The organism is Streptomyces sp. P17, assembly GCF_032436805.1.
Classification (GTDB): Bacteria; Actinomycetota; Actinomycetes; order Streptomycetales; family Streptomycetaceae; genus Streptomyces.
In genome coordinates this window covers 54,530-108,890 of record NZ_JAVRBF010000014.1, presented here as the reverse complement: position 1 = coordinate 108,890, position 54,361 = coordinate 54,530, and the positions used below count along the sequence as shown (strand labels likewise).

General features: G+C 70.7%; 55 protein-coding genes, 2 pseudogenes and 1 riboswitch. Of the genes and pseudogenes, 27 read left to right on the top strand and 30 right to left on the bottom strand.

The annotated features are described in order from the left end of the window. Positions 1-192 precede the first annotated feature (192 nt). Positions 193-342: a hypothetical protein gene (locus RMT89_RS11935; protein WP_315883711.1), complete on the top strand. Its 150-nt coding sequence runs from the start codon at positions 193-195 to the stop codon at positions 340-342. Positions 343-431: 89 nt separating this feature from the next. Here RMT89_RS11935 and merB read toward each other — a convergent pair whose 3' ends face one another. The 3 genes from merB to merA form a co-directional block, all read right to left on the bottom strand. After that, positions 432-1,073: an organomercurial lyase MerB gene (merB, locus tag RMT89_RS11930; protein WP_007491878.1), complete on the bottom strand. Its 642-nt coding sequence runs from the start codon at positions 1,071-1,073 to the stop codon at positions 432-434. A 79-nt stretch (positions 1,074-1,152) separates the two neighbouring features. Next, complete coding sequence (locus tag RMT89_RS11925) at positions 1,153-1,587, bottom strand: MerR family transcriptional regulator (RefSeq protein WP_208865760.1); 435 nt, start codon at positions 1,585-1,587, stop codon at positions 1,153-1,155. A gap of 28 nt (positions 1,588-1,615) precedes the next feature. Further along, on the bottom strand, positions 1,616-3,052 hold the full coding sequence (gene merA, locus RMT89_RS11920) for a mercury(II) reductase (RefSeq protein ID WP_007491874.1): 1,437 nt from the start codon (positions 3,050-3,052) through the stop codon (positions 1,616-1,618). 121 nt (positions 3,053-3,173) lie between these two features. Here merA and RMT89_RS11915 point away from each other — a divergent pair, with 121 nt between their 5' ends. The 3 genes from RMT89_RS11915 to RMT89_RS11905 all read left to right on the top strand — a co-directional run bounded on the left by RMT89_RS11915 (position 3,174) and on the right by RMT89_RS11905 (position 4,665). Beyond that, entirely contained in the window at positions 3,174-3,548 is a 375-nt protein-coding gene (locus RMT89_RS11915) for a helix-turn-helix transcriptional regulator (protein WP_050815002.1), read from the top strand. 489 nt (positions 3,549-4,037) lie between these two features. After that, positions 4,038-4,280: a hypothetical protein gene (locus RMT89_RS11910; protein WP_167546282.1), complete on the top strand. Its 243-nt coding sequence runs from the start codon at positions 4,038-4,040 to the stop codon at positions 4,278-4,280. A 193-nt stretch (positions 4,281-4,473) separates the two neighbouring features. Further along, on the top strand, positions 4,474-4,665 hold the full coding sequence (locus RMT89_RS11905; protein WP_244313292.1) for a metal-sensitive transcriptional regulator: 192 nt from the start codon (positions 4,474-4,476) through the stop codon (positions 4,663-4,665). Positions 4,666-4,831: 166 nt separating this feature from the next. Here RMT89_RS11905 and RMT89_RS11900 read toward each other — a convergent pair whose 3' ends face one another. From RMT89_RS11900 to RMT89_RS11875, 6 genes are all read right to left on the bottom strand, one after another. Next, positions 4,832-5,083 (bottom strand): hypothetical protein, encoded by a 252-nt coding sequence (locus RMT89_RS11900; protein WP_007491865.1) that lies wholly within the window; start codon positions 5,081-5,083, stop codon positions 4,832-4,834. Next, the gene (gene lgt / locus RMT89_RS11895) at positions 5,080-5,943 is read right to left on the bottom strand and encodes a prolipoprotein diacylglyceryl transferase (protein ID WP_007491863.1); all 864 of its coding nucleotides are present in this window, start codon (positions 5,941-5,943) and stop codon (positions 5,080-5,082) included. Before lgt ends, RMT89_RS11900 begins: the two co-directional genes overlap by 4 nt. An 18-nt stretch (positions 5,944-5,961) precedes the next feature. Then, positions 5,962-7,557, bottom strand: a complete 1,596-nt coding sequence (lnt, locus tag RMT89_RS11890) for an apolipoprotein N-acyltransferase (RefSeq protein WP_167546281.1) — start codon at positions 7,555-7,557, stop codon at positions 5,962-5,964. Continuing rightward, positions 7,554-8,009 (bottom strand): hypothetical protein, encoded by a 456-nt coding sequence (locus tag RMT89_RS11885; protein ID WP_007491859.1) that lies wholly within the window; start codon positions 8,007-8,009, stop codon positions 7,554-7,556. Before RMT89_RS11885 ends, lnt begins: the two co-directional genes overlap by 4 nt. Before the next feature lie 130 nt (positions 8,010-8,139). Continuing rightward, complete coding sequence (locus tag RMT89_RS11880; RefSeq protein WP_007491857.1) at positions 8,140-8,397, bottom strand: hypothetical protein; 258 nt, start codon at positions 8,395-8,397, stop codon at positions 8,140-8,142. Between the two features lie 11 nt (positions 8,398-8,408). Then, entirely contained in the window at positions 8,409-8,621 is a 213-nt protein-coding gene (locus tag RMT89_RS11875; protein WP_007491856.1) for a hypothetical protein, read from the bottom strand. Positions 8,622-8,993: 372 nt separating this feature from the next. Between RMT89_RS11875 and RMT89_RS11870 the strand changes: the two genes are divergently transcribed. Then, entirely contained in the window at positions 8,994-10,253 is a 1,260-nt protein-coding gene (locus tag RMT89_RS11870) for a DegT/DnrJ/EryC1/StrS family aminotransferase (protein WP_315883710.1), read from the top strand. 230 nt (positions 10,254-10,483) lie between these two features. On the opposite strand, the gene RMT89_RS11865 is transcribed toward RMT89_RS11870, so the two are convergent. After that, positions 10,484-11,257 carry a cytochrome c biogenesis CcdA family protein gene (locus tag RMT89_RS11865; RefSeq protein ID WP_007491854.1) on the bottom strand — a complete coding sequence of 258 codons (774 nt, stop codon included), beginning with the start codon at positions 11,255-11,257 and terminating at the stop codon, positions 10,484-10,486. Next, positions 11,254-11,934, bottom strand: a complete 681-nt coding sequence (locus RMT89_RS11860) for a TlpA disulfide reductase family protein (protein ID WP_007491853.1) — start codon at positions 11,932-11,934, stop codon at positions 11,254-11,256. Before RMT89_RS11860 ends, RMT89_RS11865 begins: the two co-directional genes overlap by 4 nt. A gap of 242 nt (positions 11,935-12,176) precedes the next feature. On the opposite strand from RMT89_RS11860, the gene RMT89_RS11855 reads away from it, so the two are divergent. From RMT89_RS11855 to RMT89_RS11830, 6 genes are all read left to right on the top strand, one after another. Continuing rightward, a complete protein-coding gene (locus tag RMT89_RS11855; protein WP_139063523.1) occupies positions 12,177-12,881 on the top strand; it encodes a formyltransferase family protein in 705 nt (234 codons plus the stop codon). 707 nt (positions 12,882-13,588) lie between these two features. Then, positions 13,589-13,906 (top strand): metal-sensitive transcriptional regulator, encoded by a 318-nt coding sequence (locus RMT89_RS11850; protein ID WP_007491849.1) that lies wholly within the window; start codon positions 13,589-13,591, stop codon positions 13,904-13,906. A gap of 298 nt (positions 13,907-14,204) precedes the next feature. Further along, positions 14,205-15,173 carry an ABC transporter ATP-binding protein gene (locus RMT89_RS11845; protein ID WP_007491847.1) on the top strand — a complete coding sequence of 323 codons (969 nt, stop codon included), beginning with the start codon at positions 14,205-14,207 and terminating at the stop codon, positions 15,171-15,173. After that, positions 15,170-16,018, top strand: coding sequence for an ABC transporter permease subunit (locus RMT89_RS11840; protein WP_007491845.1), 849 nt, complete (start codon positions 15,170-15,172; stop codon positions 16,016-16,018). Before RMT89_RS11845 ends, RMT89_RS11840 begins: the two co-directional genes overlap by 4 nt. Positions 16,019-16,111: 93 nt before the next feature. Then, complete coding sequence (locus RMT89_RS11835; RefSeq protein ID WP_007491843.1) at positions 16,112-17,443, top strand: sensor histidine kinase; 1,332 nt, start codon at positions 16,112-16,114, stop codon at positions 17,441-17,443. Continuing rightward, a complete protein-coding gene (locus RMT89_RS11830) occupies positions 17,440-18,117 on the top strand; it encodes a response regulator transcription factor (protein ID WP_007491842.1) in 678 nt (225 codons plus the stop codon). Before RMT89_RS11835 ends, RMT89_RS11830 begins: the two co-directional genes overlap by 4 nt. Positions 18,118-18,316: 199 nt before the next feature. On the opposite strand, the gene RMT89_RS11825 is transcribed toward RMT89_RS11830, so the two are convergent. The 4 genes from RMT89_RS11825 to RMT89_RS11810 form a co-directional block, all read right to left on the bottom strand. Then, a complete protein-coding gene (locus RMT89_RS11825) occupies positions 18,317-20,638 on the bottom strand; it encodes a cation-translocating P-type ATPase (RefSeq protein ID WP_007491841.1) in 2,322 nt (773 codons plus the stop codon). Positions 20,639-20,751: 113 nt separating this feature from the next. Continuing rightward, complete coding sequence (locus tag RMT89_RS11820; RefSeq protein ID WP_007491840.1) at positions 20,752-21,045, bottom strand: heavy-metal-associated domain-containing protein; 294 nt, start codon at positions 21,043-21,045, stop codon at positions 20,752-20,754. Positions 21,046-21,194: 149 nt separating this feature from the next. Beyond that, positions 21,195-21,330, top strand: a riboswitch (cobalamin riboswitch). 47 nt (positions 21,331-21,377) lie between these two features. Continuing rightward, a complete protein-coding gene (locus RMT89_RS11815) occupies positions 21,378-21,791 on the bottom strand; it encodes a cupredoxin domain-containing protein (protein ID WP_078508438.1) in 414 nt (137 codons plus the stop codon). Positions 21,792-22,005: 214 nt separating this feature from the next. Next, positions 22,006-22,788 carry a DUF5134 domain-containing protein gene (locus tag RMT89_RS11810; RefSeq protein WP_106432590.1) on the bottom strand — a complete coding sequence of 261 codons (783 nt, stop codon included), beginning with the start codon at positions 22,786-22,788 and terminating at the stop codon, positions 22,006-22,008. A gap of 275 nt (positions 22,789-23,063) precedes the next feature. Here RMT89_RS11810 and RMT89_RS11805 point away from each other — a divergent pair, with 275 nt between their 5' ends. Next, positions 23,064-23,768 (top strand): vancomycin high temperature exclusion protein, encoded by a 705-nt coding sequence (locus tag RMT89_RS11805; protein ID WP_007491837.1) that lies wholly within the window; start codon positions 23,064-23,066, stop codon positions 23,766-23,768. On the opposite strand, the gene RMT89_RS11800 is transcribed toward RMT89_RS11805, so the two are convergent. From RMT89_RS11800 to RMT89_RS11790, 3 genes are all read right to left on the bottom strand, one after another. After that, positions 23,769-23,918 carry a hypothetical protein gene (locus RMT89_RS11800; RefSeq protein ID WP_007491835.1) on the bottom strand — a complete coding sequence of 50 codons (150 nt, stop codon included), beginning with the start codon at positions 23,916-23,918 and terminating at the stop codon, positions 23,769-23,771. It lies immediately after the preceding gene. Between the two features lie 366 nt (positions 23,919-24,284). Next, complete coding sequence (locus RMT89_RS11795; RefSeq protein ID WP_007491831.1) at positions 24,285-24,716, bottom strand: L,D-transpeptidase; 432 nt, start codon at positions 24,714-24,716, stop codon at positions 24,285-24,287. Further along, complete coding sequence (locus tag RMT89_RS11790; protein ID WP_315883709.1) at positions 24,713-25,495, bottom strand: Ig-like domain-containing protein; 783 nt, start codon at positions 25,493-25,495, stop codon at positions 24,713-24,715. Before RMT89_RS11790 ends, RMT89_RS11795 begins: the two co-directional genes overlap by 4 nt. Positions 25,496-25,624: 129 nt before the next feature. Between RMT89_RS11790 and RMT89_RS11785 the strand changes: the two genes are divergently transcribed. From RMT89_RS11785 to RMT89_RS11770, 4 genes are all read left to right on the top strand, one after another. Continuing rightward, a complete protein-coding gene (locus RMT89_RS11785; RefSeq protein ID WP_244313289.1) occupies positions 25,625-27,310 on the top strand; it encodes a cytochrome c biogenesis protein ResB in 1,686 nt (561 codons plus the stop codon). Further along, a complete protein-coding gene (gene ccsB, locus RMT89_RS11780) occupies positions 27,307-28,413 on the top strand; it encodes a c-type cytochrome biogenesis protein CcsB (protein ID WP_007491825.1) in 1,107 nt (368 codons plus the stop codon). The genes RMT89_RS11785 and ccsB overlap by 4 nt, the downstream gene beginning before the upstream one ends. A 94-nt stretch (positions 28,414-28,507) precedes the next feature. Beyond that, on the top strand, positions 28,508-28,957 hold the full coding sequence (locus tag RMT89_RS11775; protein WP_043728153.1) for a hypothetical protein: 450 nt from the start codon (positions 28,508-28,510) through the stop codon (positions 28,955-28,957). 76 nt (positions 28,958-29,033) lie between these two features. Beyond that, on the top strand, positions 29,034-30,644 hold the full coding sequence (locus RMT89_RS11770; RefSeq protein ID WP_043728242.1) for a multicopper oxidase family protein: 1,611 nt from the start codon (positions 29,034-29,036) through the stop codon (positions 30,642-30,644). A 76-nt stretch (positions 30,645-30,720) separates the two neighbouring features. Here RMT89_RS11770 and RMT89_RS11765 read toward each other — a convergent pair whose 3' ends face one another. The 3 genes from RMT89_RS11765 to RMT89_RS11755 form a co-directional block, all read right to left on the bottom strand. Continuing rightward, complete coding sequence (locus tag RMT89_RS11765; protein ID WP_007491820.1) at positions 30,721-31,380, bottom strand: class I SAM-dependent methyltransferase; 660 nt, start codon at positions 31,378-31,380, stop codon at positions 30,721-30,723. An 81-nt stretch (positions 31,381-31,461) separates the two neighbouring features. Then, positions 31,462-32,364: a M56 family metallopeptidase gene (locus RMT89_RS11760; protein WP_007491818.1), complete on the bottom strand. Its 903-nt coding sequence runs from the start codon at positions 32,362-32,364 to the stop codon at positions 31,462-31,464. Further along, positions 32,361-32,711: a BlaI/MecI/CopY family transcriptional regulator gene (locus RMT89_RS11755; RefSeq protein ID WP_244313288.1), complete on the bottom strand. Its 351-nt coding sequence runs from the start codon at positions 32,709-32,711 to the stop codon at positions 32,361-32,363. The genes RMT89_RS11760 and RMT89_RS11755 overlap by 4 nt, the downstream gene beginning before the upstream one ends. Before the next feature lie 519 nt (positions 32,712-33,230). Here RMT89_RS11755 and RMT89_RS11750 point away from each other — a divergent pair. The 7 genes and pseudogenes from RMT89_RS11750 (at position 33,231) to RMT89_RS11715 (ending at position 42,268) form a co-directional block, all read left to right on the top strand. Then, positions 33,231-33,593: a hypothetical protein gene (locus tag RMT89_RS11750; protein WP_007491816.1), complete on the top strand. Its 363-nt coding sequence runs from the start codon at positions 33,231-33,233 to the stop codon at positions 33,591-33,593. 1,361 nt (positions 33,594-34,954) lie between these two features. Next, entirely contained in the window at positions 34,955-36,619 is a 1,665-nt protein-coding gene (locus tag RMT89_RS11745; protein ID WP_007491815.1) for a VanW family protein, read from the top strand. A 309-nt stretch (positions 36,620-36,928) separates the two neighbouring features. Further along, positions 36,929-37,639, top strand: coding sequence for a GNAT family N-acetyltransferase (locus RMT89_RS11740; RefSeq protein WP_007491814.1), 711 nt, complete (start codon positions 36,929-36,931; stop codon positions 37,637-37,639). Between the two features lie 99 nt (positions 37,640-37,738). Further along, positions 37,739-38,656, top strand: coding sequence for a M15 family metallopeptidase (locus RMT89_RS11735; RefSeq protein ID WP_315883708.1), 918 nt, complete (start codon positions 37,739-37,741; stop codon positions 38,654-38,656). A gap of 345 nt (positions 38,657-39,001) precedes the next feature. Continuing rightward, on the top strand, positions 39,002-39,250 hold the full coding sequence (locus tag RMT89_RS11730) for a hypothetical protein (RefSeq protein WP_007491807.1): 249 nt from the start codon (positions 39,002-39,004) through the stop codon (positions 39,248-39,250). Then, positions 39,217-41,315: pseudogene (locus RMT89_RS11725) on the top strand (RHS repeat-associated core domain-containing protein); the annotation flags it as partial. The gene RMT89_RS11730 and the pseudogene RMT89_RS11725, both read left to right, overlap by 34 nt. A 506-nt stretch (positions 41,316-41,821) precedes the next feature. Further along, entirely contained in the window at positions 41,822-42,268 is a 447-nt protein-coding gene (locus RMT89_RS11715; RefSeq protein ID WP_244313287.1) for a hypothetical protein, read from the top strand. Positions 42,269-42,423: 155 nt separating this feature from the next. Here RMT89_RS11715 and RMT89_RS11710 read toward each other — a convergent pair whose 3' ends face one another. The 3 genes from RMT89_RS11710 to RMT89_RS11700 form a co-directional block, all read right to left on the bottom strand. Then, positions 42,424-43,671: a DUF4158 domain-containing protein gene (locus RMT89_RS11710; protein ID WP_007491803.1), complete on the bottom strand. Its 1,248-nt coding sequence runs from the start codon at positions 43,669-43,671 to the stop codon at positions 42,424-42,426. Between the two features lie 143 nt (positions 43,672-43,814). Then, positions 43,815-44,291 (bottom strand): hypothetical protein, encoded by a 477-nt coding sequence (locus tag RMT89_RS11705; protein WP_007491802.1) that lies wholly within the window; start codon positions 44,289-44,291, stop codon positions 43,815-43,817. Positions 44,292-44,394: 103 nt separating this feature from the next. Beyond that, positions 44,395-44,658: a hypothetical protein gene (locus RMT89_RS11700; RefSeq protein WP_315883707.1), complete on the bottom strand. Its 264-nt coding sequence runs from the start codon at positions 44,656-44,658 to the stop codon at positions 44,395-44,397. Between the two features lie 228 nt (positions 44,659-44,886). On the opposite strand from RMT89_RS11700, the gene RMT89_RS11695 reads away from it, so the two are divergent. Then, a complete protein-coding gene (locus RMT89_RS11695) occupies positions 44,887-45,519 on the top strand; it encodes a class I SAM-dependent methyltransferase (protein ID WP_007491800.1) in 633 nt (210 codons plus the stop codon). A gap of 27 nt (positions 45,520-45,546) precedes the next feature. Beyond that, a complete protein-coding gene (locus tag RMT89_RS11690) occupies positions 45,547-46,179 on the top strand; it encodes a DUF2218 domain-containing protein (RefSeq protein ID WP_007491799.1) in 633 nt (210 codons plus the stop codon). Positions 46,180-46,387: 208 nt separating this feature from the next. Here RMT89_RS11690 and RMT89_RS11685 read toward each other — a convergent pair whose 3' ends face one another. From RMT89_RS11685 to murJ, 3 genes are read right to left on the bottom strand one after another with little or no spacing between them, the layout of a single operon-like run. Beyond that, a complete protein-coding gene (locus RMT89_RS11685; protein WP_007491797.1) occupies positions 46,388-47,242 on the bottom strand; it encodes a hypothetical protein in 855 nt (284 codons plus the stop codon). Next, on the bottom strand, positions 47,235-47,810 hold the full coding sequence (locus RMT89_RS11680) for a SigE family RNA polymerase sigma factor (RefSeq protein ID WP_007491795.1): 576 nt from the start codon (positions 47,808-47,810) through the stop codon (positions 47,235-47,237). Before RMT89_RS11680 ends, RMT89_RS11685 begins: the two co-directional genes overlap by 8 nt. Further along, entirely contained in the window at positions 47,807-49,498 is a 1,692-nt protein-coding gene (gene murJ, locus RMT89_RS11675) for a murein biosynthesis integral membrane protein MurJ (protein WP_007491794.1), read from the bottom strand. Before murJ ends, RMT89_RS11680 begins: the two co-directional genes overlap by 4 nt. 143 nt (positions 49,499-49,641) lie before the next feature. Here murJ and RMT89_RS11670 point away from each other — a divergent pair, with 143 nt between their 5' ends. Next, positions 49,642-50,811, top strand: a complete 1,170-nt coding sequence (locus RMT89_RS11670) for a peptidoglycan bridge formation glycyltransferase FemA/FemB family protein (RefSeq protein ID WP_007491793.1) — start codon at positions 49,642-49,644, stop codon at positions 50,809-50,811. A gap of 185 nt (positions 50,812-50,996) precedes the next feature. Beyond that, a complete protein-coding gene (locus tag RMT89_RS11665) occupies positions 50,997-51,767 on the top strand; it encodes a methyltransferase domain-containing protein (protein ID WP_043728145.1) in 771 nt (256 codons plus the stop codon). A 47-nt stretch (positions 51,768-51,814) separates the two neighbouring features. Here RMT89_RS11665 and RMT89_RS45925 read toward each other — a convergent pair. The 3 genes and pseudogenes from RMT89_RS45925 to RMT89_RS11655 form a co-directional block, all read right to left on the bottom strand. Beyond that, positions 51,815-52,111, bottom strand: a pseudogene (locus tag RMT89_RS45925) (class F sortase); the annotation flags it as partial. 287 nt (positions 52,112-52,398) lie between these two features. After that, the gene (locus RMT89_RS11660) at positions 52,399-53,079 is read right to left on the bottom strand and encodes a DUF305 domain-containing protein (RefSeq protein WP_078508434.1); all 681 of its coding nucleotides are present in this window, start codon (positions 53,077-53,079) and stop codon (positions 52,399-52,401) included. Positions 53,080-53,201: 122 nt separating this feature from the next. Next, a complete protein-coding gene (locus tag RMT89_RS11655) occupies positions 53,202-54,326 on the bottom strand; it encodes a HoxN/HupN/NixA family nickel/cobalt transporter (protein ID WP_050814999.1) in 1,125 nt (374 codons plus the stop codon). Positions 54,327-54,361: the final 35 nt, after the last annotated feature.

The following is a 54,361-nucleotide window of genomic DNA, read 5'->3' as shown; positions in this document are numbered from 1 at the left end:
ACGCGGCCCCTTGGCCTCGTACACCCGCACCGCTTTGCGGGGCAGTCCCGCGGCCTGGGCTGCCTGCCCGATGGTCAGTGCCCGCAGCGTCACGTCCGCCACCTCCTACCCCCAGTGTTGACCTTGCCCCAGGGGTCAGGTTCTAGCGTCGGGCACGTACGGATGGAGAGCGTGACGAGGGAGGTGATGACCATGCCGTTCCGCGAAGGCGAGGTCTACCGCTGCCCCGATGCGGCATGCGGGTGCGAGCTGACCGTGACCAAGGCGGCCCCGCCGACCTGCACCGGTCGGCAGAGCCCGACGTGCTGCTGCGGCAAGACCATGGTCAAGAAGTCCGGGTAGGCGTCCGCCAGGCAGGAGTGGCGCACCCTGGGCATGCCGGTTGTCCCGCCCCGGCGGGGCATGGCCCGCCGGGGCGGTGCGAGGCCGGTTCAGCAGCAGCCGCCCTGGGCGTTGCCGGCGAGGACTTGCTCGATGATGGGCCGTCCGACCTCGAAGGCGTCGGCGACCGGCAAGACCTGCGCGTCGGGGTGCTCGCCCAACCAGTCATTGGCGGCGTCGGCGCCGGCGAAGAAGTGGACCTGGTTGCAGAAGGCGGCGCGGACCGAGGTCGGTGCGTCGGGGGTGACCACGGAGACGACGGCCGTAGTCGGCTCCACGTGCGTGGGTCCGTCGGGGGTCACGGTGAGGCGGACCGGTTCCCCGGTGGCCCGGCAGGGGGAGGTGACCTGGGCGGTGTGGCCGATGATGGCCGGGAAGACGAGGGTGTCCATGGCGCACCAGGCGTAGAGGGTGCGGCCGCCGGTCTGGTAGCGGTGCGGGGTGGGGTTGTGGGTGAGGCCGTTGCCGATGATGCGGCCAGCGGTGTCGTATTCGGTGTCGGGCATGTCGGCCAGTGCCTGACGGATCTCGTCCACGGTGCGGTCGGCCTGGGCGGCGAGCTGGTCGAGGGTGACCGGCTCACCGCTTGCCAGCAACGTCAGTAGGGGGCGCAGGAGCGAGAGCTTCACGCCCGGGGCGCGGTTGACGGTGTCGGTGAAGCGGGTGGCGAGCTTGCGGGTGTCGGTGTCCACAGCGGGTCCTTCCCTTCCCTTCCCTGTGCGTGGATGGGTCCGATGCCACCGACCGTAGGGTCTGCCCCAGGGGTGAGGGTCAAGCCCGCGTCTCGCAGCCGCGCGGATCACCGGCCCAGCACAGGTCGCCCTCGGCGAGATGCTGCTGGTGCTCGGTCTCGAACTTCTCGATGCGGTCCAGGATCTGCTGTTGGGCGGCGATGCGCTCCCGCAGCCGCTCGCGGGAGCGGTGCAGCAGCTCGGCCAGATACGAACCGATCTCTCGCCCGGCGCCGTCCTCCCCGGCGGCGGTCAGCTCACGGATCTCGGCGACGGTCAGCCCGAGGCCGCGCAGTTCGCCGATGAACCGCACGCACCACAGGGCGTCGGTGTCGTACAGGCGGTAGTTGGCCGGGCTGCGGCCGAGGGTGTAGATCAGGCCGAGGTCGGTGTACTCACGCAGGGCCTTGACGGTCACGCCGGTGCGGCGGGAGAGCTCTCCGACCGTCATCGGCCGGGCTCGCTTCGCACCCATGAACGCCTCCGCATCGGTCAGGGCGCTCTCAGCCGGCGCAGCAGGAGAGCTTGACGACATCGCTGGTGAAGGTCTGGGCGGCGAGCTTGAGGGCTTCGGCCATGGTCAGGTACGGGGCCCAGGTGTGGGCGAGCTGGTCGACGGTCATCCCGGCGGTGATCGCGTAGGTGGCGGCGGTGATGAGGTCGCCGGCGCCGTCGGCGATCACGTGGACGCCGAGCACGCGACCGGTGTCGGCGTCGGCGACGAGTTTGACCAGGCCGCGGGTGTCCCTGTTGGCCAGAGCGCGGGGCACATGCTGAAGCGGCAGGGTGCGGCAGTCGCAGCGCAGCCCGGCCTCGGCCACCTGGGCGTCGGTCATCCCCACCGCGGCGATGGCCGGGCTGGTGAAGGTGACCCGGGGCAGCGCGGTGTAGTCCAGGGTGCGGCCCGCCCCGGCGAGGGCGTTGTCGGCGGCCAGGGTGCCCTGGGCGGCGGCGACGTACACGAACTGCGGGCCTCCAGCGACGTCCCCTGCGGCCCAGATCCGCTCGTTGGTGGTGTGCTGGTGGTCGTCGACGACGACTTCGCCGCGCGTCCCGGTCTTCACCCCCACGGTGTCGAGGTTCAGCCCCGCAGTGACCGGGCGGCGGCCGGTGGCGATCAGCAGCTGCTCGGCCCGCAGCTCGGTGAGGGCTTCGCCGCGGCGGGCGGTGACGGTGTAGCCGTGCTCGTCACGCCGGACGGCGGCCAGCGCGGCGCCGGTGTGCACGGCGATGCCCTCGTCGGCGAAGACCTCCTCGATCGCGGCGGAGACTTCGGGTTCCTCGAACGGGGCCAGCCGGTCCAGGGCCTCGACGACACTCACGCGGGTGCCGAGGCGGGCGAAGAGCTGGGCCTGCTCCAGGCCGACCGCGTTCCCGCCGGCCACCACCATCGACTCCGGCGGCGCGTCGAGCTCCATCGCCGTGGTGGAGGTCAGGTATCCCGCCTCCTCCAGGCCGTCGACGGGCGGGGCCCAGGGGGCGGAGCCGGTCGCGATCAGGTAGTGCGCGGCCTTGATCCGGCGGGCGCCACCGCCGTTCAGCGCGACGTCCAAGGCCGGGGCCTCGGTGGTCCCGGTGAAGGTGGCGGTGCCGTGCACAATCTCGAAGCCGTAGTCGGCGGCCAGGTCGGTGTACTTCTCCGTGCGCAACTGTGCGACCAGGGCGTCCTTGCCGCCGATCAGCGCCGGGAAGCCGACCGGGACGTCGGCCGGGGCGAGTCCGGGGAACCGTCCCGCCGCAGCGGCGCCGTGGCGGGCCTCGGCGGCGGCCAGCAGCGCCTTGGACGGCACGCAGCCGACGTTGACGCAGGTACCGCCGGTGGTCCCGCGCTCGACCATCACCACCCGCCTGCCCTGATTGGTGGCGGCGATGGCGGCGGCGAACGCCGCCGAGCCGGAGCCGATGACCGCCAGGTCGTAGCCGGATTCCGTCGTGGTCACGATGCCGCCTTCTCCTGCGGAGCCCGGGATTCCAGGCCCGCTGCTATGCGTCTTGCCGAATATCTCATTGCCGCCATACTATACGGACATGCGAATAGTTCCAGTTGTGGAGGCCACCCGTATGCCCCAGCGCCTTAACACCCCCGCCCCGGCGGCGTCGGCTGCCGATGAGGTGCCCTGCACCCATCTGGACACGGTGGCCAAGTTCTTCCGCGCCCTGTCGGACCCCACCCGGCTGAAGCTGCTGGAGTTCATCCTGCGCGGCGAGCGCACCAGTGCCGAGTGCGTCGAGCACGCCGGAATCTCCCAGCCGCGCGTCTCGGTGCACCTGTCCTGTCTCGTGGACTGCGGCTACGTCACCGCCCGCCGGGACGGCAAGAAGCTGCGCTACTCCGTCGGCGACCCGCGCGTGGCGGACCTGGTCGTCCTGGCCCGTTCGCTGGCCGCGGACAACGCCGCCGCCCTGACCTGCTGCACCCGTATCCCCGGCAACTAGGGCTGAGACCCGCAAGGAGCACCCCGCCCATGCCTGCGACCCACCGGCCCCCGGCCGCAGCAGGGAGGCCTCCGGCGCCGGCACGGCCACCGCCGGGCTCGGCGTCGCCCTGCTGATGATCGCCCGCTACGGCCCCCGCGTCACCGCCGCCGTCCTCGTCGCCACCGGCGCCCACCTGGCCTGGTACTGGTACCCGACAGCCACCAACGGCACTGCCACCAGTTCGGGGGGCCTGGCCCGCTTTTCCGCCACGGTCTCCACCTGGATCCAGGCCCATACCATCCTCGTTGCCGTGTCCGCAGCGATCATTGGTCTCGCCGTGACCGCACGTGTGCTCCGCCACCGCCTTCGCTCTCGGAACAGCGCACCGTCCACGCGCACGACGACGTGCCGCAGCCCGTCCCGGCTGCCGCCCTTCCGACCAGCAACGGGAATCCGACGGCCCCTGCTGCTGACCCGCCCTCGCAGAACCGCACCAGGAAGCGTCCGATGAGCGCCGCGCCCGCCAACTCCAACCAGACGGGCGGCCTGGCCCACCGGATCGCGGGCCGACCGCTCACGGCCGCCCTTGCCGCGCTGGGCACAGTGGTCACGTTGCTCGGGACCGGGCTGTCCCTGATCGGTCTGTGCTGCGGCGGCGCGCTGATCGCCGCAGGCGGGGCACGGCCGCCACCGGCACCACCGCGGGCACCCCCAGGGCATGGCTGTTCCTCGCGGCAGGAACCGCCCTGATCGCCGCCGCCTGGCTCGCCCACCACCGACAGCGCAGGTCACGCGGAGAGACGGAGAGGCGGCGCACGGCGATGACTACAGCCTCCGGTCGCGGTCTCCGCCCGCGGGTGTCCGAACGGGGCACCACAGCCAGAAGGCCGATCACCTGTCCCGGCTGCACAAGATCGAGGGCCAGGTGCGCGGGGTGGCGCGCATGGTCGACGAGGACCGGTACTGCATCGACGTCCTCACCCAGATCGGCGCCGTCACCCGGGCGCTTCAGGAGGTCGCCCTGGGCCTGCTCGACGACCACGCCAGGAACTGCCTGCTGACCGCAGCCCGTTCGGACCCGGAAGACCCCGCGACGCGAGGCTCGGCGAACTCGCCCTCGCCCTGCGCCGGTTGACGCGGATGTGACCTCGGTCGTCCGTCGGCGGTCCGACGAGAGGGCCGTTGTGTGGACGCTGGGGCCAGTCGCCCATCCCCCAGGCGGCAGGCGAGCGGCCCTGGCCACGGGGTCGCCACACACAAGAGAGCCACGCTGTTCGGGGTGTGGGCAAGGTCTGCTCCGGCTACGACTTGGCGTCCATGACGCCCGCCCTCCAGAGTCCGATGGCGGCCGCGACAATGCCGCCCCCCAGGTAGAAGAAGGAGTGGCCGCCGGGGAGCACTTCCAACTCGCTGAACTCCTCTATCCAGTTCACCACGATGACCACCAGGCTCAGCCCGAACAGGGACCATCCGAAGATCCTGTTGGGCACGGACCGGGTGTGCACCTTCCCGATCTTGAGCTTGCTGTGCTTGATGCTGTTGCTGCCGCTCATGCGCTCGCCTTCTCTGCCGCGGGGGCGTCCGCCCCGGTGTCGTTCTGCGCGATGTCCTCCATGCCGGGGCGCCGACGGGCCGAGATCACCAGGTAGGTGACGGCGCCGGCGAACACCACGATCGAGGTCCAGTTGTTCAGCCGCAGGCCCAGGAACTGGTGCGCCTCGTCGATCCGCAGGTACTCGATCCAGAACCGGCCCGCGGTGTAGGCGGCCACGTAGAGCGCGAAGGTCCGCCCGTGACCGAGGGCGAAGCGCGCTCCGGCCCAGATGACCAGCACCGCGACGCCCACGTCCCACAGCGACTCGTAGAGGAAGGTGGGGTGGAACGTCGCCACGTTCTCGTAGCCTTCGGGCCGCTTGTCGGGAGAGATCTCCAGGCCCCAGGGGAGGGAGGTGGGGCGGCCGAAGAGCTCCTGGTTGAACCAGTTGCCCCAACGCCCGATCGCCTGCGCGAGCGCGATGCCGGGCGCGACCGCGTCCGCGTACGCGGGGAACGGAACCCCGTGCCGGCGGCACCCGATCCACGCGCCCAGGCCGCCCAGCGCGATGGCGCCCCAGATACCGAGGCCGCCCTCCCAGATGTACAGGGCCTTGATGGGCTCGCCGCCCTCCCCGAAGTACGCGTCCGGGCTGGTGATCACGTGGTACAGGCGGCCACCGACGAGCCCGAAGGGCACCGCCCAGATGGCGATGTCCGCGATCGTCTCCTTCTTGCCGCCGCGCGCCACCCAGCGGCGCGTGCCGAGCCAGACGGCGACGAAGGCGCCCAGGATGATGCAGAAGGCGTACGCCCTGAGCGGGACCGGGCCCAGGTACAGGACTCCGGTCGACGGGCTGGGCAGTGCGGCGAGTTCCATACCTGCACTATAAGAGATTCAGCTAAGTAGCTTAGTAAACGGTTGGTCATGCTCGGGCCTGGAAGCAGGCGCCTGAGCTGCGGCTGCGGCGCGCCGCGAGCGACGCAGCGAGAGCGCCAGACCGACGAGAACGGGCGCCCCCAGCAGCACCTCGGGCCACACACCGAGCCACTCGGAGAGGGTGAGCCCCGAAGCGAGCGGCACCCGCTCCACCAGGTGGCCGCCACGCCAGGTCCCCAGCCGGTCCATGACCTGTCCGTCCGGCCCGACGACGGCGCTCACCCCGCTCGTCGAGGCGAGGGCGACCGCCCGTCCGTACTCGATCGCGCGGATGCGGGCCATCGCCAGCTGCTGCTCGGACTGCCCGGCCTGGAGACCGCGCTCGTACGTCGCGTTGTTCGTCTGGACGACGAGGAGGTTGGCGCCCGCCCGTACGGTGTCGCGGACCCGGTCGTCGTACGCGATCTCGTAGCAGATCACGTCACCGAGCAGTACCCGCCCGGCCGCCAGCGGGGCCGTGGAAGTACCGGGCAGGAGGTCGCGGGGGATGAGCTGGAGCGCGCCGAGGCCGCCGAGGAGCGAGCGGGCCGGGATGTACTCGCCGAAGGGGACGAGCTGGCGCTTGGCGTACCAGGAGACCGGGCCCTGGCCGGGCAGCCACAGCTGACCGGCGTTGTAGGCCCGGGCGCGGGGGGCTTCCAGCATGGCGCCGATGAGGAGGGGGCTGTCCAGTTCGCGGACCGAGTCGGCGACGAGGGAGCCGAGCTCCGGATCGCGTCCCGGGTCGCCGTCGAGGGAGTTCTCCGGCCACAGGACGACATCCGGCCGCGGGACCTCGCCGCGGCGTACGGCGTCGGCCAGGGCCTTGGTCTCGCGGGCGTGGTTCTGTGCGACGTTGCGCACCCGGGCCTGCTCCTGAAGCGTGCGCTCGCGTTCGACGTTGCCCTGGACGACGGCGACCACGGCGCTCGGCCCGGATGTCCCCGGGGCAGGGAGGGCGAGCGGTGTCGCGATCAGGGTGGCCATGCCGAGGCATACGGCCGCGCTGATGTGCCGGCGGCCGCCGCGCCACTCCGTCAGGCCGTACACCAGGAGCGATCCCAGGAACGCGACGGCGAAGGAGAGGGCTGGGCCGCCGCCGACAGCGGCCCAGTCGGCATAGGGGGCATCCGCCTGCCCGAAGGCCAGCCGTCCCCAGGGGAAGCCGCCGAGCGGAGCCCGGCCGCGTACCGCCTCCAGGGCCACCCACCACGCGGCGGTGTACAGCGGCCAGCCCGGCAGCGCGATCAAGCGGGGCAGCGGCATCGCGGCGAGTGCGAAGACTATGGCCTGGATGGCCGTGAGGGTGAGCCACGGGACCAGACCGAGGTTCGCCAGCCAGACGATCAGCGGGGCGAGGAAGGCGATGCCGAAGATCCCGCCAGCGGCGAAGGCGGACCGGGCGCGCCGTCCGCGCACCGCCAGGATCAGCAGAGCCGGACCGAGCGGGGCCAGGAACCACCACCCGACCGGCGGGAACGAGGCGTAGAGAAGCAGCCCACCGGAGGAGGCCGCCGCCCAGGACCGGAGCGTGGCCGCACCGGGGCGGGCCACGCGCGGTGAAGCGGCCCTCACGAAGGCACTGCGCAGACGTTCGCGGTGCGCAGCCGCCGGACCAGCGCATGGACGAGCAGGGCAACCGAAGCCACGGCGAGCACCGGCTGCACCGGCGCGAAGAACGTCAGGGCGCCGCTGACACCGATGGCCAGCACCACGAGTTTGTTGCAGATCGGGCAGCCGACCGCGAACGCCGACAGCAGTCCCGCACCGAGGGCGCGAACGGTACGGGGACGCTCGGGCGGCCCGGCCGCGGGGACGTCGGCCGGGCCGATACGGACGTACGTGGCCACCAGGAGCCCCTCCAGCACGGAACTGACCAGCCACACCGGGTAGTTCCACCACAACACCGGAGTCATCCGCGTGTAGAAGGGGGTCGGCACCACGCCCGTCGGCACGCCGATGACGAGTGCGGCGATCACTGTGACCGCGACTGCCACGACCCATCTGCGGGCGGGCCAGGTGCGCATGGGCTGCTCCTCGGGATCGGGCCGCCGACCGGAGGGCCCGGCGAACGGGGAGCGCCTCGTGATGGCCGCCGGCCGGCGGCGGACGGCCATGCTAAATCACTAATTGGATTAGTAGCAATGAAGGAGTCGATCAGGGGCGCGGCCGAGGGTCGACGACGCGCTGACCGTGGGCAAGGCCGCTCATGCGTCGCCGGTAGGAGCTCGCGTCGATGTGTCCGTGCAGGAGCAGGCCTGTGCACCACCGCTCCTCGGCCTCAAGCGCCGAGCGTCTCCCCCTGAGGCGGGCGAGGGGAGGGCGCCGACTCTGGTAAGTGCCGATCAGTCGGCAGATGTCGTAGAAGATCGCGACCAGGAGCAGGCCGCCGATCAGAATCGCCGGCGCGGCCATGGGGCTGAAGATCAGTTCTGGAGGGTTTCGTGCGTGTCTTTCCGGGTGGCCTGTGCGGAGCGCAGCTCGGCGATTTCCTTGCGGAGCTCGTCCAGCTCGGTCGGGGTCGATGCCGATTCGTTCCGCCGCGAGGGATGCGAGCCTCCTCGCATCATGAGCCACATCATCAGGCCCATGCCGATCGGGCAGGCCAGGAGGAGCAGCGGATACAGAAACTGAGGCATGAGTGTCTCCTCCCGGTGGGTTGTGGGTCGCTCGACGAGCCCACTGCAATCTACTAAGAAGTTTAGATAATGCGGGAAGTCGGCGCCAGTCGCGTGCGGCCGCGTGCGGAAGGTGACGACTTGCTCGCTGTCGCGTTCCGGGGTGGGGGCGGGTGTGGCCGATTGTGGTTCGGTCGGCGATGTCGGTGGTGGGGCCTTCGCGTGCGGGTCGGGCGTGGCATCCTTGCCCTCACTTACTAACGTAATTAGTGTTCTCGTTCACATCCCACCATCGAGGCCTCGCGCAGGGATCACCGGTTGGGAGCCGGTCATCGCGCACCTCTCCGGGCCCCCGGAGGTCTCGGGATGCCATACCGAAGCAAAGGGGGAGCTGTGCGGTCGGGAGAGCCACCACGTCCGTCGCTCTCGGCCGGCGGCGCCCTCGAGGATCTGATGCGCGAGCGGCTCGGCCGGGCATGTGTGTACGTCCCGTCGTGCCGACTGGCTGTGTACCTGGCACTGCGCCGCTGGTGCGCTCTCGGTGGAAGCGTGCTGATGTCGCCGGTCAACGACGACGTGATGCTGTTCGTCGTGCTGGCGGCGGGGCTGCGCCCCGTACTGGCGCCTGTGTCCCCCCGGGACGGGAACATCGACGTCCGCGCGGTGCCGGAATCGACCTGGCGCAGCGTTGACGCCGTCCTGACGACCAACCTCTACGGGATGCCGGACGACGCCGGCGGGCTGCGCACGCGGTGCGACCGCATGGGCATCCCTCTCCTGGAGGACGCGGCACATGCGATCGGCACCACGGTGGGCGACCGCCCGATCGGCACCTTCGGAACGGCCGCGGCCTTCAGCCTGGGCAAGCATGCGGGGGCGACCGGTGGCGGATTCCTGGCGCCGGAGGATCCAGGGGACCGCAAGGCGCTGGAGGACCTGCGCGATGAGCTTCTGGCGCCGCGACAGCTGCGTCAGGACCTGGCGGCCGCCCTGCGTCCTGTCGCGCGCTCCGCGGTACAGCGGCTCCATCTGGTCCGGCCCGTGTGGCGGACCATGTGCGCCCTGGGGCTGTTGGAACGTGAGCACTTCCGTATGGAGCTGCACGAACGGCACCTGCGGGAGGCGGCGGGCCGCAGACCGGACCTGATGGCCTTCGATCGCTGGGTTCGAGTCGATCTGCACGGATACCGCAGGGAGCACGGACGCCTTCTGCGGCACGCGCTGCGGCGGCGGATGAGCGGCCTTGACGCGGACCTGTCCCGGCGCCGTGCGGGGACGAGGCTGCTGGGCGGCACGGTGTGGGCCGCCGCGGGTGTGCGGGGCGCGGTCGCGGAGGGGGTTGAGGACCGCCATGTGCCGCCGCTGTTCCGCGTACCCCTGATGGTGCGCGACCGGGACGGGCTGGTGGCGCGTCTGGAGCGGTGCGGTGTGGTGAGCGGGTATGTGTACGACCCGCCCCTGGACGACTTCGCCGGACCGGAGTTCGTGGAGCCGTCGCCGGCGCCTGAAGCGGCCCGCTGGTTCGCGGCGCACGCGCTGCCGGTGGACCCCCTCCTGGCGCGGAGGATGATGCGGTTGCTGCAACGGGAGGCTCCGCAGCCGGCGGAACCGCTGCCGGCCTCGACGCTCCGCGACGAGGCGCCGGGGGTGTGACCCCAGGCGTCGGCCTCCTCGCCGTCTTCGCTGGGCGGCGGCGAATCCGACGCCTGAGAGACGCCGCTTGCCCTGGTCTGCGGCGATGCGGGCGATGGCGGTCCGCCGACTTGGCGGGGCCGCTTCTGGCGCTGCCGGGACGGGACGATGAGCAGGAGTCGCCCATGCCGGTCAAGCTCGGCGTCTTCTCCGGGCGGAGAACTGGCCTGTTCTCCAAAGCGGCGGGCGGGTCACAGCGGGAGCTGGAAGCTGGTGATGAGTGTCTGGAGCTGGGCGATGAGCTGCCCCCACCAGCCGGTCACCTGCATGACTCCCACCGCCACCAGCAGCACTCCGCCGAAGCGCATCACGGCCCGCGCGTGCCGCCGCGCCCACGTGAAGCGCCGCATCGCGCCGTCGAACGACGCCGCCGCGAGCAGGAAGGGAATGCCGAGGCCGAGGCTGTACGTGAACGAGAGGACGGCCCCGCGCCCGGCGCTCGCGCTGTCCGCCGCCAGGGACAGGACGGCCGCGAGCGTGGGGCCGATGCACGGTGTCCAGCCGATCGCGAAGAGGGCTCCGAGCACCGGCGCGCCCGCGAGGCCCGCGCCGGGCCGGAAAGAGGGGCGCCAGCTGAATCCGGCCGGCGGCAGCTTGTCGAGGAGCCCGGCGAAGACCAGGCCCAGCACGATGGTGAGCGAGCCCAGCACGATGCCGAGCGTGCGCTGGTGCACCAGCAGTACGGCGCCCGCTCCGCCGAACAGCGCGCCGTAGCTGGTGAAGACGGCGGCGAAACCGACGACGAAGAGCAGGCAGCCGACCAGGACGCGCCACCGGGCGGTTCGCCTCGCCGCATCGGTGGCACCCGCGCCGGACATGCCGGCGACGTACGAGAGGTAACCCGGAACCAGGGGCAGACAGCAGGGGGAGAAGAAGGACAGGGCTCCCGCGGCGAGAGCCAGCAGGAGGGCGAGGAGCAGCGGGCCCGCCAGGACCGTCTCCCCGACGCCGGCGGCGAGTGTCACTTGGCCGCACCTCCGCTGTTCTTCTCCGCGGCGATGCCCTTCACCAGCTCGCTCAGCGTGGTGTAGGTCGTCGGGCCGATGATGCGGGCGGCGATTCGTCCGTCACGGTCGATGATCACGGAGCTGGGAACCGCGGACAGCGGGATGCGTCCGTCGAATCCCAGGAGGAGCTTGCCGTCGGGGTCGCGGAAGCTGGGGTACGTGATGCCGTAGTTCCGCTCGAAGGCCTTCGCGGCCGCGTCGTTGTCCCGTGTGTTGATGCCGACGAACCGCACGCCGAGGTCATATGTCTCCTCGGACGCCTTCTTGAGGTCGGGTGCCTCGGCCCGGCACGGGGCACACCAGGAACCCCACACGTTGAGCACGATCACCTTGCCGCGCAGATCGGCGAGGTCCAGTCGGCCGCTGGTGATCGTCTTTCCGCTGAGCATCGGGGCCGCGGTCCGTTTGCCGGGCGGGTACTGGGTGAGTGCCTGACGGGTGCCGGTCGCGTCTGCGTTCTTGGTGTCCGACGAGCCGGATGTCGTACCCGTCCCGCACGCGGTCAGCAGCAGGGCGGCCGCGACCAGGCCCGCCGCCCGCCGCCTGACCTGGAGACGACCCCGTGTGCGGCTGACGCCTCGGTCCGCCGGTGGCACCGCGGGGACGGAATGCGTGCGGCGTGCCGGTGGGGCCACGGCTGCCTCCTTCACGACGGCTTGATCTGAGCTTCTAAGGAGCTTAATAAGTCGCTTGCGGAGCCGTGGATGCGGGGTCTTATGGAGGGGCGCGGGTAGCGCTCGAGTGCCGTGTGGGGGTGAGTGGCGCCCGCTGGTTGCCAGTTACCCCCGGGGTATCCTGCCCTGCCCTGTACGGGCATCCGAGAGCTGTCGTCGATTCGTTCGAGCCGCTCCTGCCGGTCAGTGTGCCGTACTCGTTCATGCTGTACCCCGCCGCGGTCCGGGCCGACCGGCTGCTCGCTCGCCTGCGCGGCGGCCGCAGCACGCGCCGTGGCGTCCGGGAACTCTGCGAGGCCCACGGCATCGAGTACATCAACACCGGCAACGTGAACTCGCCCGAGGTGGCCGCCAGGCTGGAGGCTGCCGACCTCGACTTCATCGTCATCTACTGGTTCGACCAGATCATCCGCGAACGCGTGATCGCCGCCCCCAAGCGTGCGGTGATCAACGTCCACGCCGCCTACCTGCCGCACTGCCGCGGCCTGTTCCCCACCCTCTTCAGCGCCCTGGAGCCGGGCACACCCTTCGGCATCTCGGCCCATCTGATCGAGAACCGGGAGATCGACGCGGGCCCGGTCCTCGCCCAGCGCACCACCGTCCCGCCCGCGGGCCGCAGTGTCCTGTTCAACGACTCCTGGGTCAACCGTGCGGGAGTCGGGATACTGGACGAGGTCCTGTCCGACTTCGACCGCCTCCTCGACGAGGCGCGGCCCCAGCCGGAGGGCGGCTCGTACTACTCCTATCCGGAGCGCAACCACATGGAGCAGGCCCGCCGGACGGGCCTCAAGCTCGTCACGCTGCGGGACTTCCTGTCCGTGGTCCGCGGCACAGGTGCCACGGACGCAGACGGCCACCGGCCCGGCCTCGCGCCGACTGCCGACGTGGATGCCGCACGTCACCAGTAACCGTCGCCCTGCGAACGCCCGGCCGGTGTCAGTGGAGCCCCCGCCACGACACCGGCCGGGCTCTCGGGTTTCACCGATGCGAAGCTTCCCGGCGCGGTGACCCGCGGAGAGAAGGTAGGACACAGCTTCCGAGTGGGCGTTTGATGTTGATGCGCGATGGGTGCAGCGACTCGCTTTGCCGTATTCATCGCCAACGTACACAGCCTGAAATGCCTGGAAGCTCCTCACTGGTGGGCGACTGAGTGCCCCGAAGAGAGCCGGCGCCCCCAGCGCCGCACAAGCTGCCCGGTCTGCCACCTGCGGGCCGATTGCCGCACGCGCGTGAGCCGAGACTGCTTCGACAGGTGCCCGGCGCACTCGTTGTCGTCGTTCATGACGTCCATCCCCGTCCTGTCAGCCGCCGATTGACCGGCCGGACGTGATACAGGCAGCGCAGCAACCACGCCGAGCCGGGGCGACGGAACACGCCGTCCGCGGCACCGGGAGACGCCGGGCCGACCCGCCTGGCCACCTGTCGAGTCACGCCAGGCAGGGCGGGTCGGCGATGAGCGACCGCAAGGGGGCGGTGGGACGGCGGGGAGGGCGCGCGGCAGGAGGAGCCTTCGACTGCCCGGCAGGCTCAGGCCCTTGCAGCCGGACCCCGGGCCTCCTGCGGGGAGGTGCGTCCGGCTTCCGTCCGGCGCCGCCAGGTAATACCTTTGGGGGGTATGAGGCAGCTTGAGCAAGCCGAGGTCGAGCAGGCGTCACCGGGCTACCACGACGACAAGGACGCCGTCCTCAAGCGACTCCGTCGCATCGAGGGCCAGATCCGCGGCCTGCAGCGCCTGGTGCAGGAGGATCAGTACTGCATCGACGTGCTCACCCAGGTCGGGGCGACCACCAAGGCTCTCCAGGCGGTGGCCATGCAACTGCTGGAAGGCCACTTGGAGCACTGCGTGCGCGAGGCCATGGCGGCGGGAGGGGACGTGTCCCGGAACAAGGTCGCCGAGGCTGCGCAGGCCGTCGAGCGGCTGCTGCGCACGTGATCCCGGCCCGTGCTCGGCACGGGGGTGATCACTGGCCGCTCGGCGACTGAAGTACCGGACCGCTGTCGAGGTGGCGGAAGACAGTGGCGGGACTGCGCCGAGCATGGTGGCGATGTCCGTACCGGAATGCTCTGCGTGTACAGCTGCCGGGCGAGCGTTGCCTGCCGCCTGTGGTACCGCGGTACGACGCCCGTGCTCCGGATGGCCCCCGGGTACTACGGGGCGGGCGGCACCCGTGCCTAGCGTGGGCGGTGACGCGGGCCGGCGGGGTCCGTCGGAGTTCTGCCACGGAGGCGCGATGATCGAGGCGTATCAGCTGACGAAACGGTACGGGGAGAAGACGGCGGTGGACCGGCTCGACTTCACGGTCAGGCCCGGTGCCGTCACCGGCTTCCTCGGGCCCAATGGCGCGGGCAAGTCCACGACCATGCGGCTGATCATTGGGCTGGACGCCCCCACCGGGGGCACGGTCACCGTGGGCGGCCGCCGCTACGCGCGGCACGCCGCGCCGTTGCAGGAGGTCGGCGCGCTGCTGGAGGCCAGGGCGGTGCATCCCGGCCGCACCGCCTACGCCCACCTGATGGCGCAGGCCCACACACACGGCATCCCGCGCCGCCGGGTGGAGGAGGTCATCGAGCTGACGGGCCTGGGTTCTGTGGCGAGGAAGCGCGTGGGTGCGTTCTCCCTGGGCATGGGCCAGCGGCTGGGGATTGCCGCCGCGCTGCTCGGCGACCCGGCCACGGTCATCCTGGACGAGCCTGTCAACGGCCTGGACCCCGAGGGTGTGTTGTGGATCCGCAACCTGCTCACCGATCTCGCCGCCGAGGGCCGTACCGTCTTCGTCTCCTCGCATCTGATGAGCGAGATCTCGCAGGTCGCCGACCACCTGATCATCGTCGGCCGGGGGCGGCTGCTCGCGGACACCACCGTCCACGATCTGGTCCGCCAGGCCGGTGGCGACAGTGTGAAGGTGGCAAGCGCCGACCCCGGCCGCCTGCGTGAAGTCCTCGCGGGTCCGGGCGTGGAGATCACCGGCCGTGCGGGCTCCGAGGAGCTGCAGGTCACGGGGCTGTCGGCGCGCACGATCGGGATCAGGGCGGCCGAGGCCGGGATCGCCCTGTTCGAGCTCACCCCCCAGACGGTCTCGCTGGAGCAGGCGTTCATGGACATCACCAGCGACGCCGTCGAGTACCACGGCAGCACCACCCTTGGCCGACGCGCCGCCGGCGAGGCCGACGCCACCGAGAAGAGCGGGAGCGCAGCATGAGCACCGTCACCCAGGCCCCCGCTCCCGACGAGAGCCCCGTGCGCAGCGAGCGGCCCGTCTACAAGGTGACGTCCTGGCGGGTCCTGCGCTCGGAATGGTCGAAGTTCTGGTCGTTGCGTTCCACCTGGATCACCCTCGGTCTGGCGCTGCTGTTCGTTCTGGCCTTCGGGCTGATCGCCGCGGCACGGTACGCGTCCCAGAGCGAGGCGGGCCGGCCCGTGGAGGGGCACTTCGCCGGTGCCACAGCCGTCAGCCTGGCCCTGTTCGGGATCAGCTTCGGCCAACTGGCGCTGGGGGTCCTGGGAGTGCTCGTCACCGCGGGGGAGTACTCCACCGGCACGATCCGCTCGACGCTGGCGGCGGTTCCGCGTCGGCTCCCGGTGCTGTGGTCCAAGGCGGCGGTCCTCGCCCTCGTCGCCCTTGCCGTGGGCGGCGTCGGCGCCTTCGTCTCGTACAAGGCCGGCAGCCATTTCCTTTCCGGCACGCCGGTGGCGCTCTCGCTGTCGAGTGACGGTGTGGTGCGCAGCCTGCTGGGCGGCGGGGTCTACCTCGCCCTGGTCGGGGTGATCGGCATCGCCCTGGGTGCCGTGCTGCGCTCGGTCGCGGGAGGCGTCGCCGTGCTGGTCGCCGTACTGCTCCTGATCCCCGGGCTGGTCGCTCTGCTGCCGAGTGACTGGGAGCAGGACCTCGGGCCGTACCTGCCCAGCAACGCGGGTGAGTCGATGTACGGCCTGTCCCAGTCCTCCGATGCGCTGTCGCCCGGAGCCGGTCTCGCCGTGCTGCTGTGCTGGACGCTGCTGGCGCTGGCCGGCGCCGCCTACCGGCTGATGCGCAGCGACGCGTGACGGCCCCGCCCGGTGCGCCCCGTGTGCGACGCCCTTCGCGGAACTCCTGGAGGTGTCGCTCGAAGGATCACCGATGATGGACAGGTGCCGCCCATGACGACCGTGATGACCGAGGACCCCCTGTGGGGTCACCCCCAGGTCGCGTGGCTGACCCGCGTCGCACGTCGGCTGCGGCGCGTCGACCAGGCCCGCCCCTGGGTGCTGGACACCGCGCTGGTGCTGGCCGCCCTGCTGGTCTTCGGCCTGCTGGACCTGCGCACCGGCCGGCAGCACGTGGCGCTCGTCCGTACGGGGGGCCTGCCCCCGTACGGCATCGTGGCTCTGCAGCTCGGGCTGATCCTGCCGCTGCTGTGGCGGCGCAGAGCGCCTTCAGCGGTCCTCGGCGCCGTCCTGGCGGTCTTCCTGGTGCAGTGGTCGCTGGATGTCTCGCTGCACAGCGACATCGCCCTGTTCATCGCCCTCTACAGCCTGGCCAGGCACGGCAGGCTGCGGCATCTGGGGTTCGGCTGCGCGGCCGTGCTCGCCGCCCTCGGGCTGGCGGCGGTGCGCGTGCCCGTCCCGCTGTCCCCGCTCGTCGCGCTGTTCTTCCTCGGCAGCGCCGCGACCGCCGCCGTCGCCCTGGGCCTGGGCATCCGGCTCGGCTGGGCCTACCTGGTGGCGCTGCGGGACCGGGCGGCCCGGCTGGAGCTGGAACGCGATCAGCGCAGCCGGCTGGCCGCCGCCGCCGAGCGTGCCCGGATCGCACGCGAGATGCACGACATCGTCGGCCACAACCTCGCGGTCATCATCGGGCTGGCCGACGGCGGCGCCGACGCGGTGGACTTCGTCCCTCAGCGCGGCAAGCAGGCGCTCCAGCTGATCGCCGGCACCGGCCGCCAGGCCCTGGGCGAACTGCGCCGCACGCTCGCGGTGCTGCGCGAGGCGCCCGGCCAGGACCCACCGGACGTGACAATGGCGAGCGAACTCAGCCCCCAGCCCGGCATCGCCGGCCTCGACGCGCTGTGCGAACGCGTCCGCGCCGCCGGCCCGCAGGTCCACTACCGCACAGTCGGGCAGCCGGAGGCCCTGGGCGCGGGGATACAGCTCGCCGTCTACCGCATCGTGCAGGAAGCACTGACCAACACCCTCAAGCATGCGGGCACCGACACCAATGCCCGGCTCACCGTCGCCGCCGAAGGCGAGGAACTGCACGTCCGCGTCGAGGACACCGGCCCGGCGGGCGGCCTCCCGCAACCCGCGCACCATCCTCCGACCGACCCCGAGGGCGAAGGGCACGGCATCGCGGGTATGCGGGAACGAGCCGCCCTGTACGGCGGAACGGTCACGGCCGGACCGCGCCCGGGCGGCGGCTGGGCCGTCGACGCCGCCTTCCACCTCACCACGGCAGGCGGGTCGCCGCTGCCGCGAACGGACAGCCCGACATGACGACCGTGCTCATCGTCGACGACCAGCCGCTGCAGCGCCTCGGCTTCCGCATGCTGCTGGAGAACAACCCCGAGACCGAGGTCATCGGCGAGGCCGCCCACGGCGCGGAGGCGGTCCGCAAGACCGCCGAACTACGCCCGGACGTCGTGCTCATGGACGTACGCATGCCCGGTATGGACGGCATCGAGGCCACCCGGCACATCGTCGCCGCCGGCGGCCGCTCCCGCGTACTGGTCCTCACCACCTTCGACCTCGACGAGTACGCCCACGCCGCACTGCGCGCCGGCGCCAGCGGCTTCCTCCTCAAGGACGCCCTCCCGGAGGAACTCCTGGCCGGTATCCGCGCCGTCGCCTCCGGTGACGCGGTCATCGCCCCCGGGCTCACCCGCCGCCTCCTGGACGCCTACGCCCACCAGCTGCCGGGCATCCCGCACGGCCGCGAAGCCGACCAGGATCCCCGGCTGCGTTCCCTCACCGAGCGCGAGCGCGAGATCCTGGTCGCCATCGGCCGCGGCTGGACCAACTCCGAGATCGCCGACCGGCTGGTGCTGTCCCAGTCCACGGTCAAGACCCACGTCGGACGCGTCCTCGCGAAGATCGGCGCCCGCGACCGGATCCAGGCCGTGATCTTCGCCTACGACCTTGGACTGGCCCGGCCCAACACCCCCACCTGACCGCCGGCCCGGCCTTGCTCGCTCCGGCTTGTTCCCTGGCTCCGCCCCTGCGGTGACGCGTTCCGCAGCCTTCCAACGCACCAGAGAGCGACGGAGAACTGGCGTCACGAAGCTCTGAACGTCACAGCGGAGCGGCTCAACGCCGAGGGGCCCGGCCAGCAAGGCCGGGCCCCTCCGATCAGCAGCGTTGTTCTCAGGCCTACTTGAACGACCGCAGCCGCAGGCTGTTGGTCACCACGAAGACCGACGAGAACGCCATCGCCGCTCCCGCGATCATCGGGTTGAGCATGCCGAGGGCGGCGAGCGGCAGCGCCGCCACGTTGTAGCCGAAGGCCCAGAAGAGGTTGCCCTTGATGGTCGCGAGGGTCCTGCGGGAGAGGCGGATCGCGTCGGCGGCCACCCGCAGGTCGCCCCGTACGAGGGTCAGGTCGCCCGCCTCGATCGCGGCGTCCGTGCCGGTGCCCATCGCGAGGCCCAGGTCGGCGGTGGCGAGGGCGGCCGCGTCGTTGACGCCGTCGCCGACCATCGCGACCGTACGGCCCTCGTCCTGCAGCCGCTTGACGACCTCCACCTTGTCCTCGGGCAGGACCTCGGCGATCACCTCGTCGATGCCGACGGAGCGGGCGACGGACTCGGCGACGAGCTGGTTGTCCCCGGTCAGCAGGACGGGCTTCAGGCCGAGTGCGCGCAGTTCGGCCACGGCCTGGGCGCTGGTGTCCTTGATCGCGTCGGCGACGGTGAGGACACCGCGTGCCTCGCCGTCCCAGGCGACGGCGACCGCGGTGCGCCCCTCGGCCTCGGCGGCGGCCTTGGCTTCGGCCAGATCCCGGGGCAGCTCGATGACCCACTCCTTGAGGAGTTTCTCGCGGCCGACGAGCACCGCGTGTCCGTCGACGACGCCCTGGACGCCGAGGCCGGCGATGTTCTCGAAGTTCTCCGGCACCGGCAGACTGCCGGCCCTCCCCCAGCCTTCGGCAGGGGGGACCCCTGTCTCGCTTCGCTCGACGGCCCCGGCCGCGATGGCCTGGGCGATCGGGTGCTCGGAGGCGTGCTCCAACGCACCCGCCAGCCGCAGTAGTTCGCCCTCGTCCGTGCTCGGCGCGGTGAAGACGTCCAGGAGCTGCATGCGGCCCGTGGTCACGGTTCCGGTCTTGTCGAGGACGACGGTGTCGACGCGGCGGGTGGACTCCAGGACCTCGGGGCCCTTGATGAGGATGCCGAGCTGGGCGCCGCGGCCGGTGCCGACCATGAGGGCGGTCGGGGTGGCCAGCCCCAGCGCGCAGGGGCAGGCGATGATCAGGACGGCCACGGCGGCGGTGAACGCGGCGGTGGCGTCACCGGTCACGAACAGCCAGGTCAGCAGCGTGCCGAGCGCGATGAGGATGACCACGGGAACGAAGACCGACGATATCCGGTCGGCGAGGCGCTGCACCTCGGCCTTGCCGTTCTGGGCGTCCTCGACGAGCCGGGCCATGCGGGCGAGCTGGGTGTCGGCGCCGACCCGGGTGGTCTCGACGACCAGTCGGCCGCCCGCGTTGACGGTCGCGCCGGTCACGGCGTCGCCGACGGTCACGTCGACCGGCACGGACTCGCCGGTCAGCATCGAGGCGTCCACCGCCGACGAACCCTCGACGACGGTTCCGTCCGTGGCCACCTTCTCGCCGGGCCGTACGACGAAGCGGTCGCCCACGGCCAACTGCGCTACAGGGATGCGTACTTCCTTGCCGTCGCGCAGTACGGAGACGTCCTTGGCGCCCAGCTCCAGCAGCGCTCGCAGGGCGGCACCCGCCTTGCGCTTCGACTTCGCCTCCAGATAGCGCCCGGCGAGGATGAACGTGGTCACCCCGGCAGCGGCCTCCAGGTAGATGGAGGAGGAGCCGTCCCCGCGGGAGACGGTGAACTCGAAGCCGTGCCGCATGCCCGGCATCCCGGCATGCCCGAAGAACAGCGCCCACACCGACCAGCCGAGCGCGGCGAGCGTGCCGATGGACACCAGGGTGTCCATGGTCGCGGCACCGTGGCGGGCGTTCGTCCAGGCGGCCCTGTGGAAGGGGAGGGCACCCCAGACGACGACCGGAGCGGCCAGCGTCAGTGACAGCCACTGCCAGTTGTCGAACTGCAGGGCCGGCACCATCGCCATCAGCACGACGGGCACGGTGAGCACCAGCGACACGTACAGCCGCTGCCGCAGTGACAGGAGCTCGCCGTCCGCCGCCGGTGCGGCCTCGCCCTCGCTCTCGTCGGCAGTGGCGGACGCAGGCGGGGGTGGCTCCTCGGCGGTGTACCCGGTCTTCTCGACGGTGGCGATGAGGTCGGCGACCTCGATGCCGTCCGCGTAGGAGACCTTCGCCTTCTCGGTGGCGAAGTTGACGGTCGCGGTGACGCCGTCCATGCGGTTGAGCTTCTTCTCGATGCGGGTCGAGCACGAGGCGCAGGTCATGCCGCCGATGGAGAGCTCGACCGCATGGGCGGGCGCGGCTGCTGTGTCGGGGACTGCCTTCTCGGGAGCCGTGCTGGTCATGGGCGTATCTCCAGGGGGAGGCCGGGACGTACGGCGTCCGTATCAGCGGAGCGATACGTCCCGGCGCGGGGAGGAATTCGTGTATCCGAGGCCCGTGGGGCCCGACTGAGCCGTCAGGCGCGGCCGACGAGCTCGTAGCCCGCCTCGTCGACGGCGGCGCGGACGGCCTCCTCGTCGAGCGGGGCGGCGGAGGTGACGGTCACCTCGCCGGTCTGGGCGACGGCCTGGACCGCGGTGACGCCGTCCAGGGCGGAGATCTCCTTCGAGATCGCGCCCTCGCAGTGGCCGCAGGTCATGCCGGACACCTTGTAGACGGTGGTGACACCGACGCCCTGGACGTCGACCGTCGCGCCGGAGCCGCAGGACCCGGTGCCACAGCAGGAGCCGGGGTTCGTCTCAGTGGTCATGGCTTCTTCCTCGGGGGTCTGGATGCGTGGGTCGTTTCCGGGAGGGGCGTCGCTTCCCCGTCCCTCCCGGCAGAGGGCAACGCTATACCCCCTAGGGGTATTCCGCATCTGCGGTGCTGCTCACGCGACCTGTTTGAGGCGAGGCCAACTCGCTAATTTACTTAGTAGGCGCGTCGCGACCGAGGTGACGGTGAGCAGGAACCCGGTGACACTCCGGGACGGTCCCGCCACCGTGACCGGTGCTGCCCCGGGAGTCGGACACTGACCCGTCGTCCTCCTGAACGGCGGGGCGTGTGCACCCCGCGAGGAGGTTCCATGAGTGCTTCGGCGTCTCAACGGACGATCAGAGTGCCTGTCATGTTCGGGTGGAAGGTGCAGACGAAGGCGTAGCGACCAGCCTCGGACGGGGCGGTGAACGTCCCGGAGTCTCCGCCGGAGATGCTCCCGGTGTCGAAGGCGTCGCCATCCGTCGCCGTGACGGTGTGTGCGGCGGAGTCCTTGTTGACCACGGTGATCTGCTGCCCCGGCCGCGCCTCGGGATCCGCAGGACGGAACGCGAAGTTCTCCATCGTGATGCCAGCTGTGTCCGCGGGGGCGGACGCAGGGCTCGATGACGAGGAAGTCGGGCTGGGAGAGGTCGAGGCGGGCTCGTCGGCCCCGTTGGAACAGGCTGTCGCGAACAGCAGAACAGCGGCTGATCCGAGCGCCAACGGGACGGCATGCCTGCGGCGGCGTGTGGGCGACATCGGACCGGTCCCTTCGGACGGGCGCCCGCGGGCAAGGCATGCGCCGGGGGTCGCGGAGTCCGAGCCCGCCCGGGTGCGTGGATCGCTTGGATCCATTGTCTCCATCCCGGAGGCTGAATACGAACCGGCTTCGCAGATTCGGGTGACTACGGTGCTCTGAGCCACCCGCAGGCGGCGCACTGCCGCCGCGCTGCTGCGCAGACCGCCCCTGCTGTTACGCGACCATCATCAGCAGCATCGCGGACATGGTTCCGGCCATGCCGATATGGGCCGTAAGGGCCGCGTCCGGGGCCGCTCCGAGCTTGCGGCGCCGACCGTGGCCCCGGCGCTGCGCCGACTTGGTCTTGTCCCACACCGAGATCGTCAGGGACGCCAGGAACACGAGCACCGTGTCGGGCATGGCGAGCAGCCAGCGCCCCCAGCCGGACCGCGAGCCGGCACCCCGGCCGTCCCGGCTGGTGCCCCGGACCCGCGCCCACACGGACGCGCCGATCGCCAGCAGGAAGTACAGGGCAAGCGCCGCGATCACGAACCGCCACACGGAAGACGACCCCGTGGCGGAACCGGCGTCCACCGCGGCCCTCGCCATGCCCGGCATGTCCATCCCCTCCATGGACTCCATGTCGGCCATCTGCTCCGTGCCCGTCGTGCTCGCCGAGTGTTCCATGCCCGGCATGTTCGCCATGGAGGAGCCACCCAGGGCGAGCACCGGTCCGGACGGCGTACTCGTCATGGCGAGCGTCATGATCACCATACCGGCGCTGCCGACGACGAGGTGCACCCAGTGACGGCCGTGCTTCCATCCGCACGTGCGCGTGTGCTTGACCGCCATCACCACGCCACCGAGCGTCAGGATGCCGAACGCGACCGCCCACCACATGCCGTAGCCCGCATACCAGCCGACCGTCGCGGGCAGCGCCATGGCAGCCATGCACAGGCCCATCAGCAGGTCGCCGCCCGCCGCGAACCGTGTCCAACTGAGCGCCAGAAATCCCATCTTCACCTTCCCGATCGTCCGAGTACGGCTGGCCGTACGGCCGACGCCGCCGCGTCGTACGAGCGCCACGGGCGCCGCATGGGCACCAACTGCTAGTGCCCTTAGTACGTTCTGGGGGCTGAAGGTGTTCAGTCACGCCGTGAGGGTGAGCGGGACCAAGTGCGGCGTCCTTCGTTTGTCAGAGCGCTGGTGGCTGTCGAGACGACAGAAACAGCCGAGACACACAAGCCGTCGCTGCTGAGCACGGTGGCCGACGAACCGGGGGTATCACTGTCATGCGTCTGCCGCGCCCGCACCTGAACGCCGTCCTCAGGCCCCGTCTGCCGCGCACGCGCGCGGGGCAACGGCGGGCAGTGCAGGCGCTGATGCTGCTGTGCGTGCTGGCGCTGCTTCCCGCGACATGGGTGTTCACGGCGGCGGACGAGCGGCTGCGGACGACGGCCGACGCCCCGCGCACCGGTGTGGCCGTGGTCTTCGGCGCGGGCCTGTTCAGGAACGGCGAGCCGTCGATCTTCCTCGCCAGTCGCCTCGACGCGGCGGCGGAGCTGTACCGCGAGGGCCGTGTCGAGGCGGTCCTGGTCACCGGCGACAACAGCAGTGAGCACTACGACGAGCCGCATGCCATGCGCCACTACCTCACCCATCGCGGCGTGCCCGACGCCCGTATCGTCAGCGATTTCGCCGGCTTCGATACCTGGGACTCCTGCGTGCGCGCCAAGAAGATCTTCGGCGTCGACCGCGCGATCCTCGTCAGCCAGGGCTTCCACATCCGCCGGGCGGTCGCCCTGTGCCAGGAGGCGGGAATCGACGCGTACGGCGTCGGGGCCGCCGACCACCACGACGCGGTCTGGTACTACGGCGCCACCCGCGAATTGTTCGCCGCGAGCAAGGCGGCCCTGGACGTGGTGTTCGAGCCGGACCCACGGTTCCTCGGGCCGAAGGAACCGGGGGTGGCGCGGGCGTTGGCCGACGCCCGGTGATCAGGCGTCGGCCGGCGAGCCGCTGAACCGTGGCGTGCGCTTCTCCACGAAGCCGCGCGGGCCTCCCGTCTGGTCCTCTGTCGTGGACAGGACGTGGAACACGCGCCGTTCGGAGAGCACGCCGTCACCGAGGCCAGTCTCCCGGAGCACGGCCGACGCACTCGCGGCCCGCCCGCGACACCGCCGTACCGGACCGTCATCCGGCAGTCCGGGGTTCAGGTCATGGTCGGCCGGCCGGTACCCGGTGCACGCTCACCCCTGCGGCAGCGGTGTACCGGAGCGGGCGACGGCGACCAGGATCGCCACCGACAGCCCGTACAGCGCGACGGCGCCGGCCGTCCGGCCCACGCCGTCCTTCTGCGGGGCGGGAGGTACGTACAGCGGCCGTGTCTCGTGCAGGACCTGCGAGGAGTCGGCCTCGACCGGGATCCAGGTCTCCGTTGTGGGCGTCCCGGCGTCACGGAAGGCGACGTAGACGAACCAGCGGCCGGGCTGGGGGCATGAGGAACCGGTGTGTCAGTCCAGGGCGCTGCCCTTCTTCCAGGTTTCCCAGTCGACGTTCCAGTCGCCGTAGCCGTTGTTGACCGCCACGGTGTCGACGGAGTTGACGACCGTGACCGGGTCGCCGAGGTGCACCTGGTCGTAGAACCACTTGGCATCGCTCGTGCTCATGCCGATGCACCCGTGACTGCCGTTGACGCGGCCGAACTTGCCCTCGTTCCAGGGAGCCGCGTGTGCGTAGGTGCCGGAGGGGGTGAGTTGCACGTCCCACTTCACCGCCCCGAGGTCGTACGCCTCGGGGCCGAAGATGCCGACCGTCGCCGAGTTCATGCGGATCGTGGGCACCTTGCTCAGCACGACCATCGTGCCGTTCCAGGTCTCGAAGTCCTTCTTGCCGGCGGAGACCTTCAGCGTGCGCAGCGTCCTGCCGTTCTTCGCTACCGTCATGGTTTCTTCACCACGTCGACGGTGCTGGTCACGGCGTCGCCGATGCGGAAGTTCACGACGCGCTGCTGGGTGCCGTACACCCCGCCGCCCGCGTTCACGCCGGCCAGGTCCATGCGCAGGGTGACGTCGGTGCCGGGCTTCCAGTACTCCTTGGGGCGGTAGTCGACGCGGTCCTTGCCGTCGCGGTCCTTCATCCAGCTCCAGGCGCCCTCGACCGCGGGGGTGGCGGTGACCTTGAGGTTCCGCTCGACGGCTGCCTTGTCGTGGATCGGCTTGTTGAACGTGATCGACACCGGCATCGCGACGCCGACCTTCGTGCCCTTGTCGGGGTTGTAGGTGCCGACGAAGGTGTTCTTCGCCGCCTCGGTGGTGAAGGAGGCGGTCTTGCCGATGGCCGACCCGCCGGATGCCTTGCCCCGGGCCTTCACCGTGTAGGTGGCGCCCGGGGCGAGGGGGGTGGTGGAGGTCCATACGGACTTGTCCTTGGACCAGGTGCCGGAGAGGCTGCCCGGGCCGGGGGAGCCGACCTCGACGGACGTCAGGGATCCACCGTCGGCGCGCACCGTGACCTTCCGGCTGACCGGCACCTTCTCGCTGTCGGCGCCCGGTTCCACGACTATCGCGGCCGGGCCACCGTTCTTGGCGTCGTCGGCCGCCATGTCCGCGCCGCTGTCCGCCTTGCCGTCGGTGCTGCACGCGGCGAGGACGACGGCGGCCGAGGCGAGCGCGAGCGGCTGGACGGTCCGGCGGCCCAGCCGTGCTGTCAGGCGCTGTCGCATGAGAACCCTCCCCTGGTTACCTGAACGCTAAGTGATTTCGTAGACGGGCGACGTGGCACCCCGGTTCCCGGTTCGAGGTTGTGTGGGGGTGCTCGGCGGAACGGATCCGCCGTGTGCCACACTCCCCCGGTGGCTACTAAAATCATTCGTAGTCTCGTCGATCCTCCCACGCAGGGCGACGTAACTGCGAGCGAATCCGCGCCGCAGGCCGACGAGCCCAAGGGGCTCGGCCCGGCCGGCTGGCTGCGCTGGGCCTGGCGTGCGCTGACCACGATGCGCACGGCGCTCGTCCTGCTGCTCCTGCTCGCGCTCGCCGCAGTACCGGGTTCCCTGGTGCCGCAGGAAGGACGCCAGCCTGCCCAGGCCGCGGACTTCCGCAGGCGCTACCCGGATCTCGCGCCGGTCCTCGACGGGCTCGGCTTCTTCGACGTCTACGCGTCGCCTTGGTTCGCCGCGGTCTACCTGCTGCTGTTCGTCTCCCTCGCGGGCTGCATCGTGCCGCGGACCCGGCAGTACGTGCGCACCCTCCGGTCCCGTCCGCCGGCCGCGCCGAGTCGGCTGGACCGCCTGCCGCAGCACGCCGCCCGGACGGCGTCGGCCGACCGGGACCAGGCGCTGCGCGCAGCCGCGGACCTGCTGCGACGCCGCCGGTTCCGGGTCGTCGTCGACCTGGAGGGGAACGGCTCGGTCGCAGCGGAGAAGGGCTACCTGCGCGAGGCCGGAAACCTGGTCTTCCACGCGGCCCTGTTCGGGCTCCTCATCGCGCTCGCCGTCGGCAGTCTCTTCGGCACGACCGGCCAGAAGCTCGTCCTCGAAGGGGACAGCTTCACCAACACCCTCACCCAGTACGACGACTTCACCCCGGGCACGCTGGCCTCCGCCGGCAGCCTGAAGCCGTTCGGCTTCCGGCTCAAGGGGTTCTCCGCCACGTACCAGCGCGGCGGCCCGCAGCGCGGCACCGCCAGCTCCTTCGTCGCGCGGCTGAGTTACACCGAGCGCGAGGGCGGGCGGGCACGGGACGCCCGGGTCGAGGTCAACAAGCCGCTGGAGGTGGACGGTTCGAAGGTCTTCCTGGTCGGCCACGGCTACGCGCCCGTGGTGACCGTCCGCGACGGCAAGGGCGAGGTCGCCTGGCGGGGGCCCGCCGCGTTCCTGCCGCAGGACGGCAACCTGACCTCGGTGGGCGTGGTCAAGGCACCCGACGCACTCGACCGCAAGGGCAAGCGGGACGGTCTGGGCTTCACCGGACTCTTCCTGCCCACTGTGCAGTTGACCAAGAACGGCTGGCTGTCGTCCTTCCCCGCCACGGACGACCCGGTGCTGGTCCTGACCGCCCATCACGGCGATCTCGGCATGGACAGCGGACGGCCGCAGAACGTCTACCAGCTCGACTCCAGCCGCATGACGCAGTTCCGCGACGCCGACGGCTCGCCGTTCGCGCGGGCGCTGCGCCCCGGGGACCGGATGAAACTCCCCGGCGGGGCGGGCTCGCTCACCTTCGACGGCGTCAAGCAGTGGGCGAGCTTCCAGATCGCCCGCAACCCCAGCAACGCCACCGCCCTGTGGAGCTCGGTGGCCATGGGCCTCGGCCTGTGCGCCTCGCTCTTCGTCCGCCGCCGCCGGGTGTGGGTGCGCGTGGAGCCCATGCTGGGCGGCCGCGTGCGGATCGTGGTCGCCGGACTGGACCCCGGTGGGACCGAGCGGACGGCCGGGGAAGTGGTCGAACTCGCCGACGAGTTGCGCGATCGGTTCCCCGCCCTGCGCGCCACCACGCCGGACGTGAACGTCCCAGAACCCCTGGAGGAGCAGAAGTGAGCGGTACCTCCCTCGCGGACCAGAACCTGGCCCAGCTTGCCAACTGGCTGATGTACTCGGCGATCGCCGTCTATCTGCTCGCCTTCGTCGCCGCCTGCGCGGAGTGGGCGTTCGGCAGCAGGGGACCGGGCGTCCGCACGTCCGCCGCATCTTCAGCGGAAGAGCAGACTCCGGTCGCTCGCACGGGCGGCCGGACAAGGAGCGCGGCCGTGGGCGGTACAACAGGAAGCAGCACGCAAGTGCTGGCGCCGCCTGCGGCCGCGTCTCCTGAAGAACCCCCGATTTCGGCGGGAGACGGTACCGGCGCGGCTGGCGACAGCCCCCTGGCCGACCTCGTCGGACGGATCGCCGTCTCGCTGACCGTGCTGGCGCTCCTGCTCCACTTCGGCTCGGTCCTCGCCCGCGGTCTCGCGGTGAGCCGTCCGCCGTGGGGCAACATGTACGAGTTCTCCACCGCCTTCGCCCTGATGGCGTCGGCCGCCTACGTGGGCCTGCTCGCGGCGAGGAAGCCCGTGCGCTGGCTGGGAGTTCCGGTCCTCTTCTCGGTCCTGCTGACTCTCGGCCTCGCGGTGTCCGTGCTGTACGTCGACTCCGCGCAGCTCGTGCCCGCCCTGGACTCGTACTGGCTGTGGATCCATGTCTCCGCCGCGATCATCTCCGGCGGAGTGTTCCACACGGCGGCCGTGGTCAGCGTGCTGTATCTGATGCGCGACCGCTGGGAACGCGCGGTCGCCGCGGGCCACGGCCAGGGACGAGGGGCGGGCCTGTGGCGGAGGCTGCCGTCCGGCCAGACGCTGGACAAGCTGGCGTACCGCCTGACCGGCCTGGTCTTCCCTCTGTGGACTTTCGCGGTCATCGCGGGCGCGGTGTGGGCCGAGGCCGCGTGGGGCCGCTACTGGGGCTGGGACCCCAAGGAGACCTGGGCCTTCATCACCTGGGTCGCCTACGCCGCGTACCTGCACGCCCGTGCCACCGCCGGGTGGAAGGGGCGGCGCGCGGCGGTGCTCGGCCTGGTGGCGTTCGCCACCTTCGTCTTCAACTACTACGGCGTCAACATCCTCATCACCGGCTTGCACTCCTACGGAGGGCTGCCGACCAACTGAAGATCTCATCGGTCCCCCGACCGCTGTAAGTTACCCCCTGGGGGTAAGGTGGCGTCTCGTTGACCGGAAGCACGGCAGGGCACGGGCGGAGTTCATGGCGATACGGGCAGTTCGCAGCGGTGGCGTGGCCGTCCGCTGGGCGTACGGGGTGTTCCTCACCCTGTGCGTCGCGCTGGCCGTGCTCGTCCACCACGAGACAGCCGCGACGGGCATCTCGCGCGCGATGAGCGCCGCGTCCATGTCCACGACGGATGCCTCGCCCATGCCGAGCGCCGCCCATTCCGCCCACGTCATGCCGGGCGCGGCGGCGCCGACCGCCTGGGAACCGCCCTCCGCGCACAGCATGGACACCGGCGGTTGCTCCGCCCCGGGCATGCAGCACTGCACCACGGCGAGTGTCGCCTCCGTGCAGCTGGCCGCCCCCGGCGAGAACGAGTTCTCGCTGCTCGCCGATCTTCGTGAGGCCGCCGCAGGGCCCGCTCCCGCCGGTACGGTCGGCCGGGCCCCGCCCGACCTTTCCGTCCTCTCGCAACTGCGCATATAGGCCGCGCCGGACGGCGCGCGATGTGCCGTCCCTCCGCGACCGCATCGGCAGTTTCGAGACTGAGGACAACAACGCAATGAACAGCATCAATCGCCGCTCCATCCTGCTCGCCGGGCTGGGAGTCGCGGGCGCCGGCACGCTCGCCGCCTGCACCAGTGGGAGCGGCTCCAGCAGTGGCAACGCTTTGATCAACCCCTCCGGCTCGGCGGTCGCCGCCACCGAGAAGAAGCGCAAGAGCACCGGACGGCAGCAGAAGCTCACCCTGACCGCGGCGCCCGCCATGATCGACCTGGGCGGCGGCGTCATGCCCAAGACCTGGGCCTTCGACGGACGCACCCCGGGCAAGGAGATCCGGCTCTCCGTCGGCGACACCCTGGTCGCCGAGCTGTCCAACCAGCTCCCGGACAGGACCACCACGTCCATCCACTGGCACGGCATCGCCCTGCGCAACGACATGGACGGCGTGCCGCCCCTCACCCAGACCGCGGTCCGGGCCGGCTCCACCTTCACCTACCGGTTCATCGCCGACGCCCCCGGTACGTACTTCTTCCACCCGCACGTGGGTGTCCAGCTCGACCGCGGCCTGTACGCCCCGCTGATCGTCGAGGACCCCAAGGAGACCCTCGACTACGACGACGAGTGGGTCGTCCTCCTCGACGACTGGGTCGACGGCGTCACCGGCACCCCCGACGAGGTCTTCGCCGAGCTCAAGCAGGGCATGGGCGGCATGGACATGGGCAGCTCAAGCTCCAGCAGCTCAGGCGATGACATGGGCGACATGGGCGGGATGGACATGGGGGACTCCGCGTCCCCCTCGGCCTCCGCCTCGTCCGGCGGCATGTCGATGGGCAAGTTCATGCTCATGGGCGCCGAGAGCGATCTGCTCGGTGGCGACGCCGGAGACGTGAAGTACCCGCACCACCTGATCAACGGCCGGGTGGCTACCGACCCGGACGTCCACACCGGCAAGCCCGGCAAGAAGGTGCGGCTGCGGATCATCAACGCCGGTTCGGACACCGCCTACCGGGTCGCCCTCGGCGACCACAAGCTGACCATCACCCACACCGACGGCTTCCCGGTCCAGCACCAGGAGGTGGACGCCCTGCTGGTCGGCATGGGCGAGCGCTACGACGTCCTGGTCACCCTCGACGACGGCGTCTTCCCGCTCGTCGCCCTGGCCGAGGGCAAGAACGCGAACGGCCTGGCCCTGGTGCGCACGGGCTCCGGGAGCAAGCCGTCCGCGACCGTCCGTCCGAAGGAACTCGACGGCATGATCATGACGGCGTCCCAACTGCGGGCCACCGACGACGTGCGCCTGAAGTCCGCCAAGACCGACGTCACGCACCAGATCAAGCTGACCGGCGGCATGGACAAGTACAACTGGGCCATCAACGGCAAGCCGTTCGACATGATGGATCCCGGGGCGAACCCGATCGTCATCGAGGAGGGCCGGCGCGTACGGCTGGACTTCGTCAACGACACCGACATGTGGCACCCGATGCACCTGCACGGCCACACGTACCAGATCGGCGCCTTTGGCCCGCGCAAGGACACCGCGATCGTGCTCCCCAAGAAGAAGCTGTCCGTCTTCTTCGACGCCGACAACCCGGGGCAGTGGATGCTGCACTGCCACAACGCGTACCACGGCGAAGCCGGGATGATGGCCAACGTGGCCTATCAGGCCTGACGCTCTCCTCGCACCGTCCGGGCGGGCCCATCGGCCGAGGATGGGCCGGCCCGGACACGGCGGGGCGGCCGGAGCCTCAGTTCTCCGGCTTGCGGGCGACCCCGATGACGCACGGAGAGCTGGGAGTCGTACGGCCGTTGACCAGAAAGTCGAAGTGCCGCGCGTGCTCGATGGTGAAACCGGCGTCCTCGATGGCCTGTTCGGTGTCCCGGTCGAGGTTGCAGCCGCCGGCCAGCAGCGGCCAGACGAGGTTGATCCTGCGCTGTTTCCTGGCGAACCGAGGGTCGGTCGAGCGGATGTGCTCGTAGAAGTACAGACGGCCGCCGGGCCGCAGCACGCGAACCGCCTCCGCCAGCGCCGCGGGGACGTCGGCGATGCTGCACAGCACGAGCGAGGCCACGACCCCGTCGGCGGAGCCGGCCGGCACCGGCAGTTCTTCGGCCCGGCCCGCGCGTACCTCGACCGGCGTCGCCGACCCGGCCGCCGCCTGCAGGGCGAGCTTGTGCAGCCGGGGTTCCGGCTCCACTGCGATGACCTTGTCCACCGTGGCCGGGTAGTGGGGGAAGTTCGCGCCGGTTCCCGCGCCCACTTCGACGACACATCCCTCGGTGCCCGCGAGGAGTTCCTTGCGGTGGTCGAGACTGCCGTGGGCCTCCGCGAAGGCGTTGATTCTCGGGTAGACGCGCGCGAAGAACGGGTGCCTGACCTTCGGGCGCCTGGCTGTGGCTGTGGACATGGCGGCAACTCCTTGGCGGTGAGCGACGCCATCATGCTACTACGATCGCGTAGTAGATACTATCTGTGTGTAGTAGATGGATCAGAGTCCGCCAGGCATACAGCTCAGCGGGGTCGCGGCGACCAACACCGCGGAGCCCGCGAGTCCCCATACGTGGACAGCACCCCCGGCGACGGAGGCGGCCACCCGCCATCGGGTCGGAGGCGCCGAACGCGGCGGGCGTCCGGCTTCGAGCTGGGCGATCCGCGCGTCGAGCAACTCGGGGGTTCCCATGGCACTGGCCGGTACGGCGATGGCCCAGCCGGGCATGCCGGACACCTTGAGCAGAGCCCCGGCGACCGCGGGCGTACCGCAATGGGCGACCGCCCGGCGATCCGCGGTAAGCTCGCGGTCGGCGGCGAAGGCTGCCCTCAGGTGGCCCAGGACGGGAAGGGCGAAGTGACGTGCGGCCAGGACGTCTGCGATCAACGTCCGGAGCGGGTCGCGGCCCCGTACGTGCTCGGCTTCGTGGGCCAGGACCGCGTTGAGTTCGCGCCCGGTGACGGCCGTTGCGAGACCGCCGCTGACCGCCACCCGGGGCCGGAGCAGGCCGTACGTGAAGGCGAACGACGCCCTGGAGTCGACCACCGTGGTCCGACGCGCCAGGCCTGCGCGTGCGGCCGCGTCGCCGATCTCGCGAGCACCCGCGGCGGCACTGTCGCCACGAGCTCGCACCTCCTGGCTCACGGCTCGCGCAGCACGCAGCCCTCTCCAGAGGCGGACTGCCGACCGCACGCCGCCGACGACCGAAACAGCCAGTAAGACGGTGCCCGCCCAAGCGGTGCCGGACAGCAGTACGCCCGTGCCGTGATGCGCGACCTGCCATGCGAGCGCCATGGTCAGACAGCAGGCGACATAGATCACGGCGGCGCGGATGACCGTGGCGACGGCGACCAGCGTCCAGAAGGCGCGGTTGCCGCGGTCGAGTACGGCAGCACCGGTCACGACGACTCCTCCAACAGGCGCAGCAGCCGGTCACGGAGACCGGGGTCGAGCGCCGCCTCGGCGGCGAAGCGCGCGACAGCCGCGTCCCCGTGAGCGCGCAGCACCTCGCGCACGGCGAGCGCGGCCTCGTCCGCCACGGCGGGGGTGTACGCGTAACCGCGGCCCTGCGGAGCGCGGTTGAGGACGCCTTTCTCCGCGAGCCGGCTCATCACCGTCATGACGGTCGTGTACGCGAGCGGCTGGGTCCGATCCGTGTTGAGCTCATCCAGCACCTGGCGGACCGTCACCGGCTTCTCGGCGCCCCAGCAGACCCGCATGACCTCGCCCTCGAGCGCTCCCAGGACCACCGCCACCACCTTTTCGAGACCACGGCTACTATGCGAGCGTAGTACTCCTGCCTCCAGCGCGGGACCGAGGGCGCGCCCGGTCCTGCGGAAACGCGGGGCCGCGGTCGCGCGGCCCGACACCGACCCAGTCCTCAACCGGCGCCGGCACCAGCACCAGGGAGCCCGCGCGTACGGGAACGACCCCCTGCTGACCACAGCCCTCATCAAGATCGCCACGATGGGCGGGCAGGCTCACCACGGCGTCCACTCGCGACCAGGCAGACGCCGCATCGTGCTGTACGGGCGCCTGATGGGATGGGCGTACGCGGCCTGAACGGCACCCGTCGGCCGCGGGGCTGTCCGAGGCGTGGCGAAGAACGGAGCCAGACTTGGCTCGAAGGGGCAGCGCGCGTACCGTGCAGCTGCCAAGAATGGCAAGTTCGGCAAGTCCTCAAACCTTACGCATGGAACGAAGGGACACAGTTCCGGGGGCAAGAGCGGTCACTTCAACGTCCACATCAACCACGTGAGGATCTGGCGGTGGGGTCGATACCGATAGATCGCGCGTCCTGGCCGGAGGACGGCAGGATCGGTCGGATCACGGCAGGCGAGTACGCGGGGTTGTACCTGCTCCTCGCCGTGGAGATCAATGATTCCTGGGCCTTCTACATCAGCGAGGACCCGAGAGTCGGCGAAGCCGACCAGCTCGAAGCCGACGACTTCTGGGCCACTGACGAGGACACGCCTGCGCTGGTCGAGGAGATGGCCGTTGTGTGGGCGGACGAGTCGCAGGACGCGGAACTGGAAATGGAGATCTTCGACATCCGTGGCGAATGGCACCGGCGGCGCCGTGGAAACGCCTTGATTCGATCAGTTTTCCGGCGTCCGGGACGGCGCGACTGATCACCTGGCGCCACCCGCCGGTACGATCCTCCGGCCGGTGGCCTCATCTGTGGAATCAGCTCATCGCTGTCTCTGCTCTTGGTCACCCGGCAGAGCCTGCGCGACTGCGCCCCGACCCTCGCGGTCCGTGTGTACCGGGCACTGCCGTCCGGCTTCCGCGACCGCACGGCGACGGCTTCATGATGGAGGCGACCGGCACGTCCACCGTCGCCGACCGGAGCACCGGATGGCAACGGAAGCACTGGAGTGGCATAAGAGGGGGGTGAGGCGCATGGCGAATCCCACAGCGGGATGCGACGAGGTCCGGGAGTGGCTCGGGGCGTACGTGGTCGGGGCGCTGGAGCCCGGGGAGGATGCGCCGACAAGGGCTTACCTTGGCCACTGCCCCGGGTGCCGGTCCGAGTGCGGCGACCTCGCCGACGGGGTCCGTCTGCTCCGCGACGCTCTGCCGCTGCCGGCCGAGGCCCACGGTGCGCGACCACCACGCCCTCAGCGCGGAGACCAAGAGGATTCCGGGGAGAGCGACGGTCGTGCGTCAGACGGTGCTGCCTGGCATTGGCCGCCGCAACCACCGCGACGTCGGCGCATGTGAGGGCGGCTGGTCCGCAGGTGGCGGTCTCGCTCAGCCGACACATCAGTCCTTGCCCCCGGCTTCGGGGCGGGCGTGCCGCCCTTCTGATCGTGTTCGCTGAGCCACACGGGGGATGAGAACCGAGGATCCGGCCTATGGCTGCCGACCTCGCGCCGGATGATCCGCTTGAAACTAAGTGACTTAGTCGGATAGCAGATAAGGTGTGTGTCGGCCAGTCGAGCTACACCGGGTCGGCGGTGAGTCGCGACGACGCGCCGTCGGGCGCTCGCCGGAGAGCAGGAATTGTCGTGTCCATCGCTCGGGCGGGTGGGCCTGCCCTGCGTCATGTCGTCGTCCGCTCCGGCGGCCGGGGGAGCACTTTTCCTTCGCCCGGCCGCCGGACGCCGTGCGGTGCCCCGCTCCGCGTCGGCGGCGAGGTCGAAGCCGTCGTAGTCGGCGCATGGCGTACGGCTCCGGGCGTCAGGGTCTCCTCCCGGAGGAACCGGCGGCAGGGCCTGCCGCACGAGGCCCTGCGCGTGGCGAACTGCCGTTCCGGCGGGCGGCTCAGCCACAGCGCGAAGACTGGTGACGGAACTTACGGAAACATCACGAAAATACTCATAGCATCACCCGGCGTGCGGCCCGCTGCGCTGTGCGAGTCCTGCCCGCGCCACGTGACCGCCACAGACGAGGAGAACCAGTGCTTCGCTCATCCCTTCTCGGCGAGCCTGCCGACACCACGCCGACCGCGGATGCCACGTCGGCCGGTCGTCGCCGAATAGGCCGCCGTGTGGCGCTCGTGGCGGGGGCGGCGGGTGTCGGTTTCGGCGGGCTGTATCTGGTGGGCCTGCTGGCCTCCGGTGACGACGTCCCCGCAGGCACGCGGGTGAGTGGTGTGGACATCGGAGGGCTGAGTCGCTCACAGGCGCGGGAGAAGCTGGACAGCAGCCTGGGCGGGGCCTGGTCGGAGCCGGTGAAGGTGCGCCTCGGTGACAGTGACGGCACCGTCCAGGTGTCCGGCATATCCGTGGACAGCAAGGAGACCGTCGCCCGTGCCGCGGGGGCGGGGTCCGACCCGTTCACGGTGATCGGCCGCCTGTTCACGAGCGGTGACCGCGATGTCGAACCGGTGATCCGTGTGGACGAGGCGAAAGCCCGCGCGTCACTGGCGGAGGAGGCGAAGACGTACGGCCGGAAGGCACGGCAGGGCGCCGTCGCCTTCCATGCGGGCGAGGCGATGTCGACGCAGCCGGTCACAGGGCGGTCCCTGGACGTCGACGGCGCGGTCGATGCGCTGGCGTCGGCGGTCCCGGGCCAGGGGGAGCCGGTGCGGCTGCCCGTCCGCACGACCGATCCCCGGGTCGGCGCGGCGGAAGTGAACCGCGCGATGAAGGAGTTCGCGACCCCCGCGATGTCGGCGCCGGTCACACTCACCGTGGGCGGCCGGGAGGTCGAGATCGGCCCGGCGACGCTCGGCAAGCACCTCGCCATGAAGCCGGACGGGGCGAACCGGCTGGCACCCGTACTCGACGGCAAGGGGCTCCTGGCCGATCCGGCGTTGGCAAGTCCGCTCGCGCCGGCCACCGATGAGGCGGTCAACGCGAGGCTGCGCCTGGACGGCGGGCAGGTCGTGGTGGCCTCGGACGGCAAGGCCGGGCGGGAGGTCACGGCCAAGGCGCTCCAGAAGGCCGTACTGCCGCTGCTGACCGAGACCGGGGCGGCCCGCACCGGGGCGGTGGACACCGAGAACGTGCAGCCCAAGCTGACCCGCGACAACGTCGGCCGCCTGGGCATCAAGGAGAAGATGTCCACCTTCACGGTGAACTTCGAGCCCGCCCCCTACCGCGTCACGAACATCGGCCGTGCCGCGGAACTGATGAACGGGTCGGTCGTGCTGCCCGGCGAGACCTGGAGCTTCAACCGCACCGTGGGCGAGCGGACCGAGGACAACGGGTTCGTCGAGGGCATCATCATCAACAACGACCAGTTCGAGAAGGCTGCCGGAGGCGGCGTCTCAGCCGTCGCCACCACCACCTTCAACGCCATCTTCTTCGCCGGAGTCAAGCCGGTCGAGTACGGGGCGCACTCCTTCTACATCGAGCGCTACCCCGAGGGCCGGGAGGCGACGGTGGCCTGGGGCAGCCTCGACCTGAAGTTCAGGAACGACTCGGGCAACGCCATCTACATCGACGCGCGGGCCACGGACTCCTCCGTCACGATCACCTTCCTCGGCACCAAGAAGTACGACTCCGTCGAAGCGGTCAAGGGCCCGCGCACCAACGTGAAGCAGCCGGCAACCCGTGAGGGAGCATCCGGAGAGAAGTGCGTGCCGCAGACCCCGCTCGAAGGCTTCGACGTCGCGGTCGACCGGGTCTTCAAGGACGGCGGCAAGGAAGTCGGGCGGGAGACCTTCAAAACCCAGTACGTGCCCCGCGACGAAGTCACCTGCGACTGACGGCCCGGCGCGTGACCGCCACGGGCCCGGGCGGCGCACCTCGCGGTCGCCCGGCCCGTGGCGGCCGGGTGGGCGCCGGGCCGACTCCCGCCTCGGCTGTCGGTGTCCTGCGCCCTCCGTCCCGCGGACGCGGTCTGCCTTGGGGAGTCGAGGGCGGCTGCCCCGCCGCAGGTAGCCCTGAACTACTAAGCCTCTAAGCAATGTAGTAGTTTCAGCTCCGTGGACGCCGATACGCGCTCAGCCGCATACCCGAGCCCTGCCCGATCCGCCGCAAGCCGGTTCCCGGACGGCGGGCCCCCGATTCCGGTGATGAAAGACGGCAGCCAACCGGTGCACAGCGGCGTCCGGATCCGGTTCATGGACCCTGACGACCTCCCGTTCGTGGTCGCCGAGCACCTGGGGCACTTTCCGGACGGCTTCTTCGCCCGCCTCGGGCCGAGGTTCCTGGCCGCGTACACCCGGACCTACCTCAGCGGCCCGGACGCGCGCGCCTACACGGCGGAGATCGGCGGGCAACCGGTGGGCTTCCTCGTCGGTGTGACCGACCCGGCGGCACACCGCCGCCATGTGCTCCGCGACCACGGGCGCGGACTGCTGCTGCGCGCCCTGGGCAGCCTGAGTGTGCGCCCCCGTCTCGCGTTGCACTTCCTGCGTACGCGACTGGTGCGCTACTGCCGCAAGCTGATACCGAACCGGGCGGCCCGGCGGGCTCCTGCCGCCGGTCCCGCCGCCGCTCCCCCCGGCGTCACCGCCGTGCTGGCCCATGTCGTCGTGGCCGAGCACGCCCGCTCCCGTGGCATCGGGGCCGCCCTGATCGCGCGGTTCGTCGAGGACGCCGCCGAAGCGGGCTGCGCGCGTGTCACCCTCGTCACCGCCGCCGAGGGTGGGGCGGGAGCGTACTACGAGTGGCTCGGCTGGCTGCGTCAGGGAGAGACCCACACCCCCGACGGCCGCCATCTCCTCACGTACGACTTCCCGCTGAACGGGCTGAACGGGATCCCGGCGCCAAGGCAGCGCTGAGGCACCGGCCCCTTCGCCCGGGACCGACCAGATCATTCCCGTACCGGGATCACGGCCGTGCGCGGCACGGCCCCCGGGAAGCACTCCAGGAGATCCTGCTTGACCAGCCACGCACCGGAGGCGGAGCGCACACGCGACATGGCCCGCCTTCACCACCCGCGCGGGGACACGGCGCCATCGGCCCGCCGGCGGCGCCGGAGGCTCGCCCTCGGCAGTCTGGCGCTGTTCTCAGCGACGGCACTGCTGACCAGCGGCTGCTCGTCCTCGTCGGAGTCGGCGGCCGCCTCGTCGACGCCGGGCGCCGACAGCTCCGACGGGGCCTCGGCGCGGCCCACTTCGTCTCCCAGCGCGACCCCCTCCCCTTCCCCCACACCGTCCTTGGACGCCGTCGTCAAGGAGATCACGGACGCCCAGTGGTCCCGCATGACGGCGGCGGGACTGTGGCGCAAGGGCTGTCCCGCCTTCCGCGACCAGCTGCGCCGCGTGGAGATGAACTACGTGGGCTTCGACGGCAAGGTGCACCGCGGTGTCCTCGTGGTCAACACCGACGTGACGCCCAGCTTGATCCGCGTCTTCACGCGGCTGTTCGAGGAACGCTTCCCCATCCGCCGTATGGAACCGATGGAGGCCTACGACGGAGACCTGAACGCGAGCCTGCGCGACGACAACACCTCCGCGTTCAACTGCCGTCGCCCCAACCAGATCAACGCCCCGTTCAAGGAGTCCCCGCACGCCAACGGCCGCGCGATCGACATCAACCCGTACGAGAACCCGTGGAAGGACCTGCGCACCAAGAGCTGGTCGCCGAGCGCCGAGTACGCCGCGCGCACCGAGGGGAAGGGCAAGATCCTCAAGGACGGACTCGTCTGGCAGGCGTTCACGGCGGAGGGCTGGATCTGGCAGGACATCAAGGTGCCCGACTACATGCACTTCGACACCGGGTACCCGTCCGTGCCCTTCAAGGGAGCGTCCACCGCCGCGCCGTCCACTTCCGCGGAGGCAACCCCGGCGGGGTGAGCGAGGGGGACGGCCGGTCGGCGGCGTGGGGGCGGACCGACCGGGGCGCCGCACGCGGTCGCCCACCGTCTACCGCGCGGGACGGATACGCGCACGGTGCACGCGGCTTCCGCTCCCCGCTTCCGTCCAGCACATCAAGGTGAGAACACTCATGACATACCTTTCCCTTCGATCGCGTAAGACTCGTCGTCTCCTTGTCCTCGCCGGTGTCTCTGCCGGAGCCGTGCTCCTCAGGGGCGCGTGCGGCGGCGGCATGGGCGGCATGGACATGGGTGGCGACAACGGCGGCGACATGACGATGTCCGGCTCGATGTCGGACGCGGTGAGACGGACTCCTGGCACGATGTGCCGGTCGCGGACGTCACCAAGTCCTCCGACGGCTCGGCCGTCGCCTCCTGGCCGCTCGCGGTCGCCGGTGGCAGCCCCGCCGCGCTCACCTGGAACGTGACGACCTCGCTCACCGAGGATGGTCCGGTCGACATCCGGGCGGCCTTCACGGACGGCACCACCACCGCCTACTCGCAGCCGCACACGATCACCGTGGACCGAAACGCCGCGCCGCCCCGAGCGAGGAGGTGGGCCCCGGCTCGGTGAACATGCTGACCGGCGACTTCACCCTCTCCGCGACCGATGTCTCCGGCTTCGGCCTGTCCGTGTCGCGCACTGCGTCCTCCCGCCGCCCGACTGCGGGGGCGGACAGCGAAGGCCAAGCGGCGATCTTCGGACCGCAGTGGACCTCCGGCACCACGGCGGAGATCACCGACTCGGACTGGGCGTATGTCCGCAAGACCTCGGCGACCTCGGTGGCGCTGGTCGATGTGGACGGCGCCGAGACCGGGTTCACTGCCACCTCCTCCGGAGGCTGGAAGCCCGAGCCCGGTTCGGAGGACGTCACCCTGACCGGGGCGCTGACCGGCTCCTTCACGCTGAAGGACGACGGGGGCACCACGACCACGTTCGCGAAGGTGGATTCGGCGGCCACGACCTGGCAGGTCTCCAGCACCTATGTGCCGGCCGACAATGCCACCACCAAGGTGGTGTCGGAGAAGGTGACCTCCGGCAGCAGCACGCTGGCCCGCCCGAAGTACGGCCGCCCCGAATGGGCCGACATGGTCTGCTCCACCGGCCCGGCGGGCAGCATCACCGGCGGCGGCTCCAACCCCACCGAACTGCCCACCAAGACCGTCGAATACGACCGGTGGGGCAACACCGCCAAGTTGATGGAGACCGCGAACTCGGTCACCCGGACCACCACCAACACCTACGACGCTGCGGGCCGCATCAAGACGACCTCGGTCAGCGGCGGGGTCGGCACGGCGGTGCCGGACAGCACGACCACGTACGACGCGGACAGCGGTGACGTGGCCACGGTCGCCTCGAACGGGCAGACCATCACCCACACCTACGATCAACTCGGCAGGGAGATCCCCTACAACGACGGCGCGGGCAACACCGCCACCAACGCCTATGACGCGCTCGGGCGGCCGGTGAAGACCACCGACTCCGCCCCGTCCACCACCACCTACACCTACGACACCACCAAGGACCCGCGCGGCCTGGAAACCTCCCGCACCGACTCGGTCGCCGGCACCTTCACGGCGAGCTATGACGCGGACGGCGAGTTGGCCACCGAGTCCCTTCCCGGCGGCTACACCCTCACCGTCACGCAGGACGAGGCCGGCACAGAGACCTCCCGGGTCTACACCAAGGACAGCGACGGCACCGTCGTCGCCTCCGACACCGTCGACCACTCCGTCCACGGCCAGGTCGTGACCGGCGCGAACACGGCAGGCCAGAGCCGCACCCGCTACAGCTACGACGCGGCCGGACGCCTCACGGAGGCGGACGACACCGACCCGGACGGCGCCTGCACCCGCCGCGACTACACCTTCGACAACAACACCAACCGCACCGCCCTCGCCGTCGCCACCAGCGACGTCGGCGCAGCCTGCACCTCCACCGGCGCCACCACCACGTCGTCCTCCTACGACAGCGCCGACCGGCTGGTCACCAGCGGCACCGTCTACGACTCCTTCGGCCGCACCACCACCCAGGCGTCCGGCGCGACGATCGGCTACTACGCAGGCGACCTCGTCCGCCAGCAGACCAACAACGACAAGCGGCAGACCTGGAGCCTGGACGCGGCCGGCCGCCTCGCCTCTGGACCACCGAAACCCAGGGCACCGACGGCACCTGGACCCAGACCGGGGCCAAGACCAACCACTACGGCGCCGACGGCGACAGCCCCGACTGGACCCAGGAGACCAGCACCACCCTCACCCGCAACGTCCAGGACATCAGCGGGGATCTCGGCACCGTCACCAGCGCCACGGGCGACACCGTCCTGCAGTTGACGGACATCCACGGCGACGTGACGGTGCAGCTGCCGCTGGACACCTCCCAGGCGCCGACCGCGCTCGCCTACGACGAGTACGGCAACCCGGAGGGCGACGCCACTGCCACCCGCTACGGCTGGCTCGGCGGCAAGCAGCGTTCCAGCGAAACGGTCACCGGTGCCACCCTCATGGGCGTGCGCCTGTGCGACCCGACCACCGGACGCTTCCTGTCCGTCGACCCCGTGCCCGGCGGCTCAGCGAACGCCTACGAGTACTGCGGCGGCGACCCGATCAACCGCTACGACCTCGACGGCAGATGGTGGAAGCCCCGCTTCAGCGTGGGAGCCAGGCTCGCCTGGCACTACGCAAGCCGCGGCTACGGCAAGTACGTGCGGTGGAGGAACCGCCAGCAAGCGCGGATCGTCGGGGTCGGCATGGCGTACGTCGGCAGCCGCTACCTGGGCTACCGATGCCGGTACCGCTACGGTATGCGTGCCTGCACCGGAGGCTACGGCCTCCACGCCCGCGGCGGAACCACCCTCGGCACCACCTACTTCACCTCGAACAACAGCTTTGTCACTCCGCGCAGGATGCGACACGAACGCGTACACAAGCGGCAGTGGATGCGGTACGGATGGGGATTCGGCCCCATGTACCTCAGAGCGGGAATCAACCCATGTAGAAACATTTGGGAGCGCCGCGCTGGATACAGGAACGGGCGGTATCTCCAATGCATCCGTTGACCCAGTCCCGAAGGCGACCCGTATGGCCCTTCGTAGTGGTCGGGTCGGTCAGTGTCCTGGCCGTTCTCGCGGCCGTCGGTGCCTGGATGTACTTCGTCTACCGCCTGTCCGACCCGGTGCCCGCGGCCTTCGGTGCACGCGTCGACGGGAAGTCGATCGTCGTGAAGATGGCCCTTTGCCCCACCGACGTGATCCGTCGCGTGGAGGTCACGGACGCCGACGACGACAAGAGCGCGAACCCGAAGGTGCTGTGGTGTGCCTCGAACCCCACGACGGCAGCAGCCAGGAGCGGGGTCGTCAAGCTGTGGTCCGGCGAAGGATTTGAGCGCCATGCCCCAGAACTGGCCCAGTCCGCCATACCCCGCAATCTCGTTGTGGGGTACGTGGACCCGTCAGGTGGCGGACTGGATGATGTCTTCACACTGCGCACGGTATCCGCAGCGAAGTTGAAGCCCGGGCAGTACTGGACCCGCGACGGTGCCAGAACCGCCGCACAGATCGACGCCCAACTCAACTGCCGCAGCAGTAACTGAGAAGCAGAAGAAGCAACTCCCATCGGGCAACCCCAGCCCGCTCGAAGTAAGAGGGTGCCGGGCCCACGCACGGCACCCTCCTTCGCTCAGTCACGCAGGTGACGTGCGCGACGCGCACGTTCTTGACAGGCAGTTCGACACCACGCGCAGAGGAATCAAGGCCGCCCGGCGCACCGCACTGTCGGCGCGGCATGTCCGGGGCGGGGGCGGAAACGGCGATCGCGGACTCCCACAGTTGGCACGCCTCCCGTCGGCCAAGAAGGGAGGCGCAGGTGCCCGTGGTCGAGCGGGAGCCGCACGGTGCCCCCGGCGTTGGCGGCTATCAGCCGGGACATGCCGATCTTGCCGCGCAGCAGCGTCCCCACCGCCTCGTCCGGGATACCGGCATCGGCGAGCACGGGCAGGATCTCGTCCAGCAGGGTGAGCCGGTCCTCCGACAGCTTGGCCCGCTCGGCGAGTTCGTCGCGCAGCTTGATCCGCGCCCTCGACTCCGAACTCGACAGGGTCTGGTCGAAGAGCTGCACGACGGAGTCCAGGACGTCGACGGCGGACTGGGCCAGCAGCGTGAGCAGGATCGGGTGGCGCCGGTTTGCCTCCCTGCGCTCCAGGGCCTGCGCGGTGAGGCGCCTGCCGATCTGGGCGAGGTGGCGGCGCCGTTCGGCGGGCAGCGCGGACAGGTTGAGGGTGTGCGCGTCCAGGCCGCGCAGGAACAACAGCTTCTCCACCTTGCCGCCCACGCTGGTGGGCGACGCCTGCACCGGCCCGGTGCCCAGCCAGTGCAGCCGCGAGGACCGCAGGGCCGGATCGACGACCAGCAGGTTGTCCAGACCGCGGGCTCGCTCGCCAGTCAGCAAGTGCGCCACCCGGGCGTGGGTTTCCTGCTCGGCAGCGGTGCGGGCACTGGCGACCTTTTCCAGCAGCACGACCACACCGGGCCGGATCACCTTCGCCGAGCGCAGGTACTCACAGCCCAGGCGGAACAGCAGACTCGGGGAGTCGTGCTCCGTGGCGCGGGCCAGCAGGAATTCGTCGAGCTCTTTGTGCTCGATGGCTTTCGGCTGCTTCCAGCCCAGATACTCGGCGATCTCTTTCAGGTGGTCGGTACGGGTCTGCTCCCGCTCGCCGTAGCCCGCCAGATCACCGGCAGCGAGCTCCAGCTGGCAGGCCAGGCGGCCGACCGCCGCGGGTGGCACGGCGGGCACGTCGTCGGGGACGAAGCCCAGCCAGGGCAGGGTAGACAGCTGCACGGCGGCGCCGAGCACGTTCTGGGACCGGCGGAACTTCCGCAGGAACGCCTCGTCGGCCGGGGGGAGGGTGAAATAGCGGATCAGCTCGTCCCGCCCGATCGCTGGAAAGGACCGTAAGCCCTCCAACTCCTCATCCGAGAACACCCGCGTGGCCATCGGACCCTCCCACCCCACTCGCATCAGCACAGACGAGCACCACCGGTACCCGGCCGGACGGTGCAGGCAGACGCAAACCCCCGAACTGGCGTCAGCAGGACGGGGGTTGCGCTACTCCGCGGTGCCCGCGCTGAGGGTGGGGCTCAATCGCGCAGGTTCGCCATGGTCGGGTCGGCCTTGATCTGCTTCGAGCTGCGTACCGCGCCGAGCACCGCGGCCGGCAGCTCATCCGGCCACTCCTCGGGCTCGACCATCGTCTGTCGGCCAACGGTGAGCACGGACATCAGCAGCCCCTTGGCCACCTGCTGCTGAAGCGCCTCACGCATTCCACCCTCGCGCGGCGTGATGCCCGCCGCCTCCCGCACGGCCCGCTCGCAGTCCCGGACCAGATACGGATGCGCCGGGGCGGACAACGCCATCATCAAGTTCATCGCCTCGTGCGCAAGCCCGTCACAGAGCCGATTCCACGTCTCGCGATCGTAGCCGCCCTCCTTGTAGTAGTCGATCGCGAGCGTGACCCCCTCCATCAGCTCCTTCACCTTCGGAGCGATCTCGCCCAGGAGCTTTTGGATCTGCTCGTCACCCAGGTCGTTCAGCGGCGGCTCGTCGGCACTCAACATGACGGCGACGCTACCGATCCCCTCATGGCCACCACGCCGTTTCCCCTAGATCAGCCCAGATCAGGGGCTCCCGCACTGCTTAGCGTTGTTTTTTCCGCGAGAACTACCGGGACCCTTTGTTGTGCGCGGAGTCCTCGGACTCGCCGTCCTCGTGCTGGCGGTGCTCCTGATCGGCGGAGGACTCCGCGTCATGTGCGGGAAGCGATGCGGTGACGCCCGCTGCGAGGTGCCCGGTGGCACTCTCCCCGTACAGTCCGTGCGCGAACAGCGGGCCGAACAACAGCATTGCGAGCCACACGAGACGGGGCAGCTGCGGAGCCCGCGTACGGGCTCGCGGCAGGGCTGTGGCCGTCCGGTCCGTGAGCACGGCGTGATCAGAGCGAGTCCGGACGAGGCCGCACTCTCGACCCCGATGCCGCCCGCTCGATGCGGCCCTGTCGCCGGGTGCCCCGGGTTCGGCGCTCTTGGAGTCATACGGCGCGCCACTATAGAGACATTGTGAATTGACATAGACAGAGTGTCTCGATAAAGCTGGTCCTGTCATGAGGTCCGGACGGCGATCCGGACCGCCGGACGCGACGGGAAGGACTCCGGCATGGCCGACTCACTCCGCTACCCCCACCACCTCCACACTGACTCCGGGGAGCCGCCGGAGCCGGACGACCTCTACGCCGAACCGCCGCCCTGGGACATCGGCAGGCCGCAGCCGGCATTCCTCGCTCTCGCCGAGGCGGGTGCCATCCGGGGCCGGGTGTTGGACGTCGGTTGCGGGACCGGCGAGCACGTGCTCATGTGTGCCGGGCTCGGCCTGGACGCCACGGGTGTCGACCTCGCCTCCCGGGCCCTGCACGCTGCCGAGGAGAAGGCTCGTGAACGGGGCCGCACGGCGCGGTTCCTCCACTGGGACGCCCTGACCCTGGCCGAGCTGCGGGAAACCTTCGACACCGTGCTCGACTGCGGCCTCTTCCACATCTTCGACCGTGACGTCCGCGCCGCCTACGTCGACAGCCTGCGGGCCGTGATCTCGCCGGGCGGCCGTTACTTCATGCTGTGCTTCAGCGACCGGCAGCCCGGCGAGTGGGGACGGGTGCACAAGCTCACGCGATCTGACGTCGAGGCATCGTTCGCCGACGGATGGCGGATCGACTCCGTCGAACCCAGCACGATCGACATCACCACCGACCCGGACGGCATCCGGGCCTGGCTCGTCGCCCTCACCAGGATCTGAACCGGTGAGCGGCCGGAAAGGAACGCGATGCTGACCGCGGAAGCCCGCGTCGAGACCGAACGCGCGAGCCGCTACCTCGACCAGCTCTGCCGGCACGCCCAGCAGATGGGACGCCACCCCCACTATCGCCAGGACGCTCACGGCGGCGCTGACACGCGCAGGCACCCCGCAGTGCATCACGTCGAATGGTCCGACACCGACGGGACCGTCCGCACGAGCCTGGGCCGGTGGACCCTGCAGGCCACCCCGGACGCACTCGTGCTGCATGTCGAGGCCGCCAACGAGGAGAAGCTGCAACGGATGCGGGATCTCATCGCCGCACGCGTCGAGAAGATCGGCAGGCGCGACAACCTGACGGTGGCATGGCGACAGCCCGAAGTATCCGGCGCTCTCCCCGGCACAGGCGACCAGGCGGACGCCCCGCACGCGAAGGAGCACCACGGTCATGCGGGCGGCATGACCCGCCGGTGGACCGTGAGGGCGGTTGTCGGAGTCGTGGCGCTGATGGGCGTCGCACATCTGGTGCTGGGCGGCTCCGTGCTGGCGGCGTCGCAGTGGCTGGGCTGGGGCGCCGGAGCCGTCGTCGTGGCGGTCGTCCTGGTGAAGGTCATCGGGATGGGCGGCTTCGTCGCCCACCACCGCCGCAGGCGCGCCCGGTGATGCGCGACGGCGGGAATCAGGCGGCTGTCCCGCTCACGAGGAAGCGTCGCACCGGGGCGCAGGCTCGGCCGGGACGTGATCGAGCTGCCGGGCGGGCACTTCGGCCATGTGACCCGCCCCGGTCAGTTCGCCGACGAGTTGGTGCCGGCTCTCGCGCTCGGTGGACACGGCCCCAGGATGTGACGCCCCACATGCCCTGGGGCCATGGTCAGCAATGCCTCGTGGCCGATGGTGAAGGGGCGTGCGGCAGCGCGGAGTTCACGGTCTGCTCCAGGCAGCGCTCGGTCCGTGGGTCGGCGTGTGCGTGATCGGCGACCTGCGGGGTGGCGAGTACGAGCACGGCGACCCGGTGGTCGGACTGGACCAGCGTGACGCGCAGCGGGGCTCCCGCCCCGTTGGCCAGGACGTACTCGTAGAGCAGCGGAGCCGTCGAGCCGTGGTCCTGGTCGCCGGGACTTCGGATCTCGTGCCAGCCGCACCCGTGGAGGGCTTCGGCCAGCTGTCCGACGGCGTGCCGGGCGGCGGAGTTGTCCGCGTACGACGCGATGCGGTGCTGTGCCGTCGCGCCGCCGTCCCCCCTGTAGGTACGGGCGATCTGGTCCTCGGCGCCGGTCCCGTCGAACCACCGCAGTGCGCAGTCGCCCGGCCCGCCGGTGGGCAGCGGCGTGGTGGCGCCGTCGCCTGTGGTTGTAGTGCGCCAGCCATGACTGGCGTCCCAGGGCAGGGCTGAGGGAGACGGCAGATCCGTGCGGGGGAGGCCGCCATCGCTGTCCGGTGACGGCAGGATCGAGGCGGCCGAGACGAGACCGGGGCTGGTCCGCTCGGGGCGGTCGGCGGGCGCGCCGCCGAGCAGAGGTGGCAGGCCCCACAGACCGAGCGAGAGCAAGGCGGCGCAGCCCGTCGTGGTGACCGCCAGCCGACGACGCGTCCGGTGGTGGCGCACCCGCTCGTGCACGTCCGCGACACCTCCGCCGACGGTGATCAGGGGCTCGGCCTCGTCGGCGAAGCTGTGGAGCAGCGGGCCGAGGTCGTCCTGCGGGGGACGGCGGGTTTCGTCACTCATGGGGGAGGACCTCCTGCCGGGGCTGTGCGGCGGTCGGTGTACGACCTGTTCGTGCCGTCGAGGTTTCCGGCGAGTCGGTGAGCTGGCTGCTGAGAACGCGGCGGGCCCGCATGAGTCGCGAGCGTACCGCCGTGCTCGTCGACCCGGTCTCGCGGGCGACCTCCTCCACCGGGAGGTCCAGGAGGTGATGCAGCACCACCGCGCGCCGCTGTTCGGGGCTGAGGTGCCGCAGCGCGGCGACCAGGGCCACGTGGTCGGGTGCGAGGCCGGGCAGGTCGGGCGGTGGACCGTGCCGGAAGTGGGCGCGGAGCCGGTTGCGGGCCCGACGCCAGGTGCTGACCGCCAGACGCAGGGCGACCGTCCGCACCCACGGCGTCGGATCCCCTTGTTCGACGAGTTGCTCCCACCGCGGCCAGGCCCTGGCGTACGCCTCCTGGACCGCGTCCTCCGCCTCACCGAGGTCGCCTGTCACGGCGTACACGACGGTGACGAGCCGCTTGACGCTCTCGGCGTAGAAGCGCTCGAAGTCCCCGCGGGCGTCCGATGCCTGATCCTGGCTGTCCGTCATCGCCCCCTCCTGCGACGGCCACGCGGTCCGAAACGGCGAGTCAGTGGCGCAACGAGCTCACCGACCTCGGGGATGCGCAGCGGGCTCGCCAACACCACGACCGACAGGCCGATGACGGCGGCGCCGGCCACCAGGCCGGAGGCGTCTCCGGCGAGGCCGCCGCCCAGTTGCTCCGTGAACCAGCCGCTTGCCGCGTACGCCAGGGCGGCGCCCGGCAGGCAGGCGACGCCGAGGCGAAGGTGGGTGCCGAGCGCCCGTTCCAGGGAATGGCCCAGCCTGCGGCGCAGGACCAGCGCGGTGCAGCACAGGCCCGCCGTACAGGCGATCGCGTACGCGGCCGCGATGCCGGTGACCGCCCAGCGCGCGGGCAGCAGGACGTACGAGGCCACGGACAGCCCCGCGTTGACGCCGGCGATGACCAGGGTCAGCAGGAACGGCGTACGGGTGTCGCCGAGCGCGTAGAAGCCGCGCGAGAGCACGTACTGCGCGGAGAAGGCCGCCAGCCCGGGTGCGAACGCCGCCAGCACCCAGCCGATCGCTCGGGCATCGGCGTCGCTCACCTGCCCGTACTGGTAGGCGAGCCCGGCGAGTTGAGGCGCAAGCGTCAGGAAGAGGAACACGGCGGGCACGATCGCCACTGCTGTCGTACGCAGGGTCCGGGCGAGGCCGGCGCTCACCTGCGCCAGGTCGCCGTCGGTGGCGGCCCGGCTCATCCGGGGCAGCAGTGCGGTGACCAGGGAGACGGTGATGATGCCCTGCGGTACCACCCACAGCTGATAGGCGCTGCTGTACGCGGTGTAACCGACGCCCTCCGTGACGCCCTCGGCGACGGCCCGCACCCCGGCGGACGTGGACAGCCGGGTCACCACCCAGTACGCGACCTGGTTCACCAGGACCAGCAGAAGGGTCCAGGCGGCGGCCCGCACCGGCCGCCCGAGGCCCGAGCCGCGCCAGTCGAACCGCGGCTGCCACCTGAACCCGGCCGCCCGCAGCGACGGCAGCAGTGCCAGCGCCTGGACGGCGATGCCCGCCGTGCTGCCCAGGCCGAGCAGGAGCAACTGGCCGTCCGTGACCTCGCCCGCCGTGCTCGCGGTACGGGCGATCACCAGGTAGAGCCCGAACACCGCGATCACGGTGACGTTGTTGAGCACCGGAGTCCACATCATCGCCCCGAACCGGTCGCGGGCGTTGAGGACCTGGCCGAGCACGGTGAACACGCCGTAGAAGAGGATCTGCGGCAGGCAGTAGCGGGCGAGGGCGACGGTGAGGTCGCGCTGGGGGCCCGTGTAGTCGGTGTACGCGGAGACGATCCACGGCGCGGCCAGAACGGCTGCGGTGGTGATCGCGGTCAGGGCGGTCAGGCAGAGCGTAAGGAGCTGGGCGGTGTACGCGGCCCCGCCGTCCGCGTGCTCCTTGGCGGCGCGCACCAGCTCCGGCACGAACACCGAGTTGAGCGCTCCGCCGATCAGCAGGATGTAGACGATGTTCGGCACCGTGTTGGCGACGTTGTAGGCGTCGCCGAGCAGCGCCGTGCCCAGTGCGGCGACCACGACCGCGCCGCGGACGAACCCGGTGGCCCGTGACGCCAGGGAGCCCAGCATCATCACGGCCCCGCCGCGCAACCGGGGCGTCGCACGGGACTTCGGAACCGGATCGGTGGCGGCTTCCGCCTGCTCCTGAGCCGTCACGCCGCGTGTCCTCCCCGCCGCTTGAGCAGCTCGGTGGAATTCCCCGCCACACGCTGGGGCCGCCACGCGTGCAAGAGACAGGCGGGTCTGTCCCGCCGCCCTCCCGGCGGAGGAGTACGGAACAGATCGAGGAGACCCGCCACATGGCCGTGACAGAGGCGCAGATGTCCGAAGCCACACACACCCGCAGCTACGAGGTGCTCACCACGACCGCCGAACAGCACCGGGGATATCTGGACTCTCTCCCCGGACAGGCGAGCTTCCTGCAGTACCCGTCCTGGGCCGCGGTGAAGACCGGCTGGAAAGCTGAACAGCTCGGATGGTTCGACGACTCGGGACGCCAGTGCGGCGCGGCCCAGGTGCTGTACCGGCCACTGCCAGGAACCCGCCGGCACTTCGCCTACCTGCCGGAAGGGCCGGTGGTGGACTGGGCGGACCCGCGGCTGCCGCAGCTGCTTCAGCCGCTGCTGGACCATCTCCGGTCGGCCGGCGCCTTCGCGGTACGGATGGGGCCGCCGCTGCCGTACCGCCGCTGGAACGCCGCGGCCCTCAAGGAGGCGGTCGGTCCCGGTCGCCGCGTCGGCGACGTGCTGCCGGACCTCGTCGACCCGGTCGGCGCCGCCGTCGCGGACCGGCTGCGGGCGGCCGGATGGCAGCGCTGCGGCGAGGAGGGGAACTCCGGCGACGCGCAGCCCCGCTACCTCGTCGAGGTGCCGCTCGCCGGCCGCGGCCTCGACGACCTGTGGGCGGGGCTGAACCAGGAGTGGCGGCGCAACATAAAGAAGGCGACGAAGGCCGATGTCGAGCCCTGCGTCGGGACAGCCGACTATCTGCCGGAGTTCTACCGGCTGCTGCAGCTCACCGAGCGGCGCGACGGTTTCCGGCTCGGACGCTCGCTGGAGTACTTCCAGCGCCAGTACCGGGAGCTCAACGCGGAGGCACCTGGCCGCATGCGGCTGTACCTGGCGTGGCACGACGGGGAGGTGCTCGCCGCGCACACGCTGATCGTGGCGGGGCGCCGGGCCTGGTACCAGACGGGGGCGTCCGCGGACCACCGCCGCGAGGTGCGGCCGAGCAACGCCCTGCAGTGGCGGATGCTCCGCGACGCGCACACGCTGGGCGCCCAGGTGTACGACATGCGGGGCGTTCCCGACGTACTCGATCCCCAGGAGCGGTCTTTCGGCCTGATGCGCTGGAAGCTCGGCACGGGAGGCCAGGTCGTCGAGACGCTCGGTGAATGGGAGCTGCCACTCGAGGGCGCCGTCAACAAGACCCTGCACCGTGCCATGCAGAGGTATCTGGCACGGCGCTGAGAGCAGCCCCCGGGCGCGCGGATCGGTCATGGGGAAACAGTAGCCCGAAGTGCTAAGTAATTTAGTAGGGTGGCGCTTCCTCGACGGGTGATTGGGAGCCCGGGGGCGCGGTGCAAAAGAGGTGCGCCCGGCGGTCGGGCGCCTGCTGACACCGAGGGTGGACATGACCTGGGGGGGGATGCCTGATGAGGGCAGCAGGCAGGAGAACGTCAGTATTGAAGTCGGGGGTCAAGCGGCTCTTGGGGCGTGCTGGATTCGACATCGTGCGCAGTACCAACAACCTGGGTGGCGTCGACGACTTCATCCCGTTCGAGGCAACGGTGCGGGCTGCACGGGCGGCCGGTGTGTCGGTCGGTGACTACATCGACGAGGTCATGAACGGGACGCCTGGCGCCACCCAGTCCACCATCGATGAACTACGCGCTCTCGGCGTCTTCGCTGCCAACCCGAACACGGTGCTGGAGATCGGTCCCGGGTCCGGACGGTACCTGGAGAAGACGCTGAAGGAGTGTTCACCGGACCGCTACGAGATCTACGAGACGGCAGCGCCCTGGGCCGACTACCTGGTGGACACATTCAGCGTGGTCGCCCAACCGACTGCAGGATGCAGTCTCGCCCCCACACCCGGCGGCAGCATCGACCTCGTTCAGGCCCACAAGGTCTTCAACACCGTGACCTTCCTCTGCGCATCCCGCTACTTCTTCGAGATGGCACGTGTCACACGACCCGGTGGTCGGATCGTCTTCGACGTGATGACAGAGACCTGCCTGGACCCGGCCACGGTCAGCGCCTGGGCCACGCAGGGAGGCGCGGGGCACGGCTCCTACCCAGCCGCCATGCCTCGCCGGACATGCGTGGACCTCTTCGCGACTCTCGGCTGCAGCCTGGAGGCCAGTTTCCTGGCGCCGATGGGCGTCGCCTCCACGGAGGTGCTTGTCTTCGGAAAGGGGGCTTGACCCTCAGAAGGCTTCCGCTTGCCAATCGGCGGGGCCGGGGTGGCGTCGACGTAGAGGCGGTCGCGGTAGCCGCTGCCTTGGCGGTAGGGCCCGGTGCAGGTGACCAGCACCAGCCGGGGCGGCCCGATAGTGGTGATGAACTCGCCCGACAGTGCGGCGCCGCGGCGCACGGTGACCGCCCGAACCCGGTAGCCCACTCTGGCGGCCGCGGTGGTGACCGTGACCCGGTCACCCGGCTTGACCCGGGTCAGGGGTGCGAAGATGGCGGCCCCTCGTGGGGTGTCGAGGTGCCCGGCGATGACGGTGCTGCCCTGTCGGCTGCCGGCGGGGCGGTGTCCTTCCACCAGCCGGCCGCCTTGCCGTCATCGGGCACGGCCAGGCGCCGATCGGCCCCTGCCGTGACAGGCACCACCGCCGCATCCAGACCCACCCGGGGCAGAGCCAGGCGTACCGGCACCCGGCCCGCCGCCGAGGTCGTGTTGGCTGTAGACCGCTGGGGCGGCATCGGCAAGAGCGATGCCGCCCCAGCGGTGACGGCAGGGCGCGCCGGGACGCTGGCGGCCGCCAATGCGGCAACCCAGAGCGACAGTGTGGCCAGCGCCCACAGGGTGTGCCCCGGCGCGCCCGCCGGTCACTGGCGGCGCAGGCGCCGGCCCAGGGCGGCGGTGCCCAGTGCCGCGGCGGCACCACCGGCGGCCAGCCACCCGGCTCCGCCGGTGCCGTCGCCTTGCGAGCCGGCGGTCGCCAGGCCACCGTTGCCGGTGTCGACGGTGATCGGCTTACCGGCGATGACCGCCTCGAACTTGCCGATCTCCTCCGTCTGGGTCTTGTGCATCGTGTCGCACAAGTCGCGCAACTCGCTGTGCTTGGCGTGCTTGCGGCACTTGTCCGCCTCGGGCAGGAACTCGCGGTGATGCTGGGCGAAGTGGCGGGAGAGTTTCACGTCGAAGGCCCGACCCGACAGACCCTCAAGTTCGTGCATCATCGGCATGCTCTCGTGCGGCACGCTCGGTGTCTCATCGGTGCTGTACCAGGCCTTCAGCCACGAACGCATCGCGGCGATCTCCTTGGACTGCGTGTGCTTGATCTCCGAGCAGAGGCCCATGAGATCCGCCCGCGTCGTCTTCTGCACACACATCTCGGCCATGTGGACGCCGCCAAAGTGATGGTCGATGGTCATGGCGAGGAACTCTTTTTCGTTGAACTCGCTGTCGCCGTCCGCGACGGCAGTGGGCGCTGCGGCAAGGGCGAGTCCGGCGGCCATCAGCAGAGCCGCACCCACACGGCTCGCGGATATTATCCGGCGGTTCATGCAAACTCCGATCGATCGGGCGGTGGCACGATGCCGGAACCTGCCTTCCGTGCAAAGCGAGTAACCGACGCGGAGCCGTGCGATTCACCCGTACGCCCGGCGTGTCCCACTCGCCCAGCGGGTCAATCTGCCGTGGACTGCGGGGCGACTGCCCATTTCTCCTCAATGCGGCCGTATCGCCAGATGAGCAGCGCGGCGGCCCAGGTGACGACGAAGAGCAGGACGACGGCGTATCCGACGCTGTTGAGGTCGATGCGGCCGACCCAGTCCCAGAAGGCGCCGTGCAGGGAGAGCTTCTCGGCGGCGATCGACAGTAGTTCGACTGTGCCGATGATGAGCGCGGCGGCGACCGACAGGCCGGTGATGGTGATGTTGTAGAAGACCTTGCGGACCGGGTTGGAGAAGGCCCAGGAGTAGGCGAAGTTCATGAATGAGCCGTCGATCGTGTCGAGCAGGCTCATCCCGGCCGCGAACAGCACCGGCAGGCACAGGATCGCGTACCAGGGAATGCCGGCGCCGGCCGCGCCCGCCGCGAGGAAGAGGAGGGAGACCTCGGTGGCGGTGTCGAAGCCGAGGCCGAAGAGGAAGCCCAGCGGGTACATGTGCCAGGGCTTGCCGACGGCCCGGGTCGCCCGGCCGAGGATCCGGGTCATGACCCCGCCGCCGTTGCTGAGCTGCGCTTCCAGGTCCGCCTCGGTGTGGCCGCCGGTGCGCATCCGGCGGAAGACCTTCAGGATCCCGAGCAGGGCGACGAGGTTGAAGGCCGCGATGACGTAGAGGAAGACACCGGAGACCGACGTGCCGATGAGCCCGAGCGTCTGCTGCAGCGCGGAGTCGTCGTCCTGCACCGGTCCGGCGAGGGAGCGCACGCCGAGTGCGAAGAGCAGGGCGAGCAGGAAGACGACGGTCGAGTGCCCGAGGGAGAAGAAGAAGCCCACGGAGAGCGGGCGCTGGCCGTCGGAGATCAGCTTGCGGGTGGTGTTGTCGATCGCGGCGATGTGGTCGGCGTCGAAGGCGTGCCGCATGCCGAGCACGTACGCGGTGACGCCGATGCCGATGCCGAATGCCCCCTGGTCGCCCAGGTCGAAGTTCTGGGGGACGACGACGAGCAGCAGCGTGCCCCAACCGATGACATGCAGGGCGAGGATCACGGCCGCCAGACCGCCTGCCCGGGCCCATTCGCGGGGGGTGAGTGCTCCGCGTATACGCCGGACGAGGCCGGGCCGGGGATGGGGCGCAACGGTCATGGTGGTGTCCTTGATCCGGGTCGTGCTCAGGTCAG

What these genes read in the sequence shown, in the direction of transcription:
- RMT89_RS11685 (WP_007491797.1), bottom strand. Translation starts at nt 47,242, where the DNA reads ATGAGTGACGAAACCCGCCGTCCCCCGCAGGACGACCTCGGCCCGCTG.
- RMT89_RS11790 (WP_315883709.1), bottom strand. Translation starts at nt 25,495, where the DNA reads ATGCGACAGCGCCTGACAGCACGGCTGGGCCGCCGGACCGTCCAGCCG.
- RMT89_RS11665 (WP_043728145.1), top strand. Translation starts at nt 50,997, where the DNA reads ATGAGGGCAGCAGGCAGGAGAACGTCAGTATTGAAGTCGGGGGTCAAG.
- RMT89_RS11660 (WP_078508434.1), bottom strand. Translation starts at nt 53,079, where the DNA reads ATGAACCGCCGGATAATATCCGCGAGCCGTGTGGGTGCGGCTCTGCTG.
- RMT89_RS11905 (WP_244313292.1), top strand. Translation starts at nt 4,474, where the DNA reads ATGGTCGACGAGGACCGGTACTGCATCGACGTCCTCACCCAGATCGGC.
- RMT89_RS11805 (WP_007491837.1), top strand. Translation starts at nt 23,064, where the DNA reads ATGCGTCTGCCGCGCCCGCACCTGAACGCCGTCCTCAGGCCCCGTCTG.
- RMT89_RS11935 (WP_315883711.1), top strand. Translation starts at nt 193, where the DNA reads ATGCCGTTCCGCGAAGGCGAGGTCTACCGCTGCCCCGATGCGGCATGC.
- RMT89_RS11795 (WP_007491831.1), bottom strand. Translation starts at nt 24,716, where the DNA reads ATGACGGTAGCGAAGAACGGCAGGACGCTGCGCACGCTGAAGGTCTCC.
- RMT89_RS11655 (WP_050814999.1), bottom strand. Translation starts at nt 54,326, where the DNA reads ATGACCGTTGCGCCCCATCCCCGGCCCGGCCTCGTCCGGCGTATACGC.
- RMT89_RS11765 (WP_007491820.1), bottom strand. Translation starts at nt 31,380, where the DNA reads ATGTCCACAGCCACAGCCAGGCGCCCGAAGGTCAGGCACCCGTTCTTC.
- RMT89_RS11915 (WP_050815002.1), top strand. Translation starts at nt 3,174, where the DNA reads ATGCCCCAGCGCCTTAACACCCCCGCCCCGGCGGCGTCGGCTGCCGAT.
- RMT89_RS11910 (WP_167546282.1), top strand. Translation starts at nt 4,038, where the DNA reads ATGAGCGCCGCGCCCGCCAACTCCAACCAGACGGGCGGCCTGGCCCAC.
- RMT89_RS11775 (WP_043728153.1), top strand. Translation starts at nt 28,508, where the DNA reads ATGGCGATACGGGCAGTTCGCAGCGGTGGCGTGGCCGTCCGCTGGGCG.
- RMT89_RS11825 (WP_007491841.1), bottom strand. Translation starts at nt 20,638, where the DNA reads ATGACCAGCACGGCTCCCGAGAAGGCAGTCCCCGACACAGCAGCCGCG.
- RMT89_RS11880 (WP_007491857.1), bottom strand. Translation starts at nt 8,397, where the DNA reads ATGGCCGCGCCGGCGATTCTGATCGGCGGCCTGCTCCTGGTCGCGATC.
- RMT89_RS11670 (WP_007491793.1), top strand. Translation starts at nt 49,642, where the DNA reads ATGGCCGTGACAGAGGCGCAGATGTCCGAAGCCACACACACCCGCAGC.
- RMT89_RS11690 (WP_007491799.1), top strand. Translation starts at nt 45,547, where the DNA reads ATGCTGACCGCGGAAGCCCGCGTCGAGACCGAACGCGCGAGCCGCTAC.
- RMT89_RS11875 (WP_007491856.1), bottom strand. Translation starts at nt 8,621, where the DNA reads ATGCCTCAGTTTCTGTATCCGCTGCTCCTCCTGGCCTGCCCGATCGGC.
- RMT89_RS11845 (WP_007491847.1), top strand. Translation starts at nt 14,205, where the DNA reads ATGATCGAGGCGTATCAGCTGACGAAACGGTACGGGGAGAAGACGGCG.
- RMT89_RS11715 (WP_244313287.1), top strand. Translation starts at nt 41,822, where the DNA reads ATGTACTTCGTCTACCGCCTGTCCGACCCGGTGCCCGCGGCCTTCGGT.
- RMT89_RS11835 (WP_007491843.1), top strand. Translation starts at nt 16,112, where the DNA reads ATGACGACCGTGATGACCGAGGACCCCCTGTGGGGTCACCCCCAGGTC.
- RMT89_RS11855 (WP_139063523.1), top strand. Translation starts at nt 12,177, where the DNA reads ATGCTGTACCCCGCCGCGGTCCGGGCCGACCGGCTGCTCGCTCGCCTG.
- RMT89_RS11925 (WP_208865760.1), bottom strand. Translation starts at nt 1,587, where the DNA reads ATGGGTGCGAAGCGAGCCCGGCCGATGACGGTCGGAGAGCTCTCCCGC.
- lgt (WP_007491863.1), bottom strand. Translation starts at nt 5,943, where the DNA reads ATGGAACTCGCCGCACTGCCCAGCCCGTCGACCGGAGTCCTGTACCTG.
- RMT89_RS11830 (WP_007491842.1), top strand. Translation starts at nt 17,440, where the DNA reads ATGACGACCGTGCTCATCGTCGACGACCAGCCGCTGCAGCGCCTCGGC.
- RMT89_RS11710 (WP_007491803.1), bottom strand. Translation starts at nt 43,671, where the DNA reads ATGGCCACGCGGGTGTTCTCGGATGAGGAGTTGGAGGGCTTACGGTCC.
- RMT89_RS11680 (WP_007491795.1), bottom strand. Translation starts at nt 47,810, where the DNA reads ATGACGGACAGCCAGGATCAGGCATCGGACGCCCGCGGGGACTTCGAG.
- RMT89_RS11850 (WP_007491849.1), top strand. Translation starts at nt 13,589, where the DNA reads ATGAGGCAGCTTGAGCAAGCCGAGGTCGAGCAGGCGTCACCGGGCTAC.
- RMT89_RS11885 (WP_007491859.1), bottom strand. Translation starts at nt 8,009, where the DNA reads ATGCGCACCTGGCCCGCCCGCAGATGGGTCGTGGCAGTCGCGGTCACA.
- RMT89_RS11770 (WP_043728242.1), top strand. Translation starts at nt 29,034, where the DNA reads ATGAACAGCATCAATCGCCGCTCCATCCTGCTCGCCGGGCTGGGAGTC.
- RMT89_RS11810 (WP_106432590.1), bottom strand. Translation starts at nt 22,788, where the DNA reads ATGGGATTTCTGGCGCTCAGTTGGACACGGTTCGCGGCGGGCGGCGAC.
- RMT89_RS11815 (WP_078508438.1), bottom strand. Translation starts at nt 21,791, where the DNA reads ATGTCGCCCACACGCCGCCGCAGGCATGCCGTCCCGTTGGCGCTCGGA.
- RMT89_RS11900 (WP_007491865.1), bottom strand. Translation starts at nt 5,083, where the DNA reads ATGAGCGGCAGCAACAGCATCAAGCACAGCAAGCTCAAGATCGGGAAG.
- RMT89_RS11820 (WP_007491840.1), bottom strand. Translation starts at nt 21,045, where the DNA reads ATGACCACTGAGACGAACCCCGGCTCCTGCTGTGGCACCGGGTCCTGC.
- RMT89_RS11840 (WP_007491845.1), top strand. Translation starts at nt 15,170, where the DNA reads ATGAGCACCGTCACCCAGGCCCCCGCTCCCGACGAGAGCCCCGTGCGC.
- RMT89_RS11705 (WP_007491802.1), bottom strand. Translation starts at nt 44,291, where the DNA reads ATGTTGAGTGCCGACGAGCCGCCGCTGAACGACCTGGGTGACGAGCAG.
- RMT89_RS11740 (WP_007491814.1), top strand. Translation starts at nt 36,929, where the DNA reads ATGAAAGACGGCAGCCAACCGGTGCACAGCGGCGTCCGGATCCGGTTC.
- RMT89_RS11695 (WP_007491800.1), top strand. Translation starts at nt 44,887, where the DNA reads ATGGCCGACTCACTCCGCTACCCCCACCACCTCCACACTGACTCCGGG.